The 57328-nt window shown below is 45.8% G+C and carries 66 protein-coding genes and 1 pseudogene; 18 read left to right on the top strand and 49 right to left on the bottom strand.

What is annotated here, in order from left to right; translation table 11 throughout:
• Positions 1-75 precede the first annotated feature (75 nt).
• From phrB to GF309_02440, 19 genes are all read right to left on the bottom strand, one after another.
• Positions 76-1479 carry a deoxyribodipyrimidine photo-lyase gene (phrB, locus tag GF309_02530; GenBank protein MBD3157642.1) on the bottom strand — a complete coding sequence of 468 codons (1404 nt, stop codon included), beginning with the start codon at positions 1477-1479 and terminating at the stop codon, positions 76-78.
• 18 nt (positions 1480-1497) lie between these two features.
• On the bottom strand, positions 1498-2271 hold the full coding sequence (locus GF309_02525) for a hypothetical protein (protein MBD3157641.1): 774 nt from the start codon (positions 2269-2271) through the stop codon (positions 1498-1500).
• 1 nt (position 2272) lies between these two features.
• The gene (locus GF309_02520; GenBank protein MBD3157640.1) at positions 2273-3097 is read right to left on the bottom strand and encodes an ATP-binding cassette domain-containing protein; all 825 of its coding nucleotides are present in this window, start codon (positions 3095-3097) and stop codon (positions 2273-2275) included.
• The gene (locus tag GF309_02515; GenBank protein MBD3157639.1) at positions 3094-3972 is read right to left on the bottom strand and encodes an ATP-binding cassette domain-containing protein; all 879 of its coding nucleotides are present in this window, start codon (positions 3970-3972) and stop codon (positions 3094-3096) included. The genes GF309_02520 and GF309_02515 overlap by 4 nt, the downstream gene beginning before the upstream one ends.
• Positions 3962-4942: a hypothetical protein gene (locus GF309_02510; GenBank protein ID MBD3157638.1), complete on the bottom strand. Its 981-nt coding sequence runs from the start codon at positions 4940-4942 to the stop codon at positions 3962-3964. Before GF309_02510 ends, GF309_02515 begins: the two co-directional genes overlap by 11 nt.
• Complete coding sequence (locus GF309_02505; protein ID MBD3157637.1) at positions 4939-5241, bottom strand: DUF3194 domain-containing protein; 303 nt, start codon at positions 5239-5241, stop codon at positions 4939-4941. The genes GF309_02510 and GF309_02505 overlap by 4 nt, the downstream gene beginning before the upstream one ends.
• Before the next feature lie 5 nt (positions 5242-5246).
• Positions 5247-5609 (bottom strand): prefoldin subunit beta, encoded by a 363-nt coding sequence (locus tag GF309_02500; GenBank protein ID MBD3157636.1) that lies wholly within the window; start codon positions 5607-5609, stop codon positions 5247-5249.
• 92 nt (positions 5610-5701) lie between these two features.
• A complete protein-coding gene (locus GF309_02495; protein ID MBD3157635.1) occupies positions 5702-5980 on the bottom strand; it encodes a hypothetical protein in 279 nt (92 codons plus the stop codon).
• A gap of 70 nt (positions 5981-6050) precedes the next feature.
• A complete protein-coding gene (locus GF309_02490; protein MBD3157634.1) occupies positions 6051-6605 on the bottom strand; it encodes a hypothetical protein in 555 nt (184 codons plus the stop codon).
• A gap of 23 nt (positions 6606-6628) precedes the next feature.
• The gene (locus GF309_02485; GenBank protein ID MBD3157633.1) at positions 6629-7135 is read right to left on the bottom strand and encodes a 50S ribosomal protein L37ae; all 507 of its coding nucleotides are present in this window, start codon (positions 7133-7135) and stop codon (positions 6629-6631) included.
• Positions 7136-7300: 165 nt separating this feature from the next.
• Positions 7301-8128, bottom strand: a complete 828-nt coding sequence (locus GF309_02480) for an exosome complex protein Rrp42 (GenBank protein ID MBD3157632.1) — start codon at positions 8126-8128, stop codon at positions 7301-7303.
• Positions 8129-8130: 2 nt separating this feature from the next.
• Positions 8131-8937, bottom strand: coding sequence for an exosome complex exonuclease Rrp41 (locus GF309_02475; protein MBD3157631.1), 807 nt, complete (start codon positions 8935-8937; stop codon positions 8131-8133).
• Complete coding sequence (locus tag GF309_02470) at positions 8937-9719, bottom strand: RNA-binding protein (protein MBD3157630.1); 783 nt, start codon at positions 9717-9719, stop codon at positions 8937-8939. The genes GF309_02475 and GF309_02470 overlap by 1 nt, the downstream gene beginning before the upstream one ends.
• Positions 9720-9796: 77 nt before the next feature.
• Entirely contained in the window at positions 9797-10513 is a 717-nt protein-coding gene (locus GF309_02465; GenBank protein ID MBD3157629.1) for a ribosome assembly factor SBDS, read from the bottom strand.
• Between the two features lie 22 nt (positions 10514-10535).
• Positions 10536-11267, bottom strand: a complete 732-nt coding sequence (locus tag GF309_02460; protein ID MBD3157628.1) for an archaeal proteasome endopeptidase complex subunit alpha — start codon at positions 11265-11267, stop codon at positions 10536-10538.
• A gap of 213 nt (positions 11268-11480) precedes the next feature.
• Entirely contained in the window at positions 11481-11876 is a 396-nt protein-coding gene (locus GF309_02455; protein ID MBD3157627.1) for a hypothetical protein, read from the bottom strand.
• A gap of 90 nt (positions 11877-11966) precedes the next feature.
• Positions 11967-12977, bottom strand: a complete 1011-nt coding sequence (locus GF309_02450; protein MBD3157626.1) for an ABC transporter permease — start codon at positions 12975-12977, stop codon at positions 11967-11969.
• Positions 12895-13713, bottom strand: coding sequence for an ATP-binding cassette domain-containing protein (locus GF309_02445; GenBank protein MBD3157625.1), 819 nt, complete (start codon positions 13711-13713; stop codon positions 12895-12897). The genes GF309_02450 and GF309_02445 overlap by 83 nt, the downstream gene beginning before the upstream one ends.
• The gene (locus tag GF309_02440) at positions 13714-14139 is read right to left on the bottom strand and encodes a hypothetical protein (protein MBD3157624.1); all 426 of its coding nucleotides are present in this window, start codon (positions 14137-14139) and stop codon (positions 13714-13716) included.
• A gap of 62 nt (positions 14140-14201) precedes the next feature.
• Here GF309_02440 and GF309_02435 point away from each other — a divergent pair, with 62 nt between their 5' ends.
• Entirely contained in the window at positions 14202-15320 is a 1119-nt protein-coding gene (locus GF309_02435; GenBank protein MBD3157623.1) for a hypothetical protein, read from the top strand.
• Between the two features lie 47 nt (positions 15321-15367).
• On the opposite strand, the gene GF309_02430 is transcribed toward GF309_02435, so the two are convergent.
• From GF309_02430 to GF309_02400, 7 genes are all read right to left on the bottom strand, one after another.
• The gene (locus GF309_02430) at positions 15368-15682 is read right to left on the bottom strand and encodes a hypothetical protein (GenBank protein ID MBD3157622.1); all 315 of its coding nucleotides are present in this window, start codon (positions 15680-15682) and stop codon (positions 15368-15370) included.
• Between the two features lie 79 nt (positions 15683-15761).
• Complete coding sequence (locus tag GF309_02425) at positions 15762-16721, bottom strand: hypothetical protein (protein ID MBD3157621.1); 960 nt, start codon at positions 16719-16721, stop codon at positions 15762-15764.
• 45 nt (positions 16722-16766) lie between these two features.
• A complete protein-coding gene (locus tag GF309_02420; protein MBD3157620.1) occupies positions 16767-17408 on the bottom strand; it encodes a class II aldolase/adducin family protein in 642 nt (213 codons plus the stop codon).
• Between the two features lie 148 nt (positions 17409-17556).
• Complete coding sequence (locus GF309_02415; GenBank protein ID MBD3157619.1) at positions 17557-18855, bottom strand: Ni/Fe hydrogenase subunit alpha; 1299 nt, start codon at positions 18853-18855, stop codon at positions 17557-17559.
• Between the two features lie 32 nt (positions 18856-18887).
• On the bottom strand, positions 18888-19733 hold the full coding sequence (locus GF309_02410) for a sulfhydrogenase 1 subunit delta (protein ID MBD3157618.1): 846 nt from the start codon (positions 19731-19733) through the stop codon (positions 18888-18890).
• 14 nt (positions 19734-19747) lie between these two features.
• Positions 19748-20605, bottom strand: a complete 858-nt coding sequence (locus GF309_02405) for a cytochrome-c3 hydrogenase subunit gamma (protein ID MBD3157617.1) — start codon at positions 20603-20605, stop codon at positions 19748-19750.
• Positions 20605-21636, bottom strand: coding sequence for a hydrogenase (locus GF309_02400; GenBank protein MBD3157616.1), 1032 nt, complete (start codon positions 21634-21636; stop codon positions 20605-20607). The genes GF309_02405 and GF309_02400 overlap by 1 nt, the downstream gene beginning before the upstream one ends.
• Positions 21637-21862: 226 nt before the next feature.
• On the opposite strand from GF309_02400, the gene GF309_02395 reads away from it, so the two are divergent.
• From GF309_02395 to GF309_02385, 3 genes are all read left to right on the top strand, one after another.
• Positions 21863-24964, top strand: a complete 3102-nt coding sequence (locus GF309_02395) for an FAD-dependent oxidoreductase (protein MBD3157615.1) — start codon at positions 21863-21865, stop codon at positions 24962-24964.
• Between the two features lie 7 nt (positions 24965-24971).
• The gene (locus GF309_02390; protein ID MBD3157614.1) at positions 24972-25544 is read left to right on the top strand and encodes a DUF2096 domain-containing protein; all 573 of its coding nucleotides are present in this window, start codon (positions 24972-24974) and stop codon (positions 25542-25544) included.
• A 96-nt stretch (positions 25545-25640) separates the two neighbouring features.
• Positions 25641-26552, top strand: a complete 912-nt coding sequence (locus GF309_02385; protein MBD3157613.1) for a crystallin J1 — start codon at positions 25641-25643, stop codon at positions 26550-26552.
• A gap of 7 nt (positions 26553-26559) precedes the next feature.
• Here GF309_02385 and GF309_02380 read toward each other — a convergent pair whose 3' ends face one another.
• The 7 genes from GF309_02380 to hdrC (GF309_02350) all read right to left on the bottom strand — a co-directional run bounded on the left by GF309_02380 (position 26560) and on the right by hdrC (GF309_02350) (position 34590).
• Positions 26560-27495, bottom strand: a complete 936-nt coding sequence (locus GF309_02380) for a CoB--CoM heterodisulfide reductase subunit B (protein MBD3157612.1) — start codon at positions 27493-27495, stop codon at positions 26560-26562.
• Positions 27437-27955 carry a heterodisulfide reductase gene (locus tag GF309_02375; GenBank protein MBD3157611.1) on the bottom strand — a complete coding sequence of 173 codons (519 nt, stop codon included), beginning with the start codon at positions 27953-27955 and terminating at the stop codon, positions 27437-27439. The genes GF309_02380 and GF309_02375 overlap by 59 nt, the downstream gene beginning before the upstream one ends.
• 3 nt (positions 27956-27958) lie before the next feature.
• Positions 27959-31411, bottom strand: coding sequence for a hydrogenase iron-sulfur subunit (locus tag GF309_02370; protein ID MBD3157610.1), 3453 nt, complete (start codon positions 31409-31411; stop codon positions 27959-27961).
• 395 nt (positions 31412-31806) lie between these two features.
• Entirely contained in the window at positions 31807-32634 is an 828-nt protein-coding gene (locus tag GF309_02365) for a hypothetical protein (protein MBD3157609.1), read from the bottom strand.
• A 76-nt stretch (positions 32635-32710) separates the two neighbouring features.
• Positions 32711-33037 (bottom strand): hypothetical protein, encoded by a 327-nt coding sequence (locus GF309_02360; protein ID MBD3157608.1) that lies wholly within the window; start codon positions 33035-33037, stop codon positions 32711-32713.
• Between the two features lie 97 nt (positions 33038-33134).
• Positions 33135-34025, bottom strand: coding sequence for a CoB--CoM heterodisulfide reductase subunit B (gene hdrB, locus GF309_02355; GenBank protein MBD3157607.1), 891 nt, complete (start codon positions 34023-34025; stop codon positions 33135-33137).
• 25 nt (positions 34026-34050) lie between these two features.
• The gene (gene hdrC / locus GF309_02350) at positions 34051-34590 is read right to left on the bottom strand and encodes a CoB--CoM heterodisulfide reductase subunit C (protein ID MBD3157606.1); all 540 of its coding nucleotides are present in this window, start codon (positions 34588-34590) and stop codon (positions 34051-34053) included.
• Positions 34591-34743: 153 nt separating this feature from the next.
• Here hdrC (GF309_02350) and GF309_02345 point away from each other — a divergent pair, with 153 nt between their 5' ends.
• From GF309_02345 to hdrB (GF309_02335), 3 genes are all read left to right on the top strand, one after another.
• Positions 34744-35820, top strand: a complete 1077-nt coding sequence (locus GF309_02345; GenBank protein MBD3157605.1) for a radical SAM protein — start codon at positions 34744-34746, stop codon at positions 35818-35820.
• Between the two features lie 88 nt (positions 35821-35908).
• Positions 35909-36457: a CoB--CoM heterodisulfide reductase subunit C gene (gene hdrC, locus GF309_02340; protein MBD3157604.1), complete on the top strand. Its 549-nt coding sequence runs from the start codon at positions 35909-35911 to the stop codon at positions 36455-36457.
• Positions 36457-37356 carry a CoB--CoM heterodisulfide reductase subunit B gene (gene hdrB, locus GF309_02335; GenBank protein MBD3157603.1) on the top strand — a complete coding sequence of 300 codons (900 nt, stop codon included), beginning with the start codon at positions 36457-36459 and terminating at the stop codon, positions 37354-37356. The genes hdrC (GF309_02340) and hdrB (GF309_02335) overlap by 1 nt, the downstream gene beginning before the upstream one ends.
• A 3-nt stretch (positions 37357-37359) precedes the next feature.
• On the opposite strand, the gene GF309_02330 is transcribed toward hdrB (GF309_02335), so the two are convergent.
• Positions 37360-38376: a hypothetical protein gene (locus GF309_02330; protein MBD3157602.1), complete on the bottom strand. Its 1017-nt coding sequence runs from the start codon at positions 38374-38376 to the stop codon at positions 37360-37362.
• The gene (locus GF309_02325) at positions 38373-38837 is read right to left on the bottom strand and encodes a hypothetical protein (protein ID MBD3157601.1); all 465 of its coding nucleotides are present in this window, start codon (positions 38835-38837) and stop codon (positions 38373-38375) included. The genes GF309_02330 and GF309_02325 overlap by 4 nt, the downstream gene beginning before the upstream one ends.
• A 271-nt stretch (positions 38838-39108) precedes the next feature.
• On the opposite strand from GF309_02325, the pseudogene GF309_02320 reads away from it, so the two are divergent.
• From GF309_02320 to GF309_02305, 4 genes and pseudogenes are all read left to right on the top strand, one after another.
• A pseudogene (locus GF309_02320) lies at positions 39109-39285 on the top strand (2-oxoacid:acceptor oxidoreductase).
• A 117-nt stretch (positions 39286-39402) separates the two neighbouring features.
• Complete coding sequence (locus GF309_02315; protein MBD3157600.1) at positions 39403-40539, top strand: 2-oxoacid:acceptor oxidoreductase subunit alpha; 1137 nt, start codon at positions 39403-39405, stop codon at positions 40537-40539.
• An 85-nt stretch (positions 40540-40624) separates the two neighbouring features.
• Positions 40625-41827 carry an MFS transporter gene (locus tag GF309_02310; protein ID MBD3157599.1) on the top strand — a complete coding sequence of 401 codons (1203 nt, stop codon included), beginning with the start codon at positions 40625-40627 and terminating at the stop codon, positions 41825-41827.
• Positions 41828-41975: 148 nt separating this feature from the next.
• The gene (locus GF309_02305; protein MBD3157598.1) at positions 41976-43295 is read left to right on the top strand and encodes an MFS transporter; all 1320 of its coding nucleotides are present in this window, start codon (positions 41976-41978) and stop codon (positions 43293-43295) included.
• Positions 43296-43303: 8 nt separating this feature from the next.
• On the opposite strand, the gene GF309_02300 is transcribed toward GF309_02305, so the two are convergent.
• Together GF309_02300 and GF309_02295 are read right to left on the bottom strand one after the other, a co-directional pair.
• The gene (locus GF309_02300; protein MBD3157597.1) at positions 43304-43894 is read right to left on the bottom strand and encodes a hypothetical protein; all 591 of its coding nucleotides are present in this window, start codon (positions 43892-43894) and stop codon (positions 43304-43306) included.
• A 75-nt stretch (positions 43895-43969) separates the two neighbouring features.
• Positions 43970-45229 carry an adenosylhomocysteinase gene (locus GF309_02295; protein ID MBD3157596.1) on the bottom strand — a complete coding sequence of 420 codons (1260 nt, stop codon included), beginning with the start codon at positions 45227-45229 and terminating at the stop codon, positions 43970-43972.
• 288 nt (positions 45230-45517) lie between these two features.
• On the opposite strand from GF309_02295, the gene GF309_02290 reads away from it, so the two are divergent.
• From GF309_02290 to GF309_02275, 4 genes are all read left to right on the top strand, one after another.
• Entirely contained in the window at positions 45518-45832 is a 315-nt protein-coding gene (locus GF309_02290; GenBank protein MBD3157595.1) for a hypothetical protein, read from the top strand.
• A gap of 225 nt (positions 45833-46057) precedes the next feature.
• The gene (locus tag GF309_02285) at positions 46058-46675 is read left to right on the top strand and encodes a hypothetical protein (protein MBD3157594.1); all 618 of its coding nucleotides are present in this window, start codon (positions 46058-46060) and stop codon (positions 46673-46675) included.
• A gap of 4 nt (positions 46676-46679) precedes the next feature.
• Positions 46680-47429: a PH domain-containing protein gene (locus GF309_02280; GenBank protein ID MBD3157593.1), complete on the top strand. Its 750-nt coding sequence runs from the start codon at positions 46680-46682 to the stop codon at positions 47427-47429.
• A gap of 151 nt (positions 47430-47580) precedes the next feature.
• Positions 47581-48594: a hypothetical protein gene (locus tag GF309_02275; protein ID MBD3157592.1), complete on the top strand. Its 1014-nt coding sequence runs from the start codon at positions 47581-47583 to the stop codon at positions 48592-48594.
• Between the two features lie 9 nt (positions 48595-48603).
• Here GF309_02275 and GF309_02270 read toward each other — a convergent pair whose 3' ends face one another.
• Complete coding sequence (locus GF309_02270; protein MBD3157591.1) at positions 48604-49176, bottom strand: DUF4184 family protein; 573 nt, start codon at positions 49174-49176, stop codon at positions 48604-48606.
• A 131-nt stretch (positions 49177-49307) separates the two neighbouring features.
• On the opposite strand from GF309_02270, the gene GF309_02265 reads away from it, so the two are divergent.
• Positions 49308-49820 carry a gamma carbonic anhydrase family protein gene (locus tag GF309_02265; GenBank protein ID MBD3157590.1) on the top strand — a complete coding sequence of 171 codons (513 nt, stop codon included), beginning with the start codon at positions 49308-49310 and terminating at the stop codon, positions 49818-49820.
• A 39-nt stretch (positions 49821-49859) separates the two neighbouring features.
• Here GF309_02265 and GF309_02260 read toward each other — a convergent pair whose 3' ends face one another.
• Together GF309_02260 and GF309_02255 are read right to left on the bottom strand one after the other, a co-directional pair.
• Positions 49860-51185: a PAS domain-containing protein gene (locus GF309_02260; protein ID MBD3157589.1), complete on the bottom strand. Its 1326-nt coding sequence runs from the start codon at positions 51183-51185 to the stop codon at positions 49860-49862.
• Between the two features lie 149 nt (positions 51186-51334).
• Positions 51335-51796 carry a hypothetical protein gene (locus GF309_02255; protein MBD3157588.1) on the bottom strand — a complete coding sequence of 154 codons (462 nt, stop codon included), beginning with the start codon at positions 51794-51796 and terminating at the stop codon, positions 51335-51337.
• On the opposite strand from GF309_02255, the gene GF309_02250 reads away from it, so the two are divergent.
• Positions 51756-53315, top strand: coding sequence for a leucine-rich repeat protein (locus tag GF309_02250; protein MBD3157587.1), 1560 nt, complete (start codon positions 51756-51758; stop codon positions 53313-53315). The two genes, GF309_02255 and GF309_02250, sit on opposite strands and share 41 nt — an antisense overlap.
• A 99-nt stretch (positions 53316-53414) precedes the next feature.
• Here GF309_02250 and GF309_02245 read toward each other — a convergent pair whose 3' ends face one another.
• The 9 genes from GF309_02245 to GF309_02205 form a co-directional block, all read right to left on the bottom strand.
• A complete protein-coding gene (locus tag GF309_02245) occupies positions 53415-53639 on the bottom strand; it encodes a hypothetical protein (GenBank protein ID MBD3157586.1) in 225 nt (74 codons plus the stop codon).
• Positions 53640-53650: 11 nt separating this feature from the next.
• Positions 53651-53983 carry a hypothetical protein gene (locus tag GF309_02240; protein ID MBD3157585.1) on the bottom strand — a complete coding sequence of 111 codons (333 nt, stop codon included), beginning with the start codon at positions 53981-53983 and terminating at the stop codon, positions 53651-53653.
• Complete coding sequence (locus GF309_02235; protein MBD3157584.1) at positions 53984-54337, bottom strand: hypothetical protein; 354 nt, start codon at positions 54335-54337, stop codon at positions 53984-53986.
• On the bottom strand, positions 54334-55146 hold the full coding sequence (locus GF309_02230; GenBank protein MBD3157583.1) for a hypothetical protein: 813 nt from the start codon (positions 55144-55146) through the stop codon (positions 54334-54336). The genes GF309_02235 and GF309_02230 overlap by 4 nt, the downstream gene beginning before the upstream one ends.
• A gap of 108 nt (positions 55147-55254) precedes the next feature.
• Positions 55255-55671 (bottom strand): hypothetical protein, encoded by a 417-nt coding sequence (locus GF309_02225; GenBank protein MBD3157582.1) that lies wholly within the window; start codon positions 55669-55671, stop codon positions 55255-55257.
• 34 nt (positions 55672-55705) lie between these two features.
• A complete protein-coding gene (locus tag GF309_02220; protein ID MBD3157581.1) occupies positions 55706-55906 on the bottom strand; it encodes a hypothetical protein in 201 nt (66 codons plus the stop codon).
• Positions 55907-55916: 10 nt separating this feature from the next.
• Positions 55917-56132 (bottom strand): hypothetical protein, encoded by a 216-nt coding sequence (locus GF309_02215; GenBank protein ID MBD3157580.1) that lies wholly within the window; start codon positions 56130-56132, stop codon positions 55917-55919.
• A gap of 12 nt (positions 56133-56144) precedes the next feature.
• Positions 56145-56474 (bottom strand): hypothetical protein, encoded by a 330-nt coding sequence (locus tag GF309_02210; protein ID MBD3157579.1) that lies wholly within the window; start codon positions 56472-56474, stop codon positions 56145-56147.
• A gap of 1 nt (position 56475) precedes the next feature.
• Complete coding sequence (locus GF309_02205; GenBank protein MBD3157578.1) at positions 56476-56820, bottom strand: hypothetical protein; 345 nt, start codon at positions 56818-56820, stop codon at positions 56476-56478.
• A gap of 88 nt (positions 56821-56908) precedes the next feature.
• Between GF309_02205 and GF309_02200 the strand changes: the two genes are divergently transcribed.
• Positions 56909-57328: hypothetical protein (locus tag GF309_02200; GenBank protein ID MBD3157577.1), on the top strand; the 420-nt coding region annotated here is incomplete at its 3' end.

Genomic DNA, 57328 nt, shown 5'->3' with positions numbered 1-57328 from the left:
ATGGTATAGCTTTTTGGTTCATAAATAGTATGGCGATATAGTTTAGCAGTTAGATGATGGTTCTAGTAACCAAGTTCAAACATGCTGATGAACATACTGCTCAATGTCGAATTTCCGTTCTAGTCCATTGGCGCTCATATACCTGACCTTGCCGTATATAGGTCGCTCTTTCCAAGCACGGTCATGCTTGCCAAAGCACCATGCAACTCCTGTGAAGCCATTTGGATCCCGTCCATCCAGCTCATATTTGTTATTCAATGAAAGCGCAATAGCATGGGCTGCCTCTGGGTTCTCAGTCCACTCGAGAATTTTCTTTGACCAATACATACGCATGTACCCGTGCATTTTGCCAGTATCAACCATGTCCTGTTGGGCAGCATTCCAGTAGTCATCATGTGTTTCAGCATGCTCAAACTCATTCATTGTGTAAACGTATTCACGGGAATCGTCACGATGTTTGTGAAGTGTGGTCCTTGCCCAGTCAGGAAGGCAATTCAACGAATCGTATTCCTGATTATAGAAGCAGAAATTGAGAGTGAGTTCACGACGGACAATTAGCTCTTCCAGATAGCTATCAGTTCCTGTGCGACCAGATTCAGTTATCCTCAACGCGATGTATAGAGGTGAGATTTGCCCAAAATGGAGATATGGACTCATGTTTGACAAGTAGTCTTTCGACGGATCGTTACGTAGTTCATCGTAGTCATCAAGCTTGGTCCTGATGAAATCCTGAAGCCGTGCCTTTGCTCGTTTGGTGCCTCCTCTTAAGTCTCTACAGATATCAACTGATTCGTCAACATTCAAGCGGGATTCAATAGAGTTCAAGTTGTCTAAATCTACTGAAGAGATATCAGGCGTATAAATCTCGGAATTGATTTTGGTTTCTTCAACAGGCATCAAGTATTCATCCAGATGCTTGTGAATCTTCGGTCGAATAGTACGAGCTGCGTATTCCTCCTTTGGCGAAGTGACTCGCACTGGAACTACTGCATCCGTCTCCACTTGAATCATGGGACACTTGATTCGTGAGGATACCTGTTGGCGCCAACGCCTATGATGTCTCAGGTATCCACAATCAGTTACAAGCATACGAGATTCTTCAGCCATTGCCACGACTCCTACAAAGGGCGGCTCAATTCGCACAATCATATCAATGCCCCTAGATCTGAGGTTTTGTTGTGTTTCCTGTAAACCTTCGAGCATGAAGTGGTAATGCCGAATATTCCCTTCAGGATAATCAGGGGTGAGACCGAAGTAAACCACTAGTGGAACTTCAAGCGAGTTTGCCTTATGAATAGCGTATTCTAGCGCATGATTATTCGAGGAACGTTGAGACCGCTGCATCCAGTAAAGAACATACTTCCCGGAATTGAGATCCATATCGTTGAGGCGCGTTATTCTTCCTTCTGAAATCAAGCAATCCAACTCGGAAGAGAATGAGGACAGAGGAGTAATAGACTTTGGTACACCATCTAGCATCCTCCGCTTAGCAGATAATCAGAATGGGAGAGCCCAGAGCAACCACTCTGGCAAACCAGCAACAAATCTGAAGTATAGGGCAGTAACTAAAAGGAAAAGAGAAAGGACTGAAACAGCCCAATCTCGAGCATCGAAAGCCAGATGCTCCAAGTATGTACGGTTCTCGGATGCCCCAAAGGCTCTAGATTCCATACTCTCGGCTATTGAAAGAGCTCTTCTGATGGATACGATAATGAGGGGGACAATTATCGGTACGATGTTTTTAATCCGAGTAATGATGTTTCCTTTGTCAAGTTCAACACCTCTAGCCCTCTGAGCGTCCATTATGGCATAGGCTTCCTGTGTAAGCGTTGGAACGTATCGCATTGCCATACTCATAGCGAAAGCAAACTCGAATTTCACATGCATCTGAATGAGCGCCTGAGATAGCTCGTCAGGATGTACAGTTAGAAAAAACACAGAGAAGGAAGTCATCAGAGCAACAAGTCTAACGGCTAAAGCGAGTGAACGAGAGAAAGGATTGTCCACCGCTGAAAGGAGTGTGTTGAATACAACAATGAATAGCACAAGCACCATGAGACCACGCATACTTCTGCCCCATCTTCTGAACGATTTAGCCGCAGCAATGATGGGCAATAATGCAATAATGAGTATTAGAAGAGGGAGAATGTTGAGGAACATGAGAGATATTGCAGAAAGACAAATGGAGAGAATCATTTTGGATCGGGGATCAAGTCTGTGGACAGGAGTGTCTTTCTTCGTGTATTGGAAAATATCTAGCATCGAAGCCAATTCAGACACCTCCCAATAATCTCAGCAATGCCCCTTCAACCTCAGGAACTTGAGTTAGACGACTAGGAACTTCATCGAATATTGAGTTCAAAGCGTTGGCGGCTTTAGTCATCTCAGGAGGAGTAAGTGAACAGTGTTCCAAAACCTTAGAGTTGCTCAATACAGAACTGGTGGAGCCATCCGCAATGATTCTGCCGTCCGCCATTGCAATGGTTCGGGGGAAATACTCGATAACGAATTCGGTATCATGGGTCACTACGATGACTGTCTTGCCTTTGTTATTCAAGCCGATAATCAGCTTGGCCAGTCTCTCTTTCTGCCGCGCGTCCTGTCCAATTGTGGGTTCATCAAGAGCAAGAATCTGAGGTTCAATTGCTAGAATTGATGCTAGTGCCACCCGCTTTCGCTCACCGCCCGACAGTGAAAATGGCGAACGTTCACGGAGATGTGTCAAGTATAGCTGTTCCAATGTCGCATCGCAGCGGGCGTGAGATTCTGTCTCATCCAAACCCATATTCTTCAACCCAAACAGGACCTCCTTCTCAACACTGTTCAGAAAGAGCTGGAGGTCTGGATTCTGCCACACCAAACCAACTTTCTTTGATAGTTCGGCTACGGATTTCTTGGACGTGCTCTCACCATTCAAATACACATTTCCTTTCTGTGGACGAAGCAAACCATTCAGGTGTTTAAGCAGAGTTGTCTTACCAGCCCCGTTTTCTCCCATTATGGCAACACGTTCTCCCGCGTCTATCTCAAGAGATATACCCTTTAGAGCTGTGTAGATGCCGTCATAGGCATAATATACATCATCCAACAGTATCATGGAACATGTGCCTCCTTTGCCAATTGTGCCAACTCATCTCCACTCAGGGGTACTCTACCTAAATCGATTCCATGATTTCGTAGATTCTTGTAGACTTGGACAACCTTCGGAATCCCAACACCAATCTCTTCGCAGATTTCAGACACAAGTACCTCTCGTGGGGAGCCATCTGCAACAACCTCACCATCTTTCATGAGAAGCAGCCTAGTTGCATCATTTGAAACGAGATCCAATCGATGCTCTACCAAGACAACTGTCATGCCTTTCTCGTTTAGCGATGAGATTATGCCAAGAATACGTTCTGCACTTCTCGGATCCAGATTAGAAGTAGGTTCATCAGCAATGAGTATATCGGGTTCCAGAGCAAGTGTTGCAGCTAATGCTACAGCTTGCTGTTCGCCACCTGACATCTCATGTGGGTGTTTTTCACGTAGATGTTCAAGGTCAAGAAGAGCAATCATCTCATCAACTTTCTTTCGAATCTCAGGAGGGGGAATACCCAGGTTCTCCGGTCCAAAAGCCAATTCTTTTTCAACGTTCAAGGTCACTAACTGATTGCTAGGGTTTTGAAACACCATTCCCGCAGTTCTTGCAAGGTCGGCTACGGAAGTTTCCTTCGTATTTTCAGATGCAATAAAGACGTCTCCTGATAAATATCCACGATGAAAATGCGGAACAAGACCGTTTATTGCTCTGCAAAATGTCGTTTTTCCACATCCTGAAGGACCAGAAACAAGGACGTATTCTCCTTCCTCAATACTGAGAGAAACTCTACGCAATGCCAGAGCCTCTGAACCCAAGTATCTGAAGCTGAAGTCAGCAAACTCTATGATCGGCATTCGGAACAGTCCTCTTCCCGTTGTTCTACCTGGCATGTATTGCCTTCTTAATTAGTTCTACCGACTTATTTAGCGCCTTCTTGAGGTTTCCTTTTCCATTTGCTCCTGCGGCATTGGGGTGTCCACCACCTTTTCCGCCAATGATTTCACCCACAGGTTCCATGACATCACTGCCAAGATTGATACCGGTTTCATTATAGAAATCCTTTGTTGACCTTGAACTCAATCTTACGGAATCTTCTCCCTGTTGGCCACCTGCAATGGCTACATCTGCACCAAGACTAATCAAGCCCCGACAAGAACTTGCCTCAAACGCACCTATCACAGACGTAACGACAATCCATTCATCTATTTTGTGGATTTTTGTGCGCTGAGCTGCCTTCAATCGTGCAATCCGTTCAGACCGTTCTGGCCGTATGATAAGAGAGGTCACACATGATTCGTAGTCAGCACCTGCTTCTATCAAATCAGTGGCTGCCAAGAGGGTCTTTTTGTCGGTGTAGAAGAAACGCCGTGTATCAAAAAGGAGGCCTGTAAGAAGAAGATTAGCTGCTGTTTTCGAGGGTTGAAGTCCCATATCATTGAATATACTAAGAAGCAGCTCACAAGTCGAAGAGCAATCTGGTTCCTGAATGACATGCGATGCCAGTTCCTCAATTTCTGGATTCGGTTCGTGGTGGTCAATGACAAGCGTTTGTGAGGGGTTGTTCAAGTAGTTCTTGAGCTTACCACCAACTTGTTCTCGACTGTTTGTATCAACAAGTACAACGAGGGCCGGTTCGAGGTCAGGCTCTTTGACAATTTTGATGTCAGGGGCAAATGTATCGAGAACCTGTTGTGATAGCCGGCTGATGTCAGTACAAGCCAGAACAGAGGCTCCAGCAGGGTTTACAGTTCGATAGAGTTCACTAAAAGCAATGACTGATGCAACAGCGTCAGGATCCGCGTTCTGATGGCCTATGACAAGAATTGAGTCTGCATCTTCTAGCAGCGGTTTTATGTTCACTCATCTTTCATCTCCATCAACTGTTTTTCCAGCCATTTTACCCCGTTTTGGGTTGCTTCATCCAAGAGAGCATCCAAATCATGTCCCGTCTCGAATTTCTGCTCGATGTCTATCTGAACATCTAGCTGCAAACCATCATCATCCATCTCAAGAATACAGGTAACAGTCATCTCTTCGATGCTCTTGCTACCTAACTTCTCGAAAATGTACCCTGTAATGTGTTCTTCGCAAAGCTCTGCGAGGCTAGCTATGTCCTCTGCTGTGAGCTCAGGCAGACCGATGCGGAGAACTGCATTCATGTCGCTCACTGCAACTGGAGATTGTGTTTCCCAAGCTCGAGCTGAATCTCTTCTTGTTCGGACTGAAGCTTTTTCTGGAGGGTATCGCGCTGTTTCTTTGTCGATTTGAGCTTCATCGTAAGCGTTTCTTGCTTATCTGACAGCTCTTCCACAAGCTCAGGTTTGTCCACACGGAACATCACTTGACCAACGCTCTTATACGTAACAGTATCATCAGGCTGATCTTCCAGTTCATCAAGTGTTGCTTCGGTCTCGTTAAGCTGAGATTGAAGCTGTTGAACCATCATCTGTAGACGTTCATGGTTCTTACGCATATTCTCGAATTTTCGGAGCTTATCTTCCAATGCTGGGGGGAGTGTTTGAGCCATAATAATCTCGCTCCCTAAGTACAACTAGGGGGTATTCAATGTGCGGCACCTTTGTAGGAACTTAAGGATTTTGGCATGGATACCAAGCCGTATTACCGTGGCGAACCGTCAGGCAAAACAAGATCCATCGATTTTGTACAACTCGAAACCCAAGACAAAAATGAATTCATGGCTGCACGCAGGGATGTAACATCATCAGCAGAAACGTGTATCCGTAGTGTTGAACCATGCACAGTGACCTCCGTTTCTGCTCGCTCTGATTCAATAGAACGAGTCTCCGGTTCAAGGGCTTTTGCTATTGTCTGAGCAAGCTTTGGGGTATCAAAGTCCATGGTAAAAACCGCATCAACGCCAGAGACTTCAGACTTCATGACAAGCCACCGATAGTATCTAGTAGATATCCAAAGAAGAGCATTGTGCCTTAGAGTATAGGAAACGGATTCAGGTCTTAATCTTGTCTATGCGGATTCTAGGACCAACCTCAATCCCGCTCGCCGCGTCATGGAGAGTCCAGAGTGTTTGGCCACCAGGAAGGTCCTCAAACCAAAAGATTACCTCGCCCTTCGCAGATGAACCCACAGGCAAAGCTGAATCTGCTTCTGTAATATCGCGATCAATCCAAGTAGCGACAAGGTCAGCTAGAGAACAGGTTTGGTGAGAAGAGTCCTCCTTTATTCTAAGCTCATGAATGGTTTCGATTCTGGCTTTGTATGAAGGAGCAACATCTCTACGGAGAACCACACCATCAATTCGGATATTGTGAGTTCGGTTCCCATCAGAATCATAAACATGAATTTCACCTGGATTCCCCTTGTATGTAGTTACAACAAGTGCTGCATTTGCTCCAGAAGCCCTGATACGGCCTGCTAGCTCTGCCAGATTCATACTGCCCCGATTGAACCGAGTGCTATCAGGAAAAGCAACTTCTAAATCACTTATGAAACTGCGTACACGATTGCAGGTTCTACGAGATGTGGTAATTAGGAGGGATGTCAAGTTAGGTCACTTAGCTACACAATCTACAGCTCGCCAACCTCTGGAATGACTTCTTCCTCTTCTTCTTCTTCTTCTTCGGCCTTGGCCTCTTCGGCTTCTCCCACTGATTCTTCTTCAATTCGAAGAGGGGTGGGTTCAACCGCAGCGGGAGTTTCTTCAATACTGGCCGCAATAGCTTCTTCCATAGCCGCCATCTCCTCGCTCTCAACATTAGGCAAGAAGTCAAGTTCCTCTTCGCCTTCTTCTTTCAATGCCAAGAAATCACCGCTTACACGCTGAGCAATAGCACGCTGTGCAGCTTTGCCAGCGTCAGTAAATGGAACATAGGCGCCACCTGCAAATGTGAGACCGCATTTTCGACATTCCCAGAGCCCAGCTGCTTTTCGCTTCAATGCACGAGTAGCACATGATGGGCAACGATGAGGTTCCGCTCTTCTGGCCTCTATTTCATAAACTGTTCGCCGAAGTCTAGCACCATATCGTGCGCCAAGTCTACCAGTTGAACCGACTTTCTTTGTGCGTCTTGCCATTCTCAGTGGTCTCCTATGTATCAAATATGACTCCAATTCATTATGCTCACTGGGGGCGACAGGAGTCTGTTTTTCGCCCCTTTTCTCCACTTATTAGCCTATCGATAGGTTAACCGTGAAGAGCGAGCCGCCTGTTGTAAAACAATACGGCTCACCTCAATTATTCTATTCGCCTTCTTCAAGGGCTTCGTCCAATATATCGCGCAGATCCTCAACGCGATCCAAAGCCATACCCATAGCGCGATCAACCTGATCCAGCGTAATGGGACCAATACCACCGCCCTTCTGTATGGCTGCAAAATTGTCATCCTTGTCAATTGCCATGGTGAGTCGTGAATCCTGCACGAATTCTTCTTTGAGTGTGGGATCTATGACCATGTGTGGCCCAATATTCGATACAGTCAGCTCAAGAGCCATGTTCTTCAATGGTAATTTCTTCTTCTCACCAGTTTTGACAGCTTTTCCGTCCTCCCACGCGTACTCATCATACTCTGCTCTCTTTAAGGCAGCATTCACTGCAAGGGATGAAGAATCAAAGAGATTGCCATCATATTCCAGTGGGTATACATCACAAAAGACCATGTACACCTTCTTGCCAGGTTCAATACAGAGTTCAGACGCGTCAACAGTTTCGCTTTCACGAACTCCCCGATCAACAACACGTGCTAGTTCAATCGCATCTTCGCGCGGAGGGCCGGGCTCGAACATGGGAGAAGCTACGGGGGTCATCTCAGCAGTAACGATTGTCACACCATCAGTGGGCCTATCTGGATAGGGCTCACCGAGTATTACCTTCACTCCAGCAATCACCGTAGTGTTACCCATACGAACAATTGCTGAACCTTCTGCCTTCTCGGCTACTGGGTCAAGTTCAATCTCGATTGGGCGGTACTCGTCGAATTTCCGTCCATCTACTCGTTTGCCACTGTCCAATAATTTCGATATCCAGCCTCTATCAACTTGGCTTATAATTTCACTACTAAAATCTCCCATTTCTAGTCCTCCCCTGGAATTGCTGCTTCCCCGAGGTCAGCCTCGAGGTCGTCCTCGTATTCATCATCATCCTCGCCAGCTTCTCTAACGTATGCGCGTTTTATCGCATCCTTCTGACGTTCATGGAGTACCTTGCAGGCGTTTATGCCCATCCGCATGGCTTCCAACAATTCTTCACGGGTAAAGGATCCATCTTGTTGGAGAAGGGTAATCGATTCTGTATGCGGAATGATGGCCATTGGAACATCTCCACCGCCATACTTGTCCTCCATATCACCCAAGTCAACTAACAAAGTATCATCAGCCTTACCAACGGCTATTGATGGCACTAGGCTTCTCATTGGAACTCCTGCATCAGCCAATGCCAATGATGCAGCATTGATTGAAGCACATCGAGTACCGCCATCAGCTTGGAGCACATAGATGTAAACGTCTATGACAGCTTCAGGAAATTCCTCCAAGAATAGTGCTGGCTCCAATGCATTCCGAATAACCATGGAAATCTCTCGCTCTCTTCTAGATGGAGCTGGTCGTTTCCTATCAGGTACTGAGAATGTGGTCATCCGGTAGTTGCATCGAAGATATGCCCTGTCTGGTAGAGCAAGATGTCGTGGATGCAATTCACGGGGTCCATAAACAGCTGCTACAATGTACGTGTTACCTTGTTTAATTGATGCTGAACCGTCAGCGTTGCGAATTACATCGCCCACTTTCAGTTCTAGTGGTCTCATCTCGTCTGGACGTCTTCCGTCGAGACGGAGACCTTCCGGGTTAATAAGATAGTCCGGCTTTTCTTCTCCGGGGCTCATTATTCATTCACTTCCTCCATTTCTTCTTCATCTTCAGTCTCTTCGCCATCTTCAGGCGCCGAGGATTCTTCAGTTTCTTCTGTTTCATCATTCTGATGCATTTTCGCTAATTCTTCATCAATCATCTGAGCGACTCTATCTGTCAGATTTTTGGTGTGAGATTGGTCAGCAACCATTTTGAAAGCCTTCTTAGCGATTTGCAATGAATCGAGGTCTCCACCTCTAATCCAGATTCGGCCATTCTGGCCAACCATAGCTTGGATGTCGAGTTTGCCCTTTATCATGTTAATCATAGAACCTTTTCGTCCGATGACGCGTGGAATCTTTGCAGGGCTGACCTCGACAATCGTTCCACCCTTGAGTTTTCTCAGCCCTCTGCCTTTCATTGATAGGTAAGGACCGGTTGTTCTATCATAGGTTGCAACCTCTGCGGCAATGACATCCCCCACATCATAATACTTGGAGATATCATCATCGTAAGGTTTCCTTAGTGCGTTATTAGCATGCAACGAGGCACCATATGGGCCTCCGATGTCTACTTTCCAATTGTTACCGGCAACAAAATTAATGGTACCGATAACTCTGTCGCCCTCTCTTGGAATATATACGCCATGAAGAGGCACGACTCGTACTGTGTTCCCACGCAGCTCAGCCAGTCCGACAAGAGCTGAGAAGACTTCATCGTCTGCTGACACATAGGTACCAAAAGACGACCTATATCTTCCCTCGGCAAGAAGCTGCCCAGGTACAACTATTTCGCGATTCTCGAAGAATGTTGCCATAATCTATTTCCTCTATTCAATTTGCTTCAGTTCATTCATGTGATTAGTGTTGTAAGAGTGATACAATGATACAAGACCTATCTGACTAGTTCTATTCTGACTTGGCCCTTTGTGAGCTTGTTCAATTCGTCATACAAATCCTGTCTCTGAGAGGCAGGGATTTCAACAAGGCCATTCCAAGACCCATCACGATCCCAAGACTCCTCTGTGATGACGCCGGTATTTGCAACAACATTGTAACCTTTTCCGGCATACGCAGCTGGAATCATGATTCTAAGCTTGACGCTTTCAAAGGAGATTGGGATAATAACACGCAATGCTTTGACTATCCGAGGTACCTGTTCTTCAACTCGGACAAATGGATCCACGTTGACTTTTGCTTCCTCCATTGCTTGTCGTATTCGATCAGGAGGGTGGGGGTGGCCTGTCTTGGGATTCATTGCTTTCTTGGATATGTTCTCAATGATTTCCTCAGTTTTCTCTTCTTTGAGTTGTTTTCGTTGTTCATGTGTAAGCTTGAACTTGCCACGTTTGATTATCTCTGGGGCAATATCGAAGATGTCACTACTGCCAAAGAAATCCTCTGCTAAATCATCGGAAGCATGTTCTCCTCGGCGAGCATCTTCATAGAGATCATATGATTTCAGCACGGATTCAAGTGGGACATCCTCACCACGTCTGAATTTGAATGCCAAATCAGGGTCTACGAAGATTTCGAAGTTGAGATGACCTCTCTTCAATCCAACAACTACTGCATCAAGGTCTAACCATTCTTCACCTGACTTTCGCTGCAATCTCCCATACTCCTCTTAGTAATTATTTCGCTGCTTCTGAGTTCTGCTCAAGTAGCTTGGCAATTTCGTCGTTTGATAGTTTCTTGAACATGCTAGTACTTACCCCAACATGAGCGATTTCGACGTTGTCCACAGTCAAATCAGATTGAGTAGCAGCTTTCAAAGCATTGAGTGCTAGATTCGTTGATTCTGTAATATTCAATTCCTCGTCATAATGCTCCTTCAGATACTCACCAGCTTCTGCGTTGCCTCTACCAATGACGGCGGCAAAAAAGCCCCAATAAGTGCCCACGGGATCGGTGACGAATAGTTTCGGGCTTCCATTGTCATCAACGGAACCAATTATCATTGCAACCCCATAGGGTCTGGCACCGCCACCTTGAGTGAATTGAGCCTTCAAATCGCAAATATGATCAGCAAGAGCTTCTGCAGGTATTGATTCTTCATATGTCAACCAATAGGATTGCGCTTTGACTCTGGCCTCTTGTATCAGTGCTCTTGCATCTGCCATGAAGCCAGAAGTTGCAACACCTATGTGCTCATCAATCTTGGAGATCTTCTCGACGCTGTCGGGTTCCTGTAATGGCATGACTTTCTTCTCAGCCAACAGAACCACTCCTTCCTCACACCGTATGCCAATAGATGTGGCACCTTGTTCGACAGCCTTCTTCGCATATTCAGCAGCGAAAATACGACCTTCCGGGCTAAATATGCTAGTAGACCTATCATATCCCTTGCGGGACATTCCAAACATCAAATATTCCTCCAAGTATGCCTAATCGCAATTTGCCAGAAATCAGAACCTCAGAACTACAAATTACCTGACAGTTCTATGAAGCTGGTTGTAATAGTAGTCAATAATGCCAGCTACTAGCAATTCCGCCATTAGGTCTGTTCAAATTGGGTTACGCTGAAGTAGCCACATAAACCTTCTGGTCTTGCCGATTGACAAACTGCGTATGAATCTCTATTCTTGAAGCAGATAGAGATAGACAACGAACCCAAGGCATAACACAAAACTCGCGGCTGCTACATATACCTCGAACAGAAAATAGGCAATGAGAACTACTAGAATCAGGGGACCCACTATTTCAAGCCATCCTGCACGAATTTTGGTCATGAACAAGCGGAGATTTACGAGCGTGACGGTCAAGAAAACATAGAAGCCAAAGGACAAGAAAATCTCAATGACAATTACTAGATAGGGATTGATATCGTTCAAGGTTCCGACTATTGTATTATCAACGACATCTGGAGATGACCATGCCCAGAAAAGAAGTCCAAGACTGATGAAGATTATAGCAAGGACAACGGTAATTATTGTAGAACGAATCATCTTACTACGATCGATTTCCTGGCTCACTGTTCTTCACACCGGCTTGAATTCGATTGGATTAGATTGTCCACTTAAACGTTCCGTCAAGGTCACGATTGTATAACCCGAAAAACCTCTTTATTGGTCTGCAGGCTCCGTGCTGGGGCTGTGTTCTGAAGTCCTTGTACGAGATGGAGCACGAGATTCATCTATCCGTTCCTCGATTCTTGCTCGATCACGAAGCTTCTTGATTTGAACCGCAACAAGATAAGACATAGCTGCTAGAATGCCAGCAATTGCACTCGGAGAAGTTCTAAACGTGAATGAAGCAGTAATTCCAACGAGTTGAGAAAGCAGGGCAATGCCAAAAACAGCAACAATCACCCCTCGCACAGAATTGAAAACTTCATTTGATGCAGCAGCTGGCGCGACTACAATAGCATAGACGAGAATAGCTCCGACAGCCTTTGTCGCAAGTGAGATAGCTAACGCCGCCGTAATCAACATGAGGTAGTGGTATGCCTTGGTGTTGAGCCCATGGGCAGTTGACCCTTCCATATCAACACTAACATACACGAATTCTTGTCGGAACAACGCTGTGAGAAAAACCAGCACCACAGTAGTTGCTCCAAGTAGGATTATGTCAAGGTTATCAAGGAGAAGGATATCACCTGTCAAATACCCCCAGATCTGAGGAACTTTGGTTGGAGGAATATAATACATCAGAAAGACAGCGAGACTCATAGATAATGCAAAGGAGACACCTACAGCCACTTCCATTTTTTGTGCAATACCTGACTCACCAGCATATCCCGTTACGATGGCTACAAAGATGCTAAACATAAGGGCACCCAGAATAGGATCAAACCAAGGAACAAGCCCCGACTCCTGTAGAAACAATCCAAGGGCTGCACCACCGAGTGCCGCATGAGCAACACCTGCCGTCATGAATGATAACCCCCGGAATACCAGGAAAGTTCCAGATGTAGATGCCAGTACAGCTATGAGAAAGGCACCAATCAAGGCGCGCTGTAGAAACGGACTCTGTAATATGGTCTGAAGAAGATTAAGCATGTCTATCAAGCCCCGAGTCTTTTGTGACACAGTATCTATGGCCGGAGTGTTCAACGATTCTCGCTGAGGGACCATATACTTCCTTGATGAGATCTGGGTCCATTATGCTACATGGCTCTCCGACACCGACGACTGTGTTCTTGAGGAGAAGTACATCGTCTACCATTGTATGAATCGGGTTAAGATCGTGTGTCACCATTAGTACGCTGACATCGTGTTCTCGATGGTATTGGTCTAGTGCATCAACAATCATGTCCTGACTAGCTATGTCAGTACCGGCCAAAGGCTCATCCAACATCAGAACAGGACCCTCACTTGCAAGTGCTCGAGCAACCAGTACCCGTTGCCGCTGACCACCGGATAATTCGGGAAACGGATGATCCCACAGGTGATTCATGTTTACCTGTTTCAAGGCTTCATGTGCCCGTTCCTTGTCCTTGCTCGAGGCAAATCGTGGAGGTGATTTCTTTAATAGCCGGCCCATCAGCACGATATCTTTCACCTTCATAGGCACGTTAAATTCAATGCGATCGCGCTGTGGCACATATCGCACGAGCTTTCGAATTTCATCTTTATTTTCTACAGAATCAAATCCAAACATCTCGATTGACCCACGGAACGGTTCTAGCAATCCAAGAATGGTCTTCATCAATGTGCTTTTTCCAGAACCATTGGGTCCAATTATAGCAGTAAATGATGGTGCATCGATTTCAAAATCCACATCGTAAAGCGCAAGCTCACCATTAGGATATTTCACGGCCAGATTCTCTGCATGCAATAATGCATTGGAGAGTCCTTGCTGTGTCAGAATCTATCGCCCCACAACGCTGATTTGCACACGCGCAACCCGGTTCTGAGAACGGATTCTCTTGATGAATTCTCTAGCTTCTTCGGCATCGCCCTTGAGGACCATAACTTCGACGCATTCACCACGATTGGAATGAGAATGCATCATTGAACTTATCATGTGGCTATACTCGTGTTGCACACGACTGCATTGGTTATCCTTTCCTCTGGAAGAATACACGGTAGTTAGAACAATGGTAACTTCACCTTGTTCTTGTTCAAGATCTTCGTGCTCGGACATGAGTGATTGAATAGCATGTCGAATCGCCTCGGACCGATTAGAGAATCCACCCCGCTTCTGTAGGTCTTCAAGAACATGGAGATGTGATTTTGGCATTGATACTGCTACGATTGGCATATTGTCACCTCGACAGATAGAGAGATAATACATTAGCTTCTAGTAACTCTCTTCTAGTGATTAATATTCATGTCGAAAACCTTAATAATTTACGCATGTACCCGATAACATATTATAAAACTTATTACTGTTCTTTATTAACTAAGAAGAGGAGCTTTGATGACAAGATGAAAAGACAAGAATATCCCCTGATGGTGGTGCTGCTTCTTTTTGTAGCTGTATCTTTCATTCCCCCAGTAGTTAACGCCCAAGAAGAACCCAATTTGAAAATAGCTGTTGCAATCGCACCCCTTGGCGGCATTGTGGAACGAGTTGGTGGTGGATACCTTGACATTTCAGTAATATTGCCGGAAGGCGTTGAACCACACGCATCACAACTACCAACGGAAGCTGTCCAGTCTGCCAGTCAGGCTGATCTTCTCGTATTCACGGGCCACTTCCCTTGGGAATCCCAACTTGAGGCCCAGACAGATGTACCATACATAACATTGCATGACAGCGATGCTCTCGAAGACTATTCTGACTATGGAGCTGAATTGTCGCCAATACCACGAATAGGTGAGGAAGCAGGATTGAATCCACATGCCTGGTGGCTCCTTCCAAGCAATGCCGCTGCAATAGCCAATACAACTGCTGTAGCCTTGGGGCAAATCGAACCTGATTATTCAGATTACTGGAATCTTCAACTGAATACGTTCCTTTCTGATCTGGAATCTTTCTTGACTCTTGTAGAGAATGAGAAAGAAGCATACAGTCTCACCTCCATAAGCGCCATAGGGGTCTTTCCAGCCGAAGCATATGTCGCCGAAGCTTTTGGTCTAGAAATCGTGACAATCCTACAAGAGGAAGGAACATTTGTTTCAGGAACCGAGCTGGCGGAAGTTGAAAACGCACTTGCAAATGGGAGTGTCGACGTTATTATTGGATCGGACGTTGCTCGACTGCAGAACGCCGGCGAGTTTGCACAACAGCTTGCAGAAGACTACGGTGCTCGCCTTATTTGGATTCGAGGTATCTTCTTCGAGGGGCTCGCGGACTATCTTTCTATTATGTCATACAACCTTGGAGCCATAACCTCTGGACTTGAAAGCACTGATTCGTTATTAGGAGAAAGCAACACTATCAATCTCGTACTCATAGCTGCAGTATCCGTCCTAGGCATTATTGCAGTGACAGAAGGAGTGTTGTTGTATCAGAAGTCAAAGGCAGAGTAGTTACAAGCTGTGCTACTGAAGCGACGTGAACATACTCTTCAAAATCGTTAGGTCTCAATATCTGTACCCAAGCGAAGATTGTACACCGCGAACTCCAAGTTGGTCAACTCATCTTGGATTTTTCTGTATTTTTTGTTGAACTGTTTCTCACCAATAGTACCAGCTCGTTTTTCTTTTACAAGCCGTTTCAGTGTTTTTTGCCGGTCATGTATTTTCTTCTTCAGCTTTTCCCACTTTTCACGGTTGGCAGCCATTTTATCGCCCCAGTCTGCACTCGATGGGCGAGATTGTTCGAGCTTCTCTACTGTTTCATCTAAACCCCGCTTTATCTGGGATGGATTACGTTCCTTTTCATCTGCCATAGGCTGTACCGCATTCTATCTTTTACGTAGTCCTGTTATTAGCTTTGAGATGAAGCCGATGAGATAATTACTGAAATAGTCACACAAATGAAAGTAAGAAAGGAAGGAATGGTAAAAGGGGTAACAAAACGATTGTGCCTATCGTCACAGATGTGGCCGCAACTTGCGAATTCAAACCAAAATCAGATGCGTAAACTACTGTAAGAACCGCGGAAGGCATGAGAGATTCTAAGAACAGAACATCCTTTGTTAATGGAGCAAGGTCTGTAAATCCAAGAACAAACCAAACAAGCAATGGTATTGCAATCTGTCTGACCCCAACAACTGACAATGCTTGACGTGAGTGATACAATGAAAACTCCTTGCCAAGGGCAAGGCCTACAGCAAGAAGCGATAGATATGTTGTCGCTGTATTATTTACCGAGATAACAACGGAAAAGGGCGATGGAACAGATACGCTCAGAATAGACAGAACAAATCCAATAATAGTAGCCAAAAGGGGTGGAAATAGTAAAGCCTTGCGTACAACACTCTCACGGTCAATTGATTCTTGGTTATAGTAGGATCCTATGAGAGCTCCGAGAGTTGTAAGCAGAATCATCTGAGTCAACGAGTGTACTGCGATTAAAGGAACTGCAGCCGGTCCAAGAAAAGCGTGAGACAATGGAAGTGGTAGAAACACTGCATTGTGAAATGTAGCACATAGAAGCAGCGCACCATCGTTCTCAGGTTTGAAATTTTTTGTTTTCAAGTAGAGGAAAAGCAGCAAAGCCCCAACGAGGTGCATGAGCGCGGTAATCGCAATTACTTGTGGCGATTCTGTAAGTGTGTCAAAAGCAACATCAAAAAGGGTGCTTATTATCAGAAGGGGCAACATGAAATTGATGAGGAGGGGATTGAGGTAGTTTTGGACCTTCTTCCCATATGGAGTTATTCTAGATAGTAGAAAACCAGCCAGAATAAGAAGGTAGAACAAAACCAGATTGAATGTTACATCGAATGAAATTTGCGTCGAAGATACCTCCTGATCATATTTCATGGGAGCGGTAGAGATCTACAATGGTGAATAGCAACTTTCTGGCACTCAAAGGCTCATCTGATGCGATTCGACCCACTTATGGCGTTCTTCTGTGACGACATCTTCAGGAAGCTGAGAAGGTTTTCCCACCTGAGCTGCAATCATGTAGATTTTGCAAGCCCGTTCAAGAAGGATAGCAGAATCAAGGGCTTCACGAAGCGAATTACCAACACACAATGCTCCGTGATTGCCAATCAATGTAGCATCTCGGTCTTTTACTGCATCTGCAACAGCCTGGGCTAAGCCGCGAGTTCCTGCTTTTGAATAGTCAGTAACTGCAATCTTACCACCAAGAGTAGGAACCAGTTCATCAACAATAGGGGGTAGGGATTTATAGAGAAGAGCCATGGCTGTTGCATACACACTATGTGTGTGCACAATGGAGCCAATATCTCCTCTATGCCCATATACCTCCAAATGCATCTCCGTCTCGATACTAGGTTCCTTCTTCCCCTCAACTTTATTGCCCTCTAGATCGATCACAATAAGATCGTAAGGAGTCATCACACGATATTCTACACCGCTTGGTGTGATGATGACATGATCCTTCACTCGAAGACTCACATTTCCTGAGGATCCAACAACCAAATCCCGATCAAGCATTTCTGCACAAGTTTCTAACATAACCTGCTTTTCCGTTTCATACAAAACATTTCACCTTCAAGACGAAAATGGTATTCAAGTAATCATTACTCAAACAAGTACTGGTACTATCTCAAGCCTACACAAAACAGTATCAATGTAAACTCTGTCTTTCCTGCCATATCGACAGGTTTCCCTATCCGAAAGCTGGATACTATCTGATATCAGCTACATGAACACTACAAGAGACACAGGGATCATAAGCACGGACAATAGTCTCCAATTTATTGCCGATTTCATTAGGCTCACTGATGCCGCTCGAAACAAGAGATTCCGACATCCTTCGCAAATCAGCTTCCATCATGGGAAGGAACATAGCAGTCGGAGTTATGATATCAGCAGACACTATTCGGGCATTTTTGTCGACTTCAATGGTGTAAGCGAGCAGCCCCCTTGGAGCTTCTGTGATTGCAACACCTTTTCCACCCTTGGTCACCTTTGGTTCGATTCGTTTTTCATATGGTTTCAAATTGCTAGCTATGTTCTTGGCAATCTCCTCTGCACGATGAACAAAATGCACAAGCTCAACAGACTGTGCAAAATTATTGCTCATCGGATTCTTTGGATCGAGGTGAGATGCATAGGTGTCTGCAAGTTCACCTGCGCGACCATTCATCCTATCACCAAATAGGGTGAACCGTGAAATCGCACCAGTCATGAACGGCTGGGATTTGTACGTTCCGTGTTTTGCAAATGAGTAGGGTACCACTTCTTCGGCAATTCGAACCTGATAGGCGTCAGACTTGAATTTCCCGCCATCACTTGATTTCACTTTATCGCCAATCATGGTATATGAACCATCATAGGGTTCAAGTGCTAGATGCGTTCTTTTTGCATCCACTTCTCGCCAGTTAGGGTAGCTTACAAGTTGTTCTAAGGCTTCCTCAGCTTTGCCATGTAACATCTTTAGACGTCTAGCTAGTGTTTCGAGAGACTCCTTCGACGGAATCTTCCCAAACCCACCCATTATCGCGTTTTCTTGGTGGATATAACGAGATCCAATGACAGTCTGTATGTCTGCTCCAATGTCCTTCAAAGCTATACCAGCATCAATCACGTCTGGATGGTCCTCAGCCATGGAGAACCCGTCAGGATATCCGAGGAAGTCTGGCAATGCTAAAAGGAACAGGTGAAGAGCATGGCTTTCAATGTAATCTCCAATGTATAACAATTCACGAAGGAGTTTGGTTTGCTCAGTAGGTTGTAAACCGATAGCATTTTCCGCAGCTTGGAGAGCGGTTACCTTGTGTGCCGCAGCACAGAATGAACAGATTCGAGGAAAAACTGCAGTCGCTTCCTCGACAGGCTTACCCTTGGTTATAGCTTCAAAATACCGAGGACCTTCAAACACATTGATTCTAACCAGTTCCACCTGCGAACCATCAAAGGTAACTTCGATTCCAGCCTTACCTTCGATTCGGGCAATGTGATCTATTGATATCTCGCGGGTAATTTTCTGTTTCTTCCCCTTCTTGTTGGATTGAGTCATTCATTTTCACTCCCGTAAACCTTGTTCAGCATTTTCTCTAGGTGAGAATTATGCGCACCAAAAATCCTCATACGATCCCGTACAACTTCTTCATCCAGCCCCTTCTGCTGGAAAGTAAGTGCTAGTGAATCGAACCAAGCATTGTCATGTGGCACTGGTCCTCTACAACCAATGCATGGAACGCCGAACGAAATGCATCTGGCCTTGCACCCGGCAGTTGTTACTGGCCCAAGGCATGGTTCCCCATGTTCAATTAGAATACAAGGATTTCCAGCCAATCTGCACTCTGCGCAAACAGGATAGTCCTTTGGTTCTGGAAACGTGCCGAACAGGAAGCTCGAAATGAAGTACATGATTTCGTCTTCTTCTGGTGGACAACCGGGGAGATAGTAGTCAACATCCACATGGTCGGAAATCGGTGTGGCTTGGCGCCCCTGCATATCAATAGTCTCGTCTCCGTAGACATCTGCATAGAGCTGATCGTAATCCATTTCACCTTCAACCCAGCTCTGGACACCACCATTGACTGCGCAAGCACCCAATGCCACAAGAATCCTCGAATGCTTTCTGACTTCGAAAAGTTCCTCCAAGTCTTTTTCTGTTGAAACTGAGCCTTCAACAAAAGCTACGTCAACATCGGCAGGAATTGTGCTATTACTCGAGAGCATGTAGAAGCTCTCTATGTTAACAGCTTTGGCTATATCCAATATCCGTTCAACAGTTGCCAGTTTGAGCTGACATCCGTAGCACGACGTGAGGGCATACACGCCAACTCGGGGCTTGCAGTCATCCCCACGACAGTCTTCAACTATTGCTAGCTGTTCTGGTCTTATCGTTGTCATATCCTGCTCCTCCATCATATCAGTCCTGGTATGTCCAACACGTCGTAATAACCGAAAACCGGTCCATCTTTACAGATGTATTTCCATGACGTAGCTGTTCCAACATTACAATGGCCACATTTGCCAACACCACATTTCATCTTGCGTTCAAGAGTGACAAAGATGTAGCGCGGATCATACCCCCGTTCGATGCATTCCTCAAACATGCCTTTGTACATTGGCGGAGGGCCACACATTGCCACAGTACAGTTTTCAGGGTCAACGTTGACTTTGTCAAAGTGCGTATTCACCCTACCGTGCAAACCATCAAAATCTGGGTCTCGAGTAACCGTCTGGACTATCGAAATATTCTCGGCGGTAGCGATATCCTTCATAGCCTCAAGTTCTTTCTGGAACAAAAGACCGTTCGCATACTTCGCACTGTTGATGATGGTGATATCGCCAAACAACCAACGGTTATCAAGAGCATAAAGAAATACTGATCTCAAGGGAGCCATTCCCAATCCCGCAGCAACCAAAAGAAGGTCGCGATCGTGGAATTTTTCCATCGGGAAACCGTTTCCATACGGCCCTCGAATACCAACCAGCGTTCCGGGGTTGAGATGATGAATGGCAGAGGTTACCCTTCCAGCATTGCGAATACATAGTTCAAAGAACCCTACCCGTCGAGCAGATGAACATATCGAGATTGGTACCTCACCAAGACCGAGAAGTGATACCTCAACGAACTGCCCTGGCTTGAATCGGAAGTTCTGTGCTTTCTCAGGATCTTCGAACCTGAACAGGAATAATTTGTCCACTTCAGACAGGTCATATGTTCTTAGCAGTCGGCATTTCGACGTATCATATACATTTTCTTGTTCGCTCGTCATTAGTCACCAACCCCCTGATACCCGCCTATTTCCATCAAATTACGCTTAAAATTGATTTCCGCTGGGCAAAAGTAGGTACATCGTCCACATCCTACACAGTAAGCCGTCGTTACTTCCTCACAATACGCGTTCTTACACTGATACCTGTTCTTGAATCGGGACTCCTTTGTAGGGCGGAAATTATGCGGTCCAGCCACAAGGCCATGCGACCGAAACTGACAGGAATCCCAGAAGCGGATACGTTCTCCAGTCTTGCCATCAATACTTGGCACATCTTTCACATCATAGCACCTGCAGGTAGGACAAGTAAGAGTGCAGTTTCCACAACCCAGGCACTTCTCGCTTTCCCGTTCGTACATGGGATGATCTAGCCGCATCTCAAGGAAGTATCTGAGAGAGTCCCAATTGCCCTGTAAAGTATACATGGAGCTTCGTTTCTCTTCGAAATCTTCCATATAGTCGATGTCTTCCTGCGTTACCTCACCGACCAATTCTGGATATGGATCCAAGAGCTTGTGGCCTTGGACGGTCCCAACACGAACCAGATACCCATCTGCTACCTCATGGAAAAACAAATCGAACCCTTTGTCAACAAACTCTGTCCTGCGAACATTGCAAAAACAGTATTCATCAGGCAAGCAAGAGAGACCGATGATGATTCCGTTGTCGCGTCTCATCTTGTAGTAGGGATCTGGCTGCTCATCAATGAATTCGGCATCCAGAATACGCAAACCCACAACGTCACATGCATGCACGCCAAAAATTACGAATCGCCCTTCCCGGGGCGTGTTCTCATAGAGTTCAACTTTGTCTGTATCAAAGCGAAACATTGTTTCTTCTTCAGGGTAGAAGAATCTACGGGGCGGTCGTATCGTTCGATTGTAATGGAACTCCACATCGTCAACATCGTCGATTTCTGTGAAATCATAGAACTGTTCAGAAATTTTAGTGGGGGCGTAGAGTGTTGCTTCATCCTTGAGGTTTTCAAGGAATTTGTAAGTGTTTGCAGTTGTCATTTTGATGTATCTCAATCTGGACAGCTCCGAGTGAAATTCTTGATTTGATATGTGGAATCCATTAGTACAACGTGGGAGCTGGCAACATCTCCGTACTTATATTATAGCTTCAGGCGGCGGTTGGACAATTTTATGAGGATTCGAAGGATAAGCATCATATAGATGACAACCCATTTCAGAAACGTTATATCTCAAACAACAAAACGAGCAATAGTATACGCCAAGCTTGGAGTAATCGTAGATGGTCAGCGACAATAGCAACGACAACTCTCCCAAGTCCAAACCAACCGATGTAGCCATTATTGGTGCCGGAATGGGCGGTATCAGCGCCGCTCTCGCTCTTGCGGAAGGTGGTCACCATGCCCACCTTATCGAGCGTACGGTCAATATTGGTGGAGCCTATGTGGCAATCTACAAGATCTTTCCCGCATTGGAATGCTCTGCATGTGTTATGACTCCGCTCACATCGTTTGTTGGAAAGCATCCGAATATCACTATTCATGCTTTATCTGAAGTCAAAAAGGTGGAAGGAGAAGCAGGAGATTTCACTGTTACAGTGCACAAGAAAGCCCGTTATGTTGACGAGGATAAATGTACCGGGTGTGGTCTCTGTATCAAATCGTGTCCTGTAGAAGTTCCAAACGAATATGATGGTGGTCTTTCGCTCCGAAAAGCCATATACATGAACTTCCCTCAACAGATTCCACTTGTTGCAACAATCGACAAGGACGCCTGTATTGGATGCGGGACATGCGCAGGAGTTTGCCCTCAAGACTGTATCATCTACGATGACGAGGACAAGGAATATGATTTGAATGTGGGGTCAATCATTAATGCAGCTGGTTTTCAGGAATATGATCCCACTGATTATGCAGAGTACGGATATGGTGTATTTCCAAATGTTGTCACAACCCTAGAATATGACAGACAAACCCATCCAACAGGACCCACAGACGCGCACATGGTAAGACCTTCGGATGGTAAGGAACCAGAATCCATTATGTTCATCAATTGTGTCGGCTCTCGAGATGTACGAGAGAACATTGAGGGGTACAGTGACCACTGTAACCGGGTTTGCTGTTCGTTCGGATTGAAGCTTGCCCAAGTTACGCGAATGCACTACCCCGAAGATCATTGCGACATTTACTACTCCTACATGGATCTTAGAACCTGTGGAAAAGCGCTTGAGGAGTTCTTGTGGGATAGTCAGCACAATCAAGGCATCGATTTCATCCGAGGGCGGGTAGCCGAAATCAATGAAGACCCAGATACCAATGACCTGATGGTCAAGATTGAGGATACCGAAACTGGAGAAATCAAAGAAATGACCATGGAAATGGTTGTCTTAAATTCCAGTTTCAGACCTGCGGAGGGACACGAGGAGCTTGCAGAGATTCTGGATATCGAACTTGAGCCAACAGGTTGGGTCAAAGAGAAGAATCCAAGTTCTGCTGCACTTGAAACTACTCGACCAGGTATTTTCATGGCAGGAACAATTCATGGCCCGAAGGACGGTACGGATACAGTAAACGAAGGCAAAGGAGCCGCGATGGCTGCACAGTCCATATTGCCAGTACCCGAACCAGAGCCACAGGAGGAGATACCCCCAATTGAAGTGGGTGATGAGCCACGAGTGGGCGTTTTCATATGCCATTGTGGAGGAATCATTGGTGATGTGATTGATTCTCCTGCATTGGCGGATTGGGCTGGTGATTTGCCAAACGTCGTGTATAGCACCGACTATATCTTCATGTGCAGTGATCCAGGTCAGGAGCTCATTACCGAAGCTATCAAAGAGCATGATCTCAACAGAGTTGTAGTTGGTTCATGTTCGCCATTACAGCACGAGGATACATTCAGATCAGCACTCGAAGCTGCGGGATTATCGGGATACTACTTGGTAGGTCCTGTAGGACTGCGGGAACAGCTAACACTCGTCAATGCTAATGATCCGCCCGAAGTTCGGCAGGAAAAAGCCCAGGATATGATTAGAAGCGGTGTGGCGAAGGCTGTCAACAATGAAGATGTTCCTATCGAAACCGTTGAAGTGACACCCGTTTGTATGGTTGTGGGTGGTGGAGTTTCCGGAATGACAGCCGCACTCGATGTTGCTCGAAAAGGTTTCGATGTCATCCTAGTAGAGAAGAATGAAGAGCTAGGCGGCAGACTCAACGATCTATACAGACTCTTTCCGGAGATGGTCGAAGCTCAGGAAATCGTAGATGATTTGAAAGCAAGGGTGGAAAAGGAAGACAAAATCGAGGTTATTCTCAATTCCAAACCGGTAGCTCGAGATGGTACATACGGAAATTACGAAATTACGCTCGAGAATCAGAAGACCGGTGAAAGAAACATGCACGTGATAGGCTCCATGGTAATTGCTGTTGGAACAGATACCTATGAGCCCGAAGATGGTGAATATGGATGGGAAGAGTCCCCAGCCGTGATAACCACACTTGACTTGGAACAGAAGCTAAAGAATGGAGAAATCAAAGAACCCCCCAAGAACCCGGTGTTCATTCACTGTGTTGGATCGAGACAGAGTCCGGGTGAAGGAAACAGGTATTGTTCGAGAGTTTGTTGTTCAGCGGTCATAGCCATGCAAAATGAGCTGAAAGAGATGTTCCCCGACCTGAGGGTCTTCTCGGCCTATAAGGAGCACATCAGACCATTCGCTAACGGGATGGAAGAGATGTGGAGGGTGAACAGGCAAAAAGGTGTCAGTTACTTGCGATGGGTCAGAGAGAATCCGCCACAAGTCGAGCCAACTGAAGACGGTGAAGGTGCAATCGTTACTGTTTATGACACGTTATCACAGAAAACCCTGAAAATCAAATCAGACATGGTAGTTCTAGCTGTTGGTCTTGAAGCGCCTCACGATGTTAATGAGCTGGTGAAAGCAATAGGCATCACCCGTGGAGCCGACGGATTCCTTAGAGAGATGCACATGAAGTTCAAGCCTGTCGAGACCAACGTCCCGGGCGTATTCCTTGGTGTAACCTACGCGAAGAATGTTGCAGACTCAATTAACCAAGCGCGGGGAGCGGCAAGCGCAGCCTGTGCTCCGTTGAATCTGGGTACCGTCGAGATAGAACTGTTGGTTGCAGAAGTCGACCAAGATCTCTGTGTTGGTTGTGATTTGTGTAACTACTCCGAAATATGCCCATACGATGCGGTCTCGATGGTCGAAGTGGAGCCAGGGGTTAAGAAGAGCGTCACGGATGAATTACGTTGTGAAGGGTGTGGTGCATGTTGTGCCATATGTCCAACAGGTGCACGGGATCTCAGATGGTGGCGAGAGGAGAGCTTCCTACAACAGATTGAAGAAATGCTCAGGGAGTGAAAGCTAAGTGGTATCTATCGAAGGCTTGCGCGCTGGTTGGCTTGTCCTGAATGACCTGCTTGGAGATTTGAAATCGAAGCACAATTTCACACCTCCGGATATAACCTACAAAGATCTTCGTAGTTCCAAGATGATCATAGAATATCTTAGCTCTTTTGATGAAGACATAAGAGAGATGGAACAACGTGATGCCGCACTTCGAGAAGAGATGGAACAGAAAGTTGATCGTACACGAGAAACCCTGATGATGTGGGCTGAAAAGCAAGGTGGGAGAGAATACAGGGAATCTTGGAATGCACAGTTCTACGAGGCTATTCATAGCGATAGAGAACCAGATTTAGAAGAATCCAAAGCCCAAATATCCGATTTGCCACGTGACAAAGATATCAGTTTCTTCAGAATGCGACTGCCGGAAGAAATTCCTGTCGAAATTATTTCGGACTTAGCAGAAAGCTGCATGGTTCTCATATCATTGGATGGCAAAAGGCACCTCCAAGTCAGCGGATCAGAAGAATGTGTCAAAAAGGCAATGCAACGCCTTGGAGAACTGTTCTATGGCGAGAATACTATGAGTGAGTAGATACAGTCTGCTGCATTTTACCGCCTAGTTGGATTGATTATATGTACCCAAGACTAAATCAATAGATTCTCATATTGTTTACCGAGGAGCGATTATATGGGCGGTGACTATAGCATGTCAAATCCAATTGGCAGAGCAAGAGTGTGTCTAGATGGTTTGTCCATCGGAGATGCCTTTGGCGAGATGTTCTTTGACCGTCGAAGAGTGACCGAGAATTGGATAGAGGAAAGACAACTACCTCCTTCCCCTTGGAGATATACTGACGACAGCATGATGGCGATGTCCGTCTTCTCGATACTCCAAGAATATGGCGAAATCAATCAAGATGCACTTATTCAAAGCTTCTGTGAGAACTACAATCCGAGGAGGGGGTACGGAAGCGGAATGCATGAGGCTCTACCACGAATCGCAAATGGGGAAGACTGGGAGAAGGTAGCGAGCAGCCTGTTTGGTGGAGAAGGTTCGTACGGTAATGGCGCTTCAATGCGGGTTGCACCGGTTGGAGCATACTTCGCTACAGATTTGGATTTAGTAGCTGAAAATGCAGCAAAATCTGCGCAGGTAACTCATGCACATTCCGAGGCAACAGCTGGAGCAATAGCAGTTGCCACTGGCGCCGCTCTGGCATACCAGTCAAGAGGAGAAGAAGCACCGAATGTTCATGATTTCATAGAGAACGTATTGGAAGCTGTACCTGACAGCCTAACGCGGAAAGCCATTTTGGAGGCTTTGAGTGTAAATCCCGAGGCCCCGGTACGAGAGGTCGTCAGTAGAATCGGCAATGGTTCCAAGATAACCACATTTGATACAGTTCCATTTGTTCTGTGGAGCGCAGGACTTCACCTTGATGATTACAATGAGGCTCTCTGGTATACGGTAAGTGGACTTGGAGATATCGATACAACTAGTGCCATGGTCGGGGGTATAGTGGCTAGCAGAGTAGGGAAAGAAGGAATCCCAGAGGAATGGCTTCACAAAAGAGAACCGCTGCCAGAGCTCCCCCTATGATGACAGTTCATAATCCGAGAATATCTGCGATAGGATCCAACTGCACTCTGTTTAATTCAAAGCCTAGCTTACTTGAGTCAATGCCCATCGCCACGCCCAGAACCTGTGTTACGAATAGCGCAGGCAGCTCCAGCGAATTGCCATCCTCGTCTTCTAGCCCGAGTACTTGGACATCAAATTGCGTATGACAGGCAGGGCAGTTGGTCACGATGCAGTTTGCACCCGACTCTATGGCGTTGCTCATCTTCTCTTTGAGAATCTCAGTAGCAACTTCCTCACTTGAAATGAGTAGTGGTGAACCACAACATCTAAGCTTCAAATTCCAAGGAATACTTCGAGCACCAGTCAGTTCGAGCAACTCGTCAACTTTGCGAGGTAGCTCAGGGTCATCGAACCCTGCCACAGTAGATGGACGTATGAGGTGACACCCAGGGTGAAAGGCAATTTTGAGACCATCAAGGGGGTTAACGATTCTATCGGCAATTTCGTCCTTCAAATCATACAGGACTTCAACAAAGTGGCGAATGCGTGCTTCACCTTCATATTCTAAACCAACCTCACTGAGAATCTTGTTGACTTTTTTCCGCTCGCTTTCGTTATCATGAAGTACATGATCACAGTCTTTGAGTGAGCCAAAGCAACCATTGCAGGGAGTGACAATATCATGACCACGTTTCTCTGCAAGGGCGATGTTCCGTCCGGACATCGAAAGCCAGCTCAGTTCATCAATCGACTTGAGGACGACTGTTCCACAGCATGATGCCCCATCAAAATCTAGGAGTTCAATATCAAGTTCGTCAGCAATGACCCGCATAGAAGCTTCATAATTGTTGAAACGGCTGGGAATGGCACAACCAAGAAAGACTTCGTATTCCTGAGCCATTCTAGTCATCCTCCTCCAGTTTGAGCAAGCCGGTCTTCTCAAACATCTTCTTGGTTTCATCTAACTCCAGATGGGGAACTTCTTCCAAACCAAGGTCTTCACGTTCCCAATCAGTTGGCTGATAGAGTTTTCCGGTATCATAGAGCTGCTGTCGTGAACTAACGTATCCCTGGGGGGCTTTGTTTCTCTGGAAAGCCATATTCTTCAGTCCAAAGAGAATATCTGTTATGTCGATACCTTGTGGACACCGTTCCTGACATGTATAGCAAGTTGTACACAGCCATATCATGTCCGTGTCTAAGACTTCCGGTAGCCCAAGAACAAGCATCCGCATTACTTCATGAATCTGGACATTTACCTTGTCGCTGACCGGGCAACCAGCACTGCATTTCGCACACTGGAAACACGCAGTCAGATCCTGACCACCGATAAGCTGTGAAACTCGATCAGTGAATTCAGGGTCAAGAGTTTCAAAGGTCTTGCCTGCAAATGATTTGAGTGTGCCCCATGCTTCAGTCATCGTCTACTGACCTCCTCGTAGAGGGCTTGGTCCAAGCTCCTCTGCCAATTCTGTAAGCTCCTTTACAGTATCAGCATAAATCGCTCCTTCGCTCGCGCTAATCTGAGTAAATTGGAGGCGCTCTGGGTCCAGTCCAGCTTTTTCGATGATTTTCTTGGCTATGTTGAACCGTCGTTCAAATGCGATGTTACCATCAACATAATGACAATCACCGAAATGGCAACCGGAAATCCACACTAGATCCGCACCCATTCTGAATGCCTCAAGAATGTGCTGGACGCTGACACGCCCAGTACACATCACCCGTATGTCCCGTACCGTGGGCGGTTGTTGCATCCGTGATACACCCGCTTGGTCTGCACCAGCATAGGTACACCAGTTGCATATCACGCTGACTAATCTCGGCTGACTCACTGGCATATCTTTGAGTGCAGCTCGGATTTGAGAGAGGATTTGGTCATCGGTGAAGTGCTTCATAGTGATAGCGCCCGACGGGCAACCAGCGGCGCATTTACCACATCCTTGGCATAGCACCGGGTTACTGACAGCATAATCGTGACTGCCGTCCCCTGGGATGACTTCTATTGCATTGTATGAACAGTTCACTTCACAAGTCCCGCATCCAACACATACCTCGGGATCCACGACAGAGACGATGGCTTCAGCCTTTCGAACACCGTTGTTGAGCGGGATAAGCGCTCGCGAAGCCGCTCCTCTTCCTTGGGCAATGGACTCATCTATAGACTTCGGAGCAGTAGCTGTTCCAGCCACATAGATTCCATCGGTCTGAAAATCAACTGGTCGGAGCTTGGGATGTGCTTCCATGAAGAAGCCTGACATGTTCAGCGAGAGCTTGAACATCTCGGAAAGTTCTTTGTTTGATTCTCGAGGAATCATTGCTGTTGCAAGTACAACATGGTCAACATCTAAGGCGATTGTTGCACCAAGTATTTGATCCAATACCTCTACCCGAAGGTTGCTTTTCTCTCCTTTCTTCACTTCGGGGGGAGCATCTTGGTCGTATCTGAGGAAGACAACGCCTCGCTTCCGGGCCTCCCTGTACTTGTCTTCTCCGTCATACGATACGCGAAGGTCACGGTACATATGATAGACCTTCGATTCAGGATATTTGTCAAGCAGTTCTAGAGTGTGTTCCAGCGCTACGGTGCAGCAGATACCAGAACACCATGTCCTTGCTCCTTCCAATGATTCGTCTTCACGTGAACCAGCACAGTGAATAACCGCGAATGTTTCGCCATCTTCAATCCCGTCTCCTTCAACAAGACGTCGATTGAATTCTAGCTCAGTCATCACTTCGGGTAATTCACCAAGACCGTACAAGCCTTCTTCTTCAAGTTGAACAGCACCAGTGGCCACAATGACGACGCCTACAGTAAGTTCTGTTTCATCGCCACTGGATTCTACAGTAACGTTGAAATCTCCAATTGCGCCCTTGGCATCAACAACTTCGGAGCTAAGCAAGAGATCGATATTGGGATGATCCGTCACTCTCTTTGAATACTCCGCTATGACTTCCTTGCTATCTTGATGGTCGAAATTCACTGTACTCAGGTCGTTCAGAAGCCCGCCAACTCTGTCTTCTTTCTCAACCAAGTAAACATGGAAGCCTTTGTCAGCAATGATTTCTGCCGCTGCCATGCCGGCAACACCAGCACCAACCACAAGAGCGGAAGGTTCGATTTCTACAACTTCTTCTATTTGCGGTTCTAGTAACGAGGCTTTGGCGACAGCCATTCGAACCAAATCAGTTGCCTTAGAGGTAGCCTCATCCTTCTGGCTTTGATGTATCCACGAGCAATGCTCTCTGATATTAGCCATCTCGAAAAGATACTTGTTCAAACCTGCCTCTTCAATCGTCTCTCTAAAGAGTGGTTCATGTGTGCGGGGAGTACATGAAGCTACCACAACACGATTGAGATCATGTTCATGAATTGCGTCTTTGATGGCAACCTGTGAATCAGATGAGCAGGAGTATAGAAGGTTGTCAGCGTGGACTACGTTGGGGAGGCTTCCAGCATATTGTGTTACTTCATCCACATCTACAGTACCAGCAATATTGATTCCACAGGAGCAGATGAATACCCCGATTCGGGGATCCTCAGCCATCATCTCAAAGTCGGATTCCTCAATAGGCTCGGTTTCTTCTTCTGGTAAATCGATATCATTTGCAGCCAAAGCCGCTGCAGCACTTCCATGTGATACTGAATCGGGTATATCCTTTGGATGGTGACAGGAACCGCACATGTAAATGCCCGGAACAGAAGTCTCAGCTGTTTCAACAGCGGGATTACCCACCGCAACGAAATCATAATCATCAGTCTTGATGCCCAGTGTATCCACTAATGAAGGGTTGTTGTTAGGAAGCATCGCTGGACAAAGCACAACCAAGTCATACTGATCTTCGACTACCTCATGACCACGTGTGTCACTATGCCGGATTATTAGATCTCCAGTTTCAGGGTTCTCAGAAATCTCGCTGGGTAGACCCTTAACATAGTTGACTGCATATTCGTTCTCGGCACGTACGAGAAATTCCTCGAATCCTTTCCCGAAGGCACGAAGGTCGTTGTATAGGATATCGATGTTGACGTCTGGTGTGTGCTCTTTAGTGATTATTGCCTCCTTAGTTGCATATGTGCAACATATTCGGGAACAATAAGCACAGTGATTGACATCACGGGAACCTACACATTGTACAAATGCAATATCCTCTGGTTCTTTCCCGTCAGAGGGGCGCATGACTACTCCTTTAGTGGGTCCACTGGCAGAGACCATCCGTTCATATTCTAGTGCACTCACAACATTGGGCAGCCTGCCATAACCGTACTCAGGAACACTTGAAGGATCCAGAAGCCTGTAACCCGTTGCAAGTATGATGGCCCCAGCATTGATTTCAATTTCCTCGTCAGCTAAATCGAAATTGATTGCCTCTGCTTTGCAGGTCCGTGCACACGTCATACATTGAATGCAATTGTCGATATCCACCGTAGCTACGTTGGGAACAGCTTGTGGGAAAGGTATGTAAACAGCCTTTCGCGTTTTCAAACCGAGATCGTATTCATTGGGTACTTCAATTGGACACATACGCATACAGTCCCCACAGCCAGTACATTTCTCAGGGTCAACTCTGCGCGTATGTTTGAGAATCGTAACTGTGAAATCGCCTTGTTCTCCTGAAACATCGGTAACCTCAGAATAGGCAAGAAGCTCAATATTGGGGTGTCGAGAAATATCGACCATCCACGGACCTTGTATGCACATAGCACAATCGAGTGTGGGGAAAGTCTTGTCCAATTGTGCCATATGTCCGCCAATTGATGGTTCTTTCTCAACAAGATACACACTAGCGCCCATATCGGCTAAATCTAGTGCAGCTCTTATGCCTGCAATTCCGGCACCTATGATGACAACAGGTTTCGAGTCTGCCGTTCCCATATACTTTTTCACTCCAAGGAGTTATTCAGCCAGTTTATAGCTAGATGATAAAAGGTTGGCTATCGAGCTGTTGGGTTGAGCAGGCATTTTTTCAGTTTCGGTAACGCGCCAAATGGAATTCCTTGGCGATAGTTAACGTACGACTTAATATTGCCCAGATAATCTCCCAATGTTATGAAGGCAACGCGATTGTTCACCCGAATGTATGTGTCGCGACTCAAGCAACAATCCAGTCGGAAATCGAAATTGATTGACGATTTAAGTGATATAGAAGTAAAGGTGAAAATCTTCGAAAAGTCGGATTCATAGAATTGAACACCCGAATCCGTAGTTGGCCTTCAGAAGGAAAGAGCAGAGCTTAAACACTCCATCTACCTAAAACCGTAATAGCCAGATTATTCTCTCAACACTCTAGGTGCTAGAATCAGCTTTCCAAATCTGAATTTCAGAGCTAGAGGACGATTTGTTGCAAACTCAAGTGTTACTCTTGATTCGGCAGGCCAGAGTCGTAGCATATTCCGTACAGCCTTCGTTGAGTAAACTCCCGAAATGCCTATTTCATCTGTGTCTTCAGACTCTTGGGAATTTTTATTCTCTGATTTCTCCTCCCCAACGTATGTTAATGACAAAAGGCCACTACCTCGCCGAAGATGTTTCTCTTTTGTAGCCGAATCATCATCTTGGACAAGAACAAGCTCTGAGAAAGGAGGGAAAGCCCGTATCTGAAAATAGTCAGAATCAATCATCTTCAGTGATGTCTTCAGCACCTTTGCAATTAGCGAGGCTTCAATTGCGTGATCAAGGCTAGGGGAAGATGCTTCATCAGCTGCCTCGAAAACAGGCAGAGTAGCGCTACCATCTTTCCACTCACATACTAATTCGCGTTCGGATTTGGTTTTTTGTAGAGATAATGTCAGTCTAGAATTGGCTTGGTTCACCAGCTCAGTAATCCGTTGAGCATCAATTGCAAAAAGGCCGCTAGATTCTGTGATTTCATATTTGTAGAAGAAGTCATGTGGGATTTCGATATCAACGAGGATTGTCTTGGCTAAATTGAGTTGTTTTATTGATAGACCAGCAGAAGTTACTTTCATACAAATCTCATGACTTAGAATCTCGTTCAAAGCTGAAAGTATTCGGTCTATCAAATCCACTTTATATCGTCCGGCGAGCCCGGCGACGAAGACTCTGCTTTCAGCAGTTTTCGAAGATTGAACCTTCACGCTAAAGACCTCAATTACTCTCTTGGTATGACAGTAATTAAGGGCCTATAGCCCAAAGGGTGTATTCAGCAATTCGTCATGCGAAAACTTCAAGCTTGCCCTTTACTGGAAACGGATCATCGGGTAATTCACTATCTTCGCTTGAAACAGCCTCAGCCGCTTGTTTGCATATTTCTAAATCTGGGACATCCACACCCAGTCGACGAAGCTCATCAACAGTATAATCGTTGATATCAAAGCGCCAAACATTCTCATAGTTGTCCCATCCTCGATGGGATAACTCCCAGTCCATCGCCTTGATTGATTTGACAAGCTGCTTGTTATATTCAGTACGAAGCGCAAACTTAACTCCATACCCGTCACCAGGATCTGCTACGAAAAGCTCGTAATCTACTTTTGTCATGGTAATGCACCTTACGGTACTCATTTGGCAATACAAAGGCATCGGTTTTTGATTTCACCCGCGCCTAACTAACAGGGAGGATTCTGTGTAATCGGTGTTACATCAGAATCTGGGCCCAGTTGGGCTCACTCTTGCGCTGCATGTATTGAAGATGTGTATCCAGTCCAAAATCGTCCGGTTCATGACCGAAAGCAAGAGCCAAGAATTCGGACACATGCATCACATCAAACACGTATTCCTCACCAAAGTGCTTCTGTATCTCCACCTGGCCAAGATCAAGCTGTAGTTGGCAGAATGGGCACGGTGTAACTATAAGGTCAGCACCACCCGCTTCGAGGATACTATCGAATTTCTGCTTTGTGAAATCCAGTGCAACTTCAAGATCAGCTGTCCGAACAGCACCTCCGGCTCCACAACACATCAGTTCGTCCTTGTAGGGAACATATTCCGCCCCTGTGGTCTCACATACATCTCTAAAGATATGGGGGCGTTCGCTTTCGTCTTTCTGCTTGACGAGCTTTGGACGCATCCAATGGCAGCCAGGATGTAGTGCGATTCTCACACCTTCAAAGGGCCTACTTACTTGTTCCCGTATCTTTTCTAAGCCAGCAGTATCGTACAGCGCATCTACATAATGAGTAACTTCAATCGTTCCTTTGAACTCCCGGTCGATTTCTGCAAGATTGTTGTTTACCTTCTCTCGTAGTTCGTCATCCTCTTTGAGTTCGTGATTTGCTTCCCAGAGGCTAGCGAAACAACCGTTACAACCAGTGGTTATCGGATGACCACTCTCCTCTGCAATGGTCAGGTTTCTAGCAGCAACCGTTGCCCAAGTTACGCGGTCAAAGGAACCAAAAACTCCGGGAGCTGGACAACAAGTTGCACCTTCCATGTCCAAAAGCTTCATTCCCAAATCAGGAAAAATCAATCTCGTAGCGCGCTCTACACTTGGATACCTATGTGGAATAATGCATCCGAGAAAGTGCATAAAGGCAGGTTCATCAGTCATCGTTTCAGCCCTCCTTCTTCTTCTTTTTCTTTTTCTCTTCTTCTGCTTTCAGGAACTCCTCATATCCAATGAGTTTGTCGAAACCACAGATTTCACTCAATTTCTTGACCTCCTCTGCAGCCCATGGGTTGGCACTTGCATTCGGAGGAATAGGTTCCAATCCAACTTTTTCTCTCAATTGCTGCCACATCTCTTTGTCTAGTGGAACAGCATGTCCGGTCTCGATGACCTTGACTGCAACCTTCTGGTGGTTTGATAACATGTGTCCTTCTGCGACGGCAATATTCCTGATAGCCTTAATCACATCAGTGGGTTTCACATCCTGTGGACATCTATCAGTACAAGCGTAGCAAGTTGTGCAATACCATAGTTCGGTAACTGAAACACATTCCTCTTTCAAACCAAGCAATGCTTTTCTTATGATGTCACGAACAAGATAGTTGGTCCTTGCCCCAGCAGGACAGCTACCACTGCATGTACCGCACTGATAGCAACTCTGGACGTTGGGACCGCCTGCTTTCTTTATCAAATCAACGAAATCCATGTCAACTTCGTCGACATCTACAACAGAGTTTTCTTCAGAGGCTGTCAATCCATGCACCGACTGTGGAGCATTTAGAAGTATCAGCACATAAAACGGTTTTTACATGGTTGTTCGGAAGGACAAAATTCATCCAATCAGCTTGAGAGTAATCAGATGATGAGATGCCCTAACCACCAGAACAGGATAGTATCCCAATCCATAGGCTATTGCCCAGAGTGCCTCGCAGAAGGCTCCGAACGAATGGGCCATAGCATGGAACAACATAGAAGGCTACGCCAAGATGAGGCATTAGTAGGCAAGATACCCTCTGACGGTCAAGTTGTGTGTGGGGAGTGCAGTAATCATTGCAAAATGAATGAGGGGGATACGGGATTCTGCCATCTTCGTCAAGTCCAAGATGGCACTGTCGTTCATAAATATGGAGAGAAGGCTGTCGTTCGCTGGTATTTTGATCCACTCCCTACAAACTGTGTAGCCGATTGGGTTTGTCCTGTACGAAATCAGAAAATCGACCAGTGGAATTCTCGGCTCAAAAACCTTGCAGTATTCTATGGATCTTGTAATTCGGATTGCCTGTTCTGCCAGAATACAAGCTACCGCCAAATGATGGCTCAAGGTGAACCGCTGATGACACCCCAGGAGCTGGCGGGTGTAGCTGACGAGAACACAGCTTGTGTTTGCTACTTTGGCGGAGATCCTTCGTGTAATGCAAAGCACTCCATAACCGTTTCACGCTTACTCAATGAGAACCGTCAAGTTCGTGTCTGCTATGAAACCAACGGCAAGATTTCGCGGAAGTACTTGAACGATATAGCGGACATTTTGCTTCAAAGTGGTGGTACAATCAAGTTCGACTTGAAAGCCATGACATCTCAAGTCTATCAAGCTTTAACTGGTACCTCTAATGAAGCGGTAATACGCAATTTTCGCATTCTTGCGGAAAAGGGATTTCAAAGCGAAAATACATTCCTTGTCGCCAGCATTCTACTGATACCAGGATATGTTGGGCTTGAAGAAGTCAGGCGTATTGCCAGTTTCGTAGCGGAGTGCGATTCTTCAATCCCGACAGCACTACTTGGATTTCAACCCCACCACGTGATGTCCGATTTGCCAAGAACAAGCAGGAAACACGCAGAAGTAGCAAAGAAGGTAGCAGAGGAAGAGGGATTGACGAATGTCAGAATTGGCAACAGGGGATTACTCTCACTAGCAGAGTACAACTATCAGTAAATCGAGCTGAGTTTCTGTTCCTGCTTCTGAACCCTTATAACAATCGAGCAGAGATGCTGTGCATCACTATCCGTTCAGAGGTTACCTGATGGCAGACATCAATCGTGATACAATACGCTCAGAGAATGTAGACATAGGATTTATTCAAGAGGTAGTTGATGCGGGGGCTAATCGAATCAGAACCTGTATGCAATGTGGTACATGCTCCAGTGTCTGCCCGAGTGGAAGAAGAACAGCCTTCAGAACACGCGAAATCATCCGGAAAGCTCTACTAGGTTTGAAAGACGAAGTGTTGAGTAGTCCTGATTTGTGGTTGTGCACAACTTGCCTTACTTGTCTTGAACGCTGTCCAAGACAAATCAAAGTAACTGATGCCATCATTATCATGAGGAATATGGCAGCCGATGAAGGATACATGCTACCGGGACACCGGAAGGCCTCCAAAAAACTCCTTGAAACAGGTCATGCAGTACCACTCGATGAAGCTAATCATGAAATGAGGAAGGAACTCGAAATTCCAGAAATACCTCCCACAGTGCATCAACATGAAGATGCTCTCGAGGATGTCAAGAAAATAATGAAGCGTACAGGTTTTCAGAAACTGATTGAGGGGCAAGAATCAGAGGAGGGAGAATAATGTCTGATACTAAACGACGATATAGTTTCTTCTTAGGTTGTGTAATGCCAAATCGGTTTCCAAATGTAGAGAAAAGCATACGCATAGTCCTTCCCAAGCTTGGAATTGAACTGGAAGAACTAGAGGGAGCCAGTTGTTGTCCTGCCCCGGGAGTCATTCGTTCCTTCGATGAACCCACATGGCTTGCTTTGTCAACACGGAACTTGGCACTGGCTGAAAAAACAGGACATGATCTAGTCACGGGTTGTAACGGTTGTTATGGAACCTTCAAAGAAGCACTAGCTGAATTGAATGAACATCCAGAACGACTCGATGAAGTGAAGAAGGTTTTCCGAGGTATGGGAATAAACTTCGAGGGAAATGTAGCTGCAAAGCACATTATAGAAGTTATCAACGAACTAGGGCTTGAAGAAGTCAAGAACGCGGTTAAGCGACCTTTGGAAGGTATCAAAGTAGCTGCTCACTACGGTTGTCATCTATTGAAGCCAAGCAAGAATCGGCCGTGGGAGAAAACGCAACGACATACTTTCTTGGATGAGTTGATTGAGGCAACGGGGGCAGAGTCTGTCAAGTATCGCGACAAAGATATGTGCTGTGGAGCAGGGGGAGGCGTCAGAGGAAGCCAAGTTGCTGTGAGCGTGGACATGGCCAAGGAGAAGATTGACAACATGCTAACAGCCGAGGCAGACTGTGTTGTCAATGTATGCTCATTCTGCCATCTTCAATTCGAGGTTTCTCAGGCCCAATTGAACAAGGAGCTTGAAGAGAAGAAATACACGTTACCGGTTCTCTACTATACTCAGCTACTTGGGTTGGCCATGGGGTTGGAACCAGAAGAAGTGGGACTCAACAAGCACGTAGTCAATACGCAACCACTCATCGACAAGATACTTGGTTGATCACTAGATTCTCGTTTTCGCAAGATAGTAGACTCCCACAGCAAGGAAAGCGCTGCCCACGATAATCACTGCAATCATAGCTCCAATTTGTGGAGATAAGCCCGGTGGGCCCGTCGTTGTAGTAGTTTCAGTATGGGTAGTTGTTGTGGTAGTGGTTGAAGGGGGCACATAGATATCTCCTGCTGTAAAGGTACTGTCAGATTGATCCGACACGATGTAGATTCCATCGGTTGCCCGAACCTGAATTTTGTACGTAGTCAAATTGAGGAAGCCAGTACAATTCCACTCGAACCATGTTCTGTTCAAACCTGCACCAAGTAGCTGGAAGGTTTTACCTCCGTCTGATGAGAGAAGCACCTCGAATGTGAGGTTCTCTTCCAGATTATTATCTGAAGCTGTCCACGTAACATTGTTGGCTCCTGTCCAGACCTCACCGCCGTTAGGCTGCTCCAGTTCTAGGTGAGGGACAAAGAAGTTTCCGATAAAAACATCATAGTAGATCTTTCTAATTAGATATCCGTCTCCCCACCAAGCAGTAGCATTGATTGTACAGGTGGCATTGTTGCCTAGCCTGCGTGTATTGATTTCTATGCTACTGGAGTTGCTCACTTCAGAAACAGTCGTCGGTATTGCAGGTGCATGAATTTCAAGTGCCGTTCCTGTGATATTGGTGTCAGGTGACCATGTTGCATTTATCACTATGTAATCACCAATGAGTACATCACCGTCGTCTTCAACAGGTCGCTGGGTTTCATTCCACAGAGAGTAGTACGTCAAATTAACTTGAGGGGGTTCCGCAGCTATTCCTGTAATTGGATTGTTACTTCCCGGAATTGATTCCATTAGACCCGAAGTCAAGAGAAGAGGTGATGCAAAAACCACGAATAAAGCCAGAAATAGGACTGCAATTTTGCGAGCTCTTGATCTTGACCATAGACGAATAGGACTAGCTATCGGGTTATGATACGCACTATGTCTATTTGAATTGAGATTATGTGAAATGCGATTTGTCAGTTTCATTCTTCTTCCTCCGGGAACGGAACATTTCTCCATATTCGGAATGCTTCATACCACAGAACCCCACAGACTGATGCCATAAGAAGCAGTAGCAAGACAGAATACCAATCGGTAAAGCGCCACAGCAATGTAGCAAGTGCTGCAGTCAGCGAAGAGTAAAATGTGGCATAGAAAAGATATCGTGGGACCATCAAGCGGCCTCTGCCGATAAACTGCTTCAACATCCCTACTCGAATGTCTCTTCTAACACTATATCTGCCATGGCGATCTTTGTCCACAAGTCCAATGTCCTTCATCTTCTCCAAATGATGCATGGATAATGAAGGGCTTGAAAGATCGGTTCCATGTTGTATCTCTCGAGCAGTCATCGGCTCGGGATGGCGGAGCATATACCAGTATACACGCAAGGTCTTTCCCTTGATGGACTGTTCTAACTCATCCTGTGGTGGAATTTCGTCAGGCACACGCTATCGCTCCAACGAGAGGTACACCATATGCTCACACCCGTTCCTCTTAACTGCTATGGGCAGGGAAAAGAACAAGCATCCAATTGAATGTAAGAATGAATATTGTGAGGATACCAATATTCTCAAATACTCCGTCTTCAGCGATACAATCAGGCCGACCTGGTAGAGCTTTGGGTTACACCAAAACTTCTGAGCGACCAAGGAGAAATACGTTGTGTCTAGTACTCGAGAGCCAATCACTCCAAAACCGCCGAGAAAGCGCGACAAGGTGCTTGTTATTCTACAGGAACAGTGCAAGCAATGTGAACTATGCACTGAATTTTGTCCAAAAGACGTACTCTGTATCGATGAGAGCAAATACAACGAAAAGGGATATCATCCCGTCACGGCTTGTGACATCGATTCCTGTGTGAATTGCGAATTCTGTGAGCGAATATGCCCGGATATGGCAATTTTCTTGTCCGAAAGAGATGAAGCAAGAGAAGCCTACGAGAAAGGTGAGTTGGAGAAGGGAACGCTCATTCCTGAATTTGAGCAGGAAGAAGACGAGGAGGACTAGCTAATGCCTGAGCAAACAATGTTTACAATGGGCGATATCGCATGTGCCGAAGGCGCGCTCCATGCGGGTTGCAGGTATTTCGGTGGATATCCAATTACACCAGCTACGGAAATAGCTGAACGCATGTCTCAACGGATGCCAGAAATTGGTGGCTCATATGTGCAATACGAGGATGAGATTGCTTCGATTACCAGCGTCATAGGGGCATCATGGACGGGTACGAAATCTATGACTGCAACATCTGGACCTGGTGTTAGTCTCATGAATGAGGCAATAGGTCTGGCTGTAATGACCGAAACGCCCTTGGTGCTGGTCAATATCATGAGGGGTGCACCAAGCACAGGGCAGCCAACGCGAGGGCAGCAAGGTGACGTCATGCAGGCTAAGTGGGGTAGTCATGGAGACTACCAAATCATCGCCCTTACTCCAGCTTCAGTTCAGGAAATGTTCGATCAAACAGTGAAAGCGTTCAACTTGGCTGAAAAATACAGGGTTCCCGTATTTGTACTAGCGGATGAAACTGTAGGTCACATGAGGGAACGTCTTGTCATCCCCGACCAAGATGACATAGAAATCGTAAATCGAAAGCAACCAACTGTTGATCCGTCTGAGTATCTACCATTCAAGCCGGACGAGGATCAGATTCCGCCTATGGCTATATTTGGCTCAGAATATCAGTTCTATGCCACAGGTCTTACTCACGATGAGCGTGGATATCCTACTGATGCCGAAGATGTTCAGATGCAATTGATTACCCGTCTCAATCACAAGATTCTCGATCATATGGACGATATTGTTGAAGTTGAGGAGTTCATGCTTGATGATGCAGACATAGCATTGATTGCCTATGGAACACCATCACGCAGCGGGCGAAAAGCCATCCGAGAGGTTAGAGAAGAAGGTATCAAGGCGGGTATGTTGAGACTCAAAACCGTATGGCCATTCCCAGAGGAAATCGTTGCTAATTTGGCTGCAGAAGTCGAGCATATTATCGTTGCAGAACAGAATATGGGCCAGATATACCATATGGTTAGAGGCCCAGCTGCACCTACACCCATTCACTTAATGCAGAAACCAACTGGTATGCCACAGCTTCCGAGTGAGATTATCGCTAAGATTGAAGAAATCGATTCTATCTGAACCAGAGAAGCTCGTAATGGGCAGAACGAGCCATAGCCTGCGACAGGTGAGGCCAACCTAACAGTAATAGCAATGAGGGGCCGAGATGACCGAAAGATCCATTCTAACGACTAGAAGCGGATTTGCACTGGTCCCAATGCAGATTACAGGTGGGTTTGTATTATCGCTTTATTTCACGTTCATTCCACTTTATGTGTATGATTTGTATGGCTTCATAGCAAGCTCTCTATGCAGAACACTAGTTGCCATTACAGCAATCTCGCTCTCGTGGGTATGGGGCTGGGTATCGGATATGTTTGCATCTAGAAAGAAATTACTCGCTATATCCATGATAGGGCAGGCGGGATTCACCATTCTTTTTCCCCTCACTGAGCTGGTGGCGGGTTCAGGGATGTTCCACTTGGCAATCTTGCTCTTTGCGTATATGCTAGCTTCATTGTTTACGTCACTATACAATCCTGTGCGCAACGCCACTATTACCCTGATGGAACAGAAGGAGGAACGAAGAGCATCCAATATTGGATCTTTTTTTCTGTTTTCTTCAGCAGGATGGGGATTGGGCGGACTCTTCATTGGCTATCTCTGGGACATCTGGCCACTTCATCTTACATTCCTGTTCACTGCGGGAATCCATATCATAGCGATGCTGGTTTTTCTCATGTTATTTCAAGAGGAGGATGTAGAAACTGAAGCTCCTCCAAGAAGAGGAATCCTTGAAAGCCTTCGGAACATGAAGCCAGTTCTTTTTCAGGTCACACTAGCGATTCTCCTCATCAGTGTGGGTCGGGGAGTATTCCTGCCCCTTTTTCAAGTAAAAATGTACGAGATTTATGACAAGCAGAGCTTCTGGATAGGCATGATCAGTGCACTCAGCGGATTAGCGGGGGCTATTGGATCATTTGGCTATGGAAAGCTAACAGATCAAATCGGTGATTCGTTCGCACTCAGACTGGGTATGGCTGGAAATCTTGGCCTCTTTCTTCTAGGAATCTTGAACCATCCCATTACAGCAGCTTTGGTCTGGATATTCCCAATCTGGCCACTCATTTCAGTATCTTCTGTTTCACTAGCGGCTGGCCATTCCGAAGATACCAGACGTGGAGAAGCACAAGGAGTCATAGAAAGCGCTAGGTCATTCTCTGGTCTTTTTTCGGTGATAGGCGGAATAGCAGCTTTCCTGCTTGGGGCGGAAAAAGATATCAATAGATTGGCACCGTTCTTCTTGTCTTTGATTCTGTTTCCCATTCTGGCTTACATCCCTGCAAAGAGGAGCGAAAGTGAGACCTAGAGAAGAATTCCCGGGATTGAATGGGTAGGAAAGCCAGAAGATCTCATAGCTTCAAGACGCCTTGCATCTTCTGTATACAGTCACCGCTTTGCGTGTTTCTACCGTCTTTTAAGTTCAATACAGGAGCCGAGAACAGCAGTGACAAACTATGACGCAAATTGAGGCCGCAGAAGTAGAAACACCGGCTGATGAGTCCGAAGAGAAATCCATGAAACAATTCTTTGTCATGTGGAGCGGCCAAGCGGTTTCTCTTTTCGGATCAAGACTCGTTCGCTTTGCAATTGTCTGGTGGATTACTCTTCAAACAGGGTCTGCCACTATACTCGCCACAGTCTCAATGGCATTCATGCTTCCCCAAATTGTTGCAGGTCCACTAGCAGGTTCATATGTTGATAGATGGAACAGAAAGAGGGTTATGATAGCGGCTGATTCACTTATCGCATTCGTAACAGCTATCTTTGCCTTTCTATACTTCGCTGATGCGATTCAGATTTGGCATATCTATGTACTCATGCTATCAGCTTCATTGCTGTCTTCTTTTCACTGGCCGGCGATGCAGGCGAGCACCTCGATGCTTGTTCCAGAGGAGCATCTTTCACGAGTAGGCGGAATGAATCAATCATTACAGGGTCTCGCTAGTATCCTCGCGCCACCCCTTGGAGCTTTGTTATTTGCATTAGTACCAATGGAAAGTATCCTAGGCATCGACATCTTCACAGCACTAATTGCCATACTCACAGTAGGTGCAATCCATATTCCTCAGCCAGATCGGAGCGACGAGGACAAAGCCAAATCTCCGTTTGGAGATATGATTGAAGGTTTCCGCTACATACGCAGCTGGACTGGAGCACTGATGTTGATAGTATTTGCAATGGTTCTCAATCTCGTGACGACACCTGCATTCTCCCTTCTTCCGCTGTTAGCAACAAACCATTTTGACGGAGGTGCTTCTACGCTTGCTTTGCTGCAGTCCGTAAACGCAGGAGGAATGCTGGCTGGAGGTGCCATATTGGGTATGTGGGGCGGTTCTGAAAAGAAAGTGAATACTGCCATGGGAGCTCTTGTCATAGAAGGAATAGCCGTTTTTCTCATAGGTATGAGCCCATCCAATGCAGTTCTATTCGCAACGGCTCTCATGCTGGTAATAGGTCTCATGATGCCGATTTTCAATGGATCCATGATTGCAATTCTTCAATCTACTGTTCCAAAAGACAAGCAAGGTAGAATACTCTCGCTCATAAGTAGCGGAGCTTCAGCTATGACCCCAGTAGGTCTGGGTATTGCAGGTCCGGTCTCAGATTTGATTGGAGTCAACTCGTGGTTCGTGATTGCCGGGTTTGTTACAGCCAGCTTGAGTGTTGCTGCGTTTTTCATTCCTGCAGTTATGAACCTTGAAGAACGAATGAAGCAAGAAGCCGGAGAAAAAGAGAAGGAAGAGAACACAAAGGTAGTTGAAGAAGAAGTATGATAGCCCACCTAGTTAACAATATCTCTCACTACGTTTCCGTCTTCAATGATGCCGCAAGCTCCAAATGTTAGTTTCTTCCACCGATTGAAAAGTTGATCCATCTGCTGAGTCAATACACCGAAGTAGAGTGTGAGAATAATTCCATGGGATACGAGTAGGATTTTCGTCTCTTGTCTCTTCTTGACTTCTTCTACGCCTCTAGTAAATCGCTTAAGTGCAGAGGACGTTGTCTCCCAACCATGGACGCCTTCGTGAGGTTTTTCGAATGCCAGCTTGACAGATTTTTCATACTCATTTTTTGTAAGCGGTGTAGCAACATCACGATTTAGTTCATTGAAGTTCGGCAGTTCCATGATAGAAAGTGAGTTTCTCTTTGCTATAGGTTGAGCTGTTTGATGGGCCTTCTTCTCTTCTGAAGCAATTATGGTTTCAACATCATCGAATTGGCCTGATGAAGCAAGTTTCTTAGCATGTTGTTTCCCCTTTGCGCTAAGACTCCATTGGCTGACAGGTATATTGAAATCTAGCTCCGACTCGCAATGTCTTAAGAAAATCAATTCTTTCTCCAAAACGTGTTTCTCCAGTACTGTTTCATATATGAGACTTCAATTGCTGAATGGCCGTCAACCTTAGACGCAGGGATTACGCCGAAAGAGAGGGATGAGTCCCTTTCCCTAGGTACCTTCGGCATAGGCATGAGCATACTTCTTTTGTTCTTCTGTCCATTCATCAATCTCAATGCCCATGGTTTTCAGCTTCTGCTTTGCCGTCTGTTTGTCTAGTTCCTTTGGAAATTCGTAAACATCTGGTTCGAGATCTTTGCCATGCTCCTTCAACCATAGCATCGCATTAAGCTGGGCCGCAAACGACAAGTCCATGACTTCACTGGGGTGTCCCTCGGCTGCAACCAGATTCACAAGCCGACCATCACCAAGGAGGTAAAGGGTACGTCCATCTTTGAGTCGGTAGGCATCGAGAGCATGCCTTACGCGTTCCTTGGTCTTACTCAGGTCTTCGAGGTGGTTCTTGTTCACTTCGACATCGTAATGCCCGGCGTTTCCAAGGATTGCTCCGTCTTTCATCAGTTCCATATGTTCCTTAGTGATGACATCGCGCATTCCTGTTGCGGTGATGAATAGATCACCCTCTGGGGCCGCATCAGTCATGGGCATCACTCTGAACCCGTCCATGCGTGCCTTGAGGGCTCTAACAGGGTCTACTTCAGTAACGATGACGTTTGCACCAAGACCATCAGCTCGAATCGCAAGACCACGGCCACAGTAGCCATAGCCACCAATAACAACCGTTTTTCCTGCTATCAGTATGGCTGATGCTCGAAGCACTCCATCAAAGGAGCTTTGTCCGGTACCATAGACATTGTCAAAGAGATGTTTGGTATCAGCATCGTTGACTGCCATTATCGGGTATTTGAGTGCTCCATCTTCGGCCATGGCTCGTATACGAATAACACCTGTAGTCGTTTCTTCCGCACCACCGTAGAGATTCTCAATAAGCTCAGTGTGTTTGTTGTGGAGTGTGAAGATTAAGTCCGCACCATCATCCAACGTCATGGTTGGTTCGATTTTGAGTGTCTGCTCGATACACCAGTAATAGTCCTCGGTGTCAAGCCCATGCCATGCAAACACAGGCACGTCATTAGCCGCAAGAGCTGCTGCTACCTTGTCATTGGTCGACAAGGGATTGCAACCAGACCATGCTACTTGGGCACCAACAGCCCGTAGTGTTTCTACAAGTACTGCCGTCTCCTTTGTTACATGCAGACAGCCAGAGATTCTCATCCCTTCAAGAGGTTTTGAGTCTGAATATTTCTCACGTAAATGCATAAGAACGGGCATGTGTGTTTCTGCATAGTTGATAAGAGACCTGCCTTCGTCGGCCAAGCCCATATCTTTCACCTTGTAATCAGGCATCATAATCACTATGGAAAAACGCCGCCAGAGAGGTATATTAATCCTACATAACAAAGCGGAATATAATGTTAGGAACTCATCTTCTAACTATGCAAGGCATTATTCGACAAATTAAGGATCCAGTTGGTTGAAAGGGAGAAATAGGGGCCATTGGATTGTTAAGGCCCAAAATCGGACTAGTCTGGATATGTTTACAACCAGAACACATTTGTACATTTTCAGAACTAGATAATAAAGGGCACGTATTTTAGGGATTACAATAAAATGAGATGACGTAATTGAGGTGTAATTATGGAAAAGGAACGGCCAGAACTTTCTTGGGAAGAACGAGAAAAAAGAAGCGAAGAACGACTAAAGAAACAACTGGTTGAGATCGATTTGGCTCCGCTTTCAGCTTGTAAGTATTTAGAAGAGGTCAACCTGAAGAATAACCGACTGACTGAAATTGACTTGTCGCCACTTGTAGATTGTTCCGCACTGCGAAGAGTGGACATACGTGACAATCCACTTGAGAACATAGATACTAGTATGATTCCAAAGGCGAATATTCGGATTATTTACAATAGACCCTTTGAAGAAATCAAGTTGAAATGGGATACGATTTAGGTAACATTTGGCAATTAACTATAACTTGTCAAGCAGATTGTTGTGTATAACGCTTGTATGCAAAGAACAACCTTCTCATGCCTTGCCTTTCTAGTGGAGAATTCAAATGTTTACCAATTTATGGTAAACAATGCAAAGCCTTAAGTAAAGATTTACCGTGGAGAATAGTGGAGACCAACTAATCATCAAACGATGAAAAATAGTTGGTACTGCGAGGAGAAGAAGGTGCTGCTCTCTGTACACGAATCGGTTGTCTGGTGGTTATTCCAGCACAACAACTCTACCAGTCAAATTGCAGAAGAATTCGCAAACCAGAAGACAGCTTCTGACTATGTATATGGTTTATTCAAGGATTCAGACCTAGATTCAGAGCAGAAAGGCATAGAATCCATTCAATTCAAAGACACCCAATATGTCTCTCGAGTACTGAATAGAGCTCGAGGTAAAATCGAGGATACCCTTAGAAATCACGCTCAAACTCATCGGTTAGACATCGAGAGCGTACAGGACTACAAAGGGCTCTTGATTGGATTTGATTACCAGGCAAGTACACCGGTGTACATCGTCTTCACGATGAAGAGGGGTGTAGTTATCTGGTACAAACACGACTCATACGCTGGCAAGCTTTGTGATGGTACACCATTTCGTGAACCAGAAGATTCTCAGTCTGACCCATGTCCCAAGAAGGGTGAATGCAGAGAAGTCTTGGATACGATTATTGAGGAGTATGACATAGAACTTCGTCCTGACGAGAGAGACCTCTACATGACAAAGCAGTCCATAGCAATCTTCAACAAACTCGCAGCGAAGGAGATTCCTCGATACAAGCGAGGAGGAAATTAACAAAATGAATGATAGTGAAAAAACAGTCATAAAGCCGCCTTTGAAGAGAGCTACAAGTGGAAAGACATTCACACCCTCTAGCAAGTTCAGAAACAAGCTTCTGACGTTGGCAGTATCTGCTGCTATTGCGTTATGGGCGCTCGTAATACTCAGCTGGATGGGGATCGCATATATGGTCTCAACAGATCCATCGGAGAATATCAACTACGCACTATACATGCAACAGTGGTTCATACCGGCAAACCTCTACTTCTGGATTTTCAACCTGATCTGGTTGATTCCGGCCGTAATTGCCATTCCGCTCTATGTAAATTCCATTGAATATTCGGTCATGTCCGAGAGCGGAGAAGCTACTCCTGAGATTTACGTGAAGAAAGGTATTGTGAACATAACTCGAAAACATGTGCCATTTCGTACCATTACCAACATCTCCAGCAGGGTTGGTCCAATTGACAGGTTATTCAATATAGGCAATATTGAGATTCAGACAGCGGGATTTTCTGGACCCAAATCCTCAGGCGGGCCTGAAGAGAAGATCGAGGGTATCGTATTTTACGAAGAATTGCGTGACTACATCCTGCACGAGCTTCGAAAACTAAAAGCACCCTACACCACAGGAACCGAAGTGGTAACCCGTGAGACGGAACCACTAGAAGAGTTGAAAGGAACCAGACAACAAGAAATGATACTCCTCTTGCGTGAAATCAGAGACAGTGTTGCTCCAATCAAACAATTAGTAGAGAAACTGGAATAGAAGCGCAGAACATTTAGTCTGTAGAAATACAAGAATAGAGATTGTATAGAAATCGCGTCGGGAGAGATTTGAGCAAAACATCATTCCTCCCGGCTGCGAAATATCTTCTATCGGTAAGGTACTCTTTAACCGTTTGTACAACCTAACTTTTATGAGAGAGGAGACAAAGATATTAATAGATTGTATCTTTTGGAGGCGAGATTTCATGCAATCTATTAGGCCGCTCAAACCAGTTGAACAGAAGCTGCTTAGGTTACTCTTACAGGATTCTAGCAGACCAACCTCAGAATTGGGCGATCAACTCGGAAAGGGACGTAACTGGGTAGCTAGAAGAATCAAGAAGCTGGTGAAACAGAGAATACTGAGGGCATACATCACAGTTCTTGATCCTACAAAGGTGTATGCCGAAAGCAGCACCATTCTACTTCTGAAATCCAACCCTCGGGAACAGGACATAAGTCGTTTGCTACTCCAGATGCCTGAGCTTGAGTCTTTGGATGGGATATCTGGTGAGCATTCACTTCTTGGACTCTTCCGTTTTCGGCAGGCAGGTGCATTCTCTGATTTTCTTGATCGGGTAGATGAGATTGTCTCTAGGTCGGAAGCGAAAACGTACAACCTTGTTCAAGTACTAACCACCTACAAAACACATGGATTCAAGCTTGATGTGGATGACACTCCAATTACCCCATTGACTGCTAAGGAATGGGATCTTCTCAACGTCATACATCGGCAACAGCCTACCGAAAGGCGTCCTTCAAGTCTCTCACAGCGCGAAATTGGCGAAAAAATGAGTCCAAAGATTAGTCAACCATCGGTTTCAAAGACAATTGCCGATTTGAGTAGTAAAGGCGTCATAATAGGGCAATCGATAGATCTTAATTTCGGCCATGTTGGACTGCCTATCAAGTTCTTCCTGCAAATCAAGCCTTTACCCGGAAAAATCGGTGAGACTGCAGAATATATCAGCGAGATGGAGGAAGTCTGGGATTTGCACCGCACTGGTGAGGAATACTGCCTGTTTGCTACTGTGAGGACTGCCAGCGTTGATGAGTATAACAAATTTCTCAGAACACTCTATCAGAATGAGGACGTACTTGACACCAAGTCGCAGATCTCGCTGGAGGAATGGTTTGTCCCTGCTGCAAGGGTTCCCTCTACCTAGCCGTCGGGACTACTGCTTTTCTCCAACCCATATGTTCTCCCATCGATTACCCCATTCATGGGCCATAATGTATACGAATATGAGCAACATGAATAGGTTTGTGGTTCCATTTGCAAGCGTGAAAGCAGCACCCGGGATTTGGCCAACAGAAGAGAAGTAGAGCACAAATGGCCCTATTACATTGGTTGGCTCTACCCATGGCCAGAAGATGGCGTTATACCAGTGCATCGGGTAGTCGAGTAAGATATGACCTACAATGCCTATTATGCATGAAGAAACCATCATGGGAGAAATACTGCATGCTTCTTTCAGTCGTTCTTCTTCAATACCGAAAAGAAGAGAAATCACCGAGGGGTAAATGAATCGGGTCGTAAGAACCGCACCAATCGTACCAAGAGTCAAACCGCCTACTAAACTGTGCAGTATGAAATGGTCTGGTACAATACCTGAAAAGAAAACTGCCAAGAAGGGGACTTCGATATCAGGGAAGACAGAACCTACGGCTAAGGCAGGAAGAGGGAATCGCTTCTCACCCCTATGCAAAGCATAAGCAATGCTGTAATGCAGGAGAGTAAAGGGCATAACGGTTTCCGTCCATTGTGGATTAAGGATTCAACAAAATGTTATTCTTGAGTAATATAAATCCCCATGATATGGTTATTTGCAACATGCTTATGAAGTGGATTAGTTCCCACTAGCAAAGGTGTTACATATTGGGGCTTTACGAATTCGAAGGAAAGATACCAGTTGTCAGCGATGAAGCCTATGTTTCTCCCCGGGCTTCAGTCATAGGAGATGTTGAGATTGGACCTGATTCAAGCATCTGGGAATCAGCAGTCTTGCGAGGCGATATGAACAAAATAGAGATAGGAAAGGGTACTTCAATCCAAGACAATTGTACGGTACATACAGAAGTAACGCATGCAACACACATTGGAGATTACGTTACAGCCGGTCATAACTGTGTTATCCATGGCGCCGAGATTGGGGACAGAGTGGTTGTCGGGATAGGTGCTATCGTCTTGACTGGAGCCAAGATAGGTCATGATAGCGTGATTGGAGCGGGATCGGTAGTCACCGAAAATACCGAGATTCCACCTGAATCACTTGTACTAGGGGTGCCAGGAAAGGTACGAAAGAAAGTCACTGATGAGTTGAAAAAGTCGTTCATGACCGGAGCCAAGGTGTATGTCGAACTGAGCAAATCATACAAAGAACAGCAATAATGTAATACTCTACTCGAGGCCAAGCCAGTTCTACTAGCATCAAAGACTAAGAAAGATATTCGCCGGGGGTTTTTTCGTTTCAGGTTCGAATGGAAAAAAGACCTTGAACTCGGAACCTTTACCGGGGAGACCCCTGACTCGATTGCAAATTTCAATCGAAGCCCCGTATTTCTTCGCGATATGTTGTGCCTGATGTACACCAACTCCGCCAAACCGACGTTCTGGATTCAGCAGCTCAGCCTTCCTCGTATCATCTATGCCAGGCCCATCATCTGCAATACTCAGTTCCCATCCACTTTCTTTCCTCTTCAGAGTGATCCAGATGCGTTTGATTGGTTTCGGATTGTGTTCTGCAGCGTTTTCCATGAGGTTATAGATAAGATACTTCAAGTGCTCATCTGCCAGAATTGTCACTTCTCTATCTTCAAAGTCGGAAATAATTCTGACATCATCGAACTCGCGTTGAATTTGTTCTATCGACCAATCTATGGCACCGGTCAGGGATGTTTCCCTGATGGGGCTTTGCCCAAGAGATTTAGTTAGACTGAGTTTTGAAATCATATCACTCATTTCTTTCAGCTGGTCTAGTGTTCCTTCGCATGCCTTCGTTATCTGGGAATTATCTGTGTTCTCTTCCATCATTTCAGTAAGTAGTAAGCAGCTCTGCAATTTATTCCTGAAGTCGTGTGTTAGCAGATCCATATAGAACATGGAGTAGTCAGAAGATATCTCTAATGCTTGTTTCACTCGGTTTACGTCAGTTATGTCTACCATATTTACTGCTACTGCAGAAACGTTACCATCCAAGTCTTCGATTGGATTTGCTCGAACTTCAATGAATCTAGTTTGTCCTTCCTTATCAAAGTGGAGATGATGAGTTGTGTAGGAGTCCCTTGTATTTACCGCGGTTTCAACTGGACAATCATGATAGGGAGCTTGACAAGGTTCGGATTGACCATGAGTCACTTCATAGCACTTCTGACCATTCAACGGAAGTGATTTGAGAGCAGCTTCGTTAGCTTTCAGTACCTCGTGGGTAGAAGGATCTACAACATAGAAGGGATGTTTAAGCGAATCGATGACATTGAGTAAAAAATGGCGCTCCCAATCGGCTTCTTCTTGAACAGATTCCAACTTATCTATGAGAGAGGAAGTAAAGATGCCTGAGCCTACGAGGATCATTGCCGCAACCAGTCGCATCCATACCTCATGGGGAGGAGGACTTAGAAACAGGAGATCTGTGAACTGTTTATCGTAGACAAAATAGAAATCTATCACTGAATCCATCAGCCACAATACTACCGCGGCAAAAATGGCCAGATACAGCGGCCTTTTTTCTTTAAACAACACAATCTCCCGGAGCATTCATGTTCTTGCAAATTCCTCTCTTTATCTTTTGCATGGCATATATGATATTTTTGAAAGTACTTGTCGAATTGAACGTTTTGGCTCTGGTTTGTTTAGCGATTAAGCCAACCAGTCTTTCGGCAGTACGTTAGCTGAGGATGGAGTTCTTAGGCCATGCCCCGCTTCTTCAGTTCTTGCTCTCTCAATACTCTTCGCAGCACCTTGCCGACATTGGTCATCGGTAACTCGTCAACGAGGTCAACTTCTTGTGGTCGCTTGTACCCCGCCATCTTATCTCGGGCCCATTCAATGAATTCCTCGGGACTCGCCTCGACACCATCTTTCGGCACAATGAACGCTTTGACAAACTCATTGCTTGGGTCATCCTCGCGTGGAACACCTATTGCTGCAGCCATAGCCACCTTAGGATGTTCATAGAGATAGTCTTCGATTTCACGCGGATATGCCTTTAATCCACTCACATTGATCATTGCTTTCTTCCTGTCGGGAGAAGCCCTTATTATTGACGAGGGTAGTAATACAATAACACGCAATGCGACATATAAGAACTGCACATAGGCCTTGACTATGACTGGGACTGTTATCAGGTATGGTAGGAATGGAAACATTGGAGAGCTGACCCTAAGCAATGATACTAAAGAAATCAACCTTAGGGGTCCTCTCTCCTCCGACGAAGGTATTGATTGGGTTGAAACAGAGAATACTGGTAGTCTTGATAATCTAAGAGTCCTCAGATTAGATTCAAATTTGCTGAAAGAAATAGCCCTAAATTTCCTACGAAATTCCCCTCAACTTGAAGTACTAAACCTTGGTTCTAATCTGATTGAATCGGTAGACCTGGAAGTTCTTGGCAACTGTACTAAGCTCCGAAAAGTAGTGATAGGTTCGAACAATCTCAAGTATCTTGACGTTAGTCCATTAGCTAATTGCAGTCACCTAAAGCTATTAGCGCTACATTACAACCAAATCAAATCCATGGATTTGGGTCCACTAGCAAATTGCACAAAACTGGAGATTCTGTTACTGAATAATAATCAACTTTCAGCCATAGATCTCAATCCATTAGGGAATTGCAAAAACCTCGAAAGGCTTGATTTGAGTGAGAACGACCTACATGAGGTTAATCTGAGTTTGCTGAGGAATTGCAGTCAGCTTAGATATGTCCGTCTTGATAGAAACAATCTTGAGCATATCGGTCTGAAGGGCCTTCAGAATCTACAATTGCTCAGGGAGTTATATCTTCATAGTAATAATATTGAGCACATAAATCTCGAACCTCTTGAGAATTGCTCTAGTCTATTCGAATTATCATTGTATGACAATAATCTGGAAACAGTGGATATGACCCCTTTATCTCTATGCGAAAACCTGAAAATTTTAGAAACAAATGGAAACCGATACGAAAGAATAGGAATAACCTTTCTAAAGAAACAAACCTTGGAGGAGCTTCAAACCAGAACTAAGTATCATATACGAGAATATGACGTACCAGTTGAAATCCGAAATCTGGATGTATTAAGGTCATTAGCACATATCATCCGGAGATACGAAACTGATTCTTGGAAATGTAAGCATCTAACTAGGTGCTTGGTCAGAACCATTGGCCTGAAGAAACTAGGACTATTAGATATTACAGATTCACAACTTGTGTCCATTATTGAAGAACCGAATAAATCCATTATGCAGGATAGGCTGGTCAAGACTTTGTGTGATCAGTTAGATGAACAGGGTACAACTATAGGGGTCGATATAGATAACATTGCGGCATCGTCATACGAACCTCTTAGCAATAGAGTATCGGACATTCTTGAACTCCGGTTGAAAGAAATAGAACAAGTCGTTATCAGAGTAGAAGATACTGCCAATCTCAAACCATTGTGGCTAACAGCTTATGGATACAAGATACTGATGGCTATGAAAATCGGTCTAATGTGTACAGATAAGGAATTTGAACAGGTTGAAAGTTCATTTGAGGAGACTGGACTTGTAGTGCACACAACTGGGAAGGGGAGCGCAGTGTATCCGTCGACCAAGATATCGGATTCAATGAAGCAATATATATGGACTTTGGTCAAGAAAAGGGCACACAAGAATGAACTGAATTCGTATCCCACTCATCATTCGTGATATTCGATTATGTTCTGTCCGAATAATGCCAACAATAGAAGACTGCCCCCTGTAGATTGTAAATAGGCCATATGAATGTATTAGAAACACTGGGTGAAGTTATGGTTCTGTGGGGAAGCTCAGCATCTTGATTCTCCTCAGATAATCAATGATATGTTCTACATTTATCATCGCCTTTGAGACCAGTTCGTCTACCTCATTACTGATTCCCGACGTTTTTCCGATTGCGATGATTTCATCTGACGCGAAGCCGATGAATCCTAAGGCTTCTTTGATGTTGTGCTTCAGTTCATCCAGTTGTTCGTCTGTCAATTCTCCTGTCATGCGTTCACCTCCTACCAAGCTCTCGAAGTCTGCATGATGACCTTGAGACCATTCTGGTCTTTCCTGATTGCCTTTAGCAGTATCCCATGCTGCGGCTTAAGTTTATACACGAAGGCTTCCGGGTCATACAATACCATGATGATTCTGACTGTCTCAGGGAAGAAGATGATGTGCAATCTGTTGGGGACCGGTGCACGTTCCATGATCCAACAGAGGTCTTCTTCCAACTTCGCACGCTCTGCTGTGTTCAGGGATTCGGTTGAAGCAGAGGATGAGAGGTCAAGCTTGAGCTCTTCCGCATAATGGGAGAACCACAGATTGAGCTCTTCCATCGCTAACCCCATTCAGGTCACACGCTCCCATGTCTGCGGATTGAGGATGTGATAGTGTGAAATCTTGCTTCTGCGGTATTGCTTGCGGTAGAAGCCCTTCAACCCGGGTGAGTGGTCAACCATCTCAACGTACACATCGACCCCGCGGTAATTGAGCTCCTCAATGAGGCCATGAATCCCGTCGAGGTCCTGTTTGTACGTATCAAGTGAGATGTAACAGTAGAACCCCCAATCCTGCTTGAGCCAGTCGGAAACCCAGAGTAGCACATATTCCCCGTTGGGTTTGCGGTTGGCTGGCTTCCAGAAGCCGTTATACTGGATGCTGTTCTGCTTCTCGGTGGTCTTCACTTCCTCTATCATCTTCATCTCCTCACCACCCGTGGGGCAAGCACAAGCTCCCCGAAACTCGATGTCAGAATGAGCGGCTTATCCTTGGAAAACGAAACCGAGACCCGTGACTTGTTCGGCCAGAGCTTGAGCATGTTTTGAACATGCCGTACTGAGTAACAGGCATAATCATCTGGCCCCGTCTCATCATCACATCGCACCGATAACATACCGCTACCCCTGTCCATCACATGTTCAATCCCTCCGGTTGTATCATCGGTTATGGAGAGGGTGTAATCTGATTCTGACACCGCGAGCTCGAAGTAATCTCCGTTCATCTTCTTGAGCATCTGCTTGAACTTACCAGCGATAACCGAGGCGTGTATGTCAGGGCTGAGCTCTGGAAGCTTGGCTATATCACCAGCTTCCCATGTCTTCAGTAGCACCATGCCGTCTTTGGTCCTGCACATCAGTTGGCCTTCTGCTTCCTGTGTCTCAAGGACAAGTTCAAGTCGAGAGCGTGCCTTCCCGACTGCGTTATTGAATGCATCAGCATCAAGGGCAAACATTAGGTCTTGGTCATACTCGAAGGAATAGAAGTAATCTGCTGGGATTGTCAGGTATACGAGCATGGCCTTTGAGAGGTCGAGCTGACGTATCGAGATACCGTTCCCGTCGACCTGCAAGTAGATCTCGTGATGGAGGATGTTAGCGATACAAGAGATAAGCCGCTTGAACTTGGTCACCTTGTATTTTCCCACAACCTGGGCGGAGAATCCTGTGTCCGTAGACTGTGGGGATTGCATGGTTTCGGTTGCTACTGCCGTGTTAACGCTTCCATCTGTCATGGTCTCTAGTGTCGAGGTCGATATTTAAGCTCGCCATTATTCAGCCGAATATTGCCATATATGGAACCATGGTTCCGATACCTTTCGCAAAATCGAAAATCAGCGAACTCACCGAGAAAAGTATACAGTAACGAGCCCCGTACCTTGTATCATATCAACCGCATCATCAGGTAACAGCGGATACACAAGCCCTGAGACCGGTTCGTAGTTGGGAACACCCACAGCATCGGGAGCCTCTGTAAGGGATACCTCTGCACCACAAGAACACTCGTTCATCTGGTGGGGATCAATCTCGGTATCACAGAAGGGACAGCGCAGCTCCTGGGTCGGCATCTCCTGAAAAAACAGAATATTGTCCTTGGTCAACAGTCCAACAAAGGGCACAAACCGAGGGGCATCCTTGCCATGGAGTTTACGGATGGGGTCGGGGGGTATCGAAGCTTTGTAGTACTTCTTACCCTTCACCACACGATCAACCGTTATGCTTCTCGTGTAGGTGTCCGTGTCCTCTTTGTCTCGTGGCATGGGTATATCCCCTCGTTGTGCCTTAACAAAGTATCTAATGAGAGATTTTGAAACACAAGTAGAGAAGACTATCAAATTGCTGTTGATTGAGAGGATCGAGGTTCTTCTCTACTTGTTTCTCCAAGAATTCGTTGAATTCGTCCAATCGGATATCAACATCGTGAATCCCTGGAAAAATCCTATGCTCCAAGCAGAATGCTTTGAGTGGGTCTTTGTAAACCACAAGAGCTGTCATGAGTCTATCCTCAATTATTCAAATATAGACATATGGGCTCTCCCGTCATATACGCCGCATACCACAGGCAGTGAGCACAAATCTTTCCATCGGTTTCTATGTCTGCAAGATACTGGTCGGTCACATCTGGAAAATCTATCATGAACTGGTCGTCGCGTTCCCAGTGCGGGCAGGTTCCATCATCTTCGATGTACTTGGGCGTATACGCCGGTTCTGCGTGTGCCATGCTCACCCTCTCCTAGGAGCTCCTTGCGAACAGCTCACCATAGTAACCATCAACGGTCACCCGTAGCTCCACCCGAGGACAGTCTGTATCAGCAACTACCTGCTCGATACCGTTCAGAATGTAGTCAGCCAGACCATAACAGTTCAGTACTTCGGATGTATTTATGCTCGGGGCAAACCTGAACCAGAGATACGTCACTCCCCGTTCTGACTCGAAACTGATCTTGTGTGGCTCTAGGTACTGAAGGTCTGTGTACTTCCGTACCATGGTCGTGTATGCTCTGAGGATCAATCGCTCGATTCTGGAAAGGTCTTGGGCAGCTGTCTTTGTCTTCGAAGCCATCCTACCAGTCCTCCAAATCATCGAACACAACCACGAGGAAATCCCCGTGTTCAAGGCCTCCTTCATCCAGCTTGTTCCGGAGTATCTCAGCAAGCTGTCTAATCGCCTTGGGCTCTACATCAAGCTTTGAAGCAAAGACCTCCAAGACCTCAGCGTTCATCCGTACAAGCTGGGCCTGAACAGGCACTTCGAGAACACACTGTTCCTGCAGGTAGTCGAAGGCCTCTTTGACTTGCTTATTCCGTACCGGAACTCTGCTGATGGCCCTGTAGTATCCGTCAAGTGCAGCCGGGACGGACCTCCCACGCTCAAGCGCACGTATCGTGTCGTCATTTCCATCAGTCATGTACTTCCGTCTTGTGGTCGATATTTAAGCTCGTTATATTCCGCGGAATAAACGCGGAGTATATTAGGCAATCTCTAGACTGTCTAGCATGTCCACGGCAAGCCACTCTCCTGTAACCTGCGGGTATGAACAGCATACCCTCTGGTATCCAGACACTCAAGTCAAGCCCAAGCAGAAGAAGCCCTGGAGCACGTTTGTACGCAAGGACATCAGGCTATTCGGTAACAACAAGACGCATCGGACGCCAAAGGACAAGGAGCATGGCCGCCGAAACATTACTAAGATTGGACCGCTTCTTGATAGCGTACGTGGATGTCCGTTGACAGCGGTCTATGGAGGCCGGGGGTGTTACGGTCACTGTTACCTGGCCGAGAACATGGCAAGGTATCACATCAAGCACTGGATACCGGTTCCAAATCGCTTCAACGGACAGCTGCTAGCAAAGGATTTAGAGCGCTTGGAGTGGGACTACGTCAGGAACGGGGTCATGGGCGACCCTTCTCTTGAC

Source organism: Candidatus Lokiarchaeota archaeon, from assembly GCA_014730275.1.
In the GTDB taxonomy this organism is placed as follows: domain Archaea; phylum Asgardarchaeota; class Thorarchaeia; order Thorarchaeales; family Thorarchaeaceae; genus WJIL01.
Note: the sequence above shows the minus strand (reverse complement) of the source record. Positions and strands in the feature narration are given on the sequence as shown.

Excerpts from the sequence above, each read along its gene's own strand:
- GF309_02345 (MBD3157605.1), top strand. The coding sequence starts at position 34,744 with ATGATGAGATGCCCTAACCACCAGAACAGGATAGTATCCCAATCCATA.
- GF309_02275 (MBD3157592.1), top strand. The coding sequence starts at position 47,581 with ATGAGAGAGGAGACAAAGATATTAATAGATTGTATCTTTTGGAGGCGA.
- GF309_02220 (MBD3157581.1), bottom strand. The coding sequence starts at position 55,906 with ATGACAGCTCTTGTGGTTTACAAAGACCCACTCAAAGCATTCTGCTTG.
- hdrB (MBD3157603.1), top strand. The coding sequence starts at position 36,457 with ATGTCTGATACTAAACGACGATATAGTTTCTTCTTAGGTTGTGTAATG.
- GF309_02290 (MBD3157595.1), top strand. The coding sequence starts at position 45,518 with ATGGAAAAGGAACGGCCAGAACTTTCTTGGGAAGAACGAGAAAAAAGA.
- GF309_02440 (MBD3157624.1), bottom strand. The coding sequence starts at position 14,139 with ATGTATTATCTCTCTATCTGTCGAGGTGACAATATGCCAATCGTAGCA.
- GF309_02235 (MBD3157584.1), bottom strand. The coding sequence starts at position 54,337 with ATGAAGATGATAGAGGAAGTGAAGACCACCGAGAAGCAGAACAGCATC.
- hdrC (MBD3157606.1), bottom strand. The coding sequence starts at position 34,590 with ATGGATTTCGTTGATTTGATAAAGAAAGCAGGCGGTCCCAACGTCCAG.
- GF309_02205 (MBD3157578.1), bottom strand. The coding sequence starts at position 56,820 with ATGACTGATGGAAATGACGACACGATACGTGCGCTTGAGCGTGGGAGG.
- GF309_02250 (MBD3157587.1), top strand. The coding sequence starts at position 51,756 with ATGACTGGGACTGTTATCAGGTATGGTAGGAATGGAAACATTGGAGAG.
- GF309_02450 (MBD3157626.1), bottom strand. The coding sequence starts at position 12,977 with ATGGTCCCTCAGCGAGAATCGTTGAACACTCCGGCCATAGATACTGTG.
- GF309_02270 (MBD3157591.1), bottom strand. The coding sequence starts at position 49,176 with ATGCCCTTTACTCTCCTGCATTACAGCATTGCTTATGCTTTGCATAGG.
- GF309_02215 (MBD3157580.1), bottom strand. The coding sequence starts at position 56,132 with ATGGCACACGCAGAACCGGCGTATACGCCCAAGTACATCGAAGATGAT.
- GF309_02255 (MBD3157588.1), bottom strand. The coding sequence starts at position 51,796 with ATGTTTCCATTCCTACCATACCTGATAACAGTCCCAGTCATAGTCAAG.
- GF309_02230 (MBD3157583.1), bottom strand. The coding sequence starts at position 55,146 with ATGACAGATGGAAGCGTTAACACGGCAGTAGCAACCGAAACCATGCAA.
- GF309_02470 (MBD3157630.1), bottom strand. The coding sequence starts at position 9,719 with ATGGCAACATTCTTCGAGAATCGCGAAATAGTTGTACCTGGGCAGCTT.
- GF309_02280 (MBD3157593.1), top strand. The coding sequence starts at position 46,680 with ATGAATGATAGTGAAAAAACAGTCATAAAGCCGCCTTTGAAGAGAGCT.
- GF309_02360 (MBD3157608.1), bottom strand. The coding sequence starts at position 33,037 with ATGACAAAAGTAGATTACGAGCTTTTCGTAGCAGATCCTGGTGACGGG.
- GF309_02385 (MBD3157613.1), top strand. The coding sequence starts at position 25,641 with ATGGGCGGTGACTATAGCATGTCAAATCCAATTGGCAGAGCAAGAGTG.
- hdrB (MBD3157607.1), bottom strand. The coding sequence starts at position 34,025 with ATGCACTTTCTCGGATGCATTATTCCACATAGGTATCCAAGTGTAGAG.
- hdrC (MBD3157604.1), top strand. The coding sequence starts at position 35,909 with ATGGCAGACATCAATCGTGATACAATACGCTCAGAGAATGTAGACATA.
- GF309_02520 (MBD3157640.1), bottom strand. The coding sequence starts at position 3,097 with ATGATACTGTTGGATGATGTATATTATGCCTATGACGGCATCTACACA.
- GF309_02295 (MBD3157596.1), bottom strand. The coding sequence starts at position 45,229 with ATGATGCCTGATTACAAGGTGAAAGATATGGGCTTGGCCGACGAAGGC.
- GF309_02475 (MBD3157631.1), bottom strand. The coding sequence starts at position 8,937 with ATGAGCCCCGGAGAAGAAAAGCCGGACTATCTTATTAACCCGGAAGGT.
- GF309_02240 (MBD3157585.1), bottom strand. The coding sequence starts at position 53,983 with ATGGGGTTAGCGATGGAAGAGCTCAATCTGTGGTTCTCCCATTATGCG.
- GF309_02225 (MBD3157582.1), bottom strand. The coding sequence starts at position 55,671 with ATGCCACGAGACAAAGAGGACACGGACACCTACACGAGAAGCATAACG.
- GF309_02405 (MBD3157617.1), bottom strand. The coding sequence starts at position 20,605 with ATGACGAGCGAACAAGAAAATGTATATGATACGTCGAAATGCCGACTG.
- GF309_02260 (MBD3157589.1), bottom strand. The coding sequence starts at position 51,185 with ATGCTCCGGGAGATTGTGTTGTTTAAAGAAAAAAGGCCGCTGTATCTG.
- GF309_02210 (MBD3157579.1), bottom strand. The coding sequence starts at position 56,474 with ATGGCTTCGAAGACAAAGACAGCTGCCCAAGACCTTTCCAGAATCGAG.
- GF309_02430 (MBD3157622.1), bottom strand. The coding sequence starts at position 15,682 with ATGGCAGATGAAAAGGAACGTAATCCATCCCAGATAAAGCGGGGTTTA.
- GF309_02435 (MBD3157623.1), top strand. The coding sequence starts at position 14,202 with ATGTACCCGATAACATATTATAAAACTTATTACTGTTCTTTATTAACT.
- GF309_02330 (MBD3157602.1), bottom strand. The coding sequence starts at position 38,376 with ATGAAACTGACAAATCGCATTTCACATAATCTCAATTCAAATAGACAT.
- GF309_02495 (MBD3157635.1), bottom strand. The coding sequence starts at position 5,980 with ATGAAGTCTGAAGTCTCTGGCGTTGATGCGGTTTTTACCATGGACTTT.
- GF309_02485 (MBD3157633.1), bottom strand. The coding sequence starts at position 7,135 with ATGGCAAGACGCACAAAGAAAGTCGGTTCAACTGGTAGACTTGGCGCA.
- GF309_02480 (MBD3157632.1), bottom strand. The coding sequence starts at position 8,128 with ATGGGAGATTTTAGTAGTGAAATTATAAGCCAAGTTGATAGAGGCTGG.
- GF309_02245 (MBD3157586.1), bottom strand. The coding sequence starts at position 53,639 with ATGACAGGAGAATTGACAGACGAACAACTGGATGAACTGAAGCACAAC.
- GF309_02305 (MBD3157598.1), top strand. The coding sequence starts at position 41,976 with ATGACGCAAATTGAGGCCGCAGAAGTAGAAACACCGGCTGATGAGTCC.
- GF309_02515 (MBD3157639.1), bottom strand. The coding sequence starts at position 3,972 with ATGCCAGGTAGAACAACGGGAAGAGGACTGTTCCGAATGCCGATCATA.
- GF309_02460 (MBD3157628.1), bottom strand. The coding sequence starts at position 11,267 with ATGTTTGGAATGTCCCGCAAGGGATATGATAGGTCTACTAGCATATTT.
- GF309_02395 (MBD3157615.1), top strand. The coding sequence starts at position 21,863 with ATGGTCAGCGACAATAGCAACGACAACTCTCCCAAGTCCAAACCAACC.
- GF309_02375 (MBD3157611.1), bottom strand. The coding sequence starts at position 27,955 with ATGACTGAAGCATGGGGCACACTCAAATCATTTGCAGGCAAGACCTTT.
- GF309_02425 (MBD3157621.1), bottom strand. The coding sequence starts at position 16,721 with ATGAAATATGATCAGGAGGTATCTTCGACGCAAATTTCATTCGATGTA.
- GF309_02315 (MBD3157600.1), top strand. The coding sequence starts at position 39,403 with ATGCCTGAGCAAACAATGTTTACAATGGGCGATATCGCATGTGCCGAA.
- GF309_02370 (MBD3157610.1), bottom strand. The coding sequence starts at position 31,411 with ATGGGAACGGCAGACTCGAAACCTGTTGTCATCATAGGTGCCGGAATT.
- GF309_02505 (MBD3157637.1), bottom strand. The coding sequence starts at position 5,241 with ATGAATGCAGTTCTCCGCATCGGTCTGCCTGAGCTCACAGCAGAGGAC.
- GF309_02380 (MBD3157612.1), bottom strand. The coding sequence starts at position 27,495 with ATGAAACCAAGAAGATGTTTGAGAAGACCGGCTTGCTCAAACTGGAGG.
- GF309_02410 (MBD3157618.1), bottom strand. The coding sequence starts at position 19,733 with ATGACAACGATAAGACCAGAACAGCTAGCAATAGTTGAAGACTGTCGT.
- GF309_02310 (MBD3157599.1), top strand. The coding sequence starts at position 40,625 with ATGACCGAAAGATCCATTCTAACGACTAGAAGCGGATTTGCACTGGTC.
- GF309_02500 (MBD3157636.1), bottom strand. The coding sequence starts at position 5,609 with ATGGCTCAAACACTCCCCCCAGCATTGGAAGATAAGCTCCGAAAATTC.
- phrB (MBD3157642.1), bottom strand. The coding sequence starts at position 1,479 with ATGCTAGATGGTGTACCAAAGTCTATTACTCCTCTGTCCTCATTCTCT.